51 protein-coding genes (2 of these 51 running past the window's edge) are annotated in these 57,671 nt (G+C 37.1%); 19 read left to right on the plus strand and 32 right to left on the minus strand.

Annotation, left to right across the window (positions count from 1 at the left end):
- From speB to JO178_RS20735, 3 genes are all read left to right on the plus strand, one after another.
- Nucleotides 1-567: the 3' portion of an agmatinase gene (speB, locus tag JO178_RS20725; RefSeq protein ID WP_264517161.1), read on the plus strand. Its footprint begins 291 nt before the window's first position; the window shows 567 of its 858 coding nt (coding positions 292-858); the start codon falls outside the window, past its left edge; the stop codon is at nucleotides 565-567.
- Between the two features lie 69 nt (nucleotides 568-636).
- Nucleotides 637-1,479 carry a methylated-DNA--[protein]-cysteine S-methyltransferase gene (locus JO178_RS20730; RefSeq protein WP_291940109.1) on the plus strand — a complete coding sequence of 281 codons (843 nt, stop codon included), beginning with the start codon at nucleotides 637-639 and terminating at the stop codon, nucleotides 1,477-1,479.
- A gap of 104 nt (nucleotides 1,480-1,583) precedes the next feature.
- Complete coding sequence (locus JO178_RS20735; protein WP_291940110.1) at nucleotides 1,584-2,195, plus strand: alpha-ketoglutarate-dependent dioxygenase AlkB; 612 nt, start codon at nucleotides 1,584-1,586, stop codon at nucleotides 2,193-2,195.
- Between the two features lie 109 nt (nucleotides 2,196-2,304).
- Here the strand turns inward: JO178_RS20735 and JO178_RS20740 are convergent, their stop codons facing one another.
- The 5 genes from JO178_RS20740 to JO178_RS20760 form a co-directional block, all read right to left on the minus strand.
- The gene (locus JO178_RS20740) at nucleotides 2,305-4,164 is read right to left on the minus strand and encodes a CocE/NonD family hydrolase (RefSeq protein ID WP_291940112.1); all 1,860 of its coding nucleotides are present in this window, start codon (nucleotides 4,162-4,164) and stop codon (nucleotides 2,305-2,307) included.
- Nucleotides 4,165-4,323: 159 nt separating this feature from the next.
- A complete protein-coding gene (locus tag JO178_RS20745; RefSeq protein ID WP_291940113.1) occupies nucleotides 4,324-7,041 on the minus strand; it encodes a TonB-dependent receptor in 2,718 nt (905 codons plus the stop codon).
- Nucleotides 7,042-7,181: 140 nt separating this feature from the next.
- On the minus strand, nucleotides 7,182-9,896 hold the full coding sequence (locus JO178_RS20750; RefSeq protein ID WP_291940115.1) for an outer membrane beta-barrel protein: 2,715 nt from the start codon (nucleotides 9,894-9,896) through the stop codon (nucleotides 7,182-7,184).
- Nucleotides 9,897-9,990: 94 nt separating this feature from the next.
- Nucleotides 9,991-10,410 carry an SH3 domain-containing protein gene (locus JO178_RS20755; protein ID WP_291940117.1) on the minus strand — a complete coding sequence of 140 codons (420 nt, stop codon included), beginning with the start codon at nucleotides 10,408-10,410 and terminating at the stop codon, nucleotides 9,991-9,993.
- Between the two features lie 6 nt (nucleotides 10,411-10,416).
- Nucleotides 10,417-10,908, minus strand: coding sequence for a BON domain-containing protein (locus tag JO178_RS20760; protein WP_291940119.1), 492 nt, complete (start codon nucleotides 10,906-10,908; stop codon nucleotides 10,417-10,419).
- 221 nt (nucleotides 10,909-11,129) lie between these two features.
- Here JO178_RS20760 and JO178_RS20765 point away from each other — a divergent pair, with 221 nt between their 5' ends.
- Together JO178_RS20765 and JO178_RS20770 are read left to right on the plus strand one after the other, a co-directional pair.
- Entirely contained in the window at nucleotides 11,130-12,380 is a 1,251-nt protein-coding gene (locus JO178_RS20765) for a cation:dicarboxylase symporter family transporter (RefSeq protein ID WP_291940121.1), read from the plus strand.
- Nucleotides 12,381-12,386: 6 nt separating this feature from the next.
- Nucleotides 12,387-13,109 carry a phytanoyl-CoA dioxygenase family protein gene (locus JO178_RS20770; RefSeq protein WP_291940123.1) on the plus strand — a complete coding sequence of 241 codons (723 nt, stop codon included), beginning with the start codon at nucleotides 12,387-12,389 and terminating at the stop codon, nucleotides 13,107-13,109.
- Between the two features lie 69 nt (nucleotides 13,110-13,178).
- Here the strand turns inward: JO178_RS20770 and JO178_RS20775 are convergent, their stop codons facing one another.
- Nucleotides 13,179-15,980: a GH92 family glycosyl hydrolase gene (locus JO178_RS20775; RefSeq protein ID WP_291940125.1), complete on the minus strand. Its 2,802-nt coding sequence runs from the start codon at nucleotides 15,978-15,980 to the stop codon at nucleotides 13,179-13,181.
- Between the two features lie 104 nt (nucleotides 15,981-16,084).
- Here JO178_RS20775 and JO178_RS20780 point away from each other — a divergent pair, with 104 nt between their 5' ends.
- On the plus strand, nucleotides 16,085-18,427 hold the full coding sequence (locus JO178_RS20780) for a TonB-dependent receptor (RefSeq protein WP_291940127.1): 2,343 nt from the start codon (nucleotides 16,085-16,087) through the stop codon (nucleotides 18,425-18,427).
- A gap of 20 nt (nucleotides 18,428-18,447) precedes the next feature.
- Here JO178_RS20780 and JO178_RS20785 read toward each other — a convergent pair whose 3' ends face one another.
- A complete protein-coding gene (locus tag JO178_RS20785) occupies nucleotides 18,448-18,903 on the minus strand; it encodes a hypothetical protein (protein WP_291940129.1) in 456 nt (151 codons plus the stop codon).
- 151 nt (nucleotides 18,904-19,054) lie between these two features.
- On the opposite strand from JO178_RS20785, the gene JO178_RS20790 reads away from it, so the two are divergent.
- Nucleotides 19,055-20,161 (plus strand): Mrp/NBP35 family ATP-binding protein, encoded by a 1,107-nt coding sequence (locus tag JO178_RS20790; protein WP_291940131.1) that lies wholly within the window; start codon nucleotides 19,055-19,057, stop codon nucleotides 20,159-20,161.
- 49 nt (nucleotides 20,162-20,210) lie between these two features.
- Entirely contained in the window at nucleotides 20,211-20,459 is a 249-nt protein-coding gene (locus JO178_RS20795; protein ID WP_002977212.1) for a NifU family protein, read from the plus strand.
- 96 nt (nucleotides 20,460-20,555) lie between these two features.
- On the opposite strand, the gene JO178_RS20800 is transcribed toward JO178_RS20795, so the two are convergent.
- From JO178_RS20800 to ppk1, 8 genes are all read right to left on the minus strand, one after another.
- Nucleotides 20,556-21,353, minus strand: a complete 798-nt coding sequence (locus JO178_RS20800; RefSeq protein ID WP_291940133.1) for a hypothetical protein — start codon at nucleotides 21,351-21,353, stop codon at nucleotides 20,556-20,558.
- Between the two features lie 3 nt (nucleotides 21,354-21,356).
- Nucleotides 21,357-22,109, minus strand: a complete 753-nt coding sequence (locus JO178_RS20805) for a hypothetical protein (protein ID WP_291940135.1) — start codon at nucleotides 22,107-22,109, stop codon at nucleotides 21,357-21,359.
- A 2-nt stretch (nucleotides 22,110-22,111) separates the two neighbouring features.
- Nucleotides 22,112-22,873 carry a hypothetical protein gene (locus JO178_RS20810; RefSeq protein ID WP_291940137.1) on the minus strand — a complete coding sequence of 254 codons (762 nt, stop codon included), beginning with the start codon at nucleotides 22,871-22,873 and terminating at the stop codon, nucleotides 22,112-22,114.
- Nucleotides 22,874-23,326: 453 nt separating this feature from the next.
- Nucleotides 23,327-26,371 (minus strand): choice-of-anchor I family protein, encoded by a 3,045-nt coding sequence (locus tag JO178_RS20815; RefSeq protein WP_291940139.1) that lies wholly within the window; start codon nucleotides 26,369-26,371, stop codon nucleotides 23,327-23,329.
- A 157-nt stretch (nucleotides 26,372-26,528) separates the two neighbouring features.
- Complete coding sequence (locus JO178_RS20820; protein ID WP_291940141.1) at nucleotides 26,529-26,672, minus strand: hypothetical protein; 144 nt, start codon at nucleotides 26,670-26,672, stop codon at nucleotides 26,529-26,531.
- Nucleotides 26,669-27,322 (minus strand): NAD-dependent epimerase/dehydratase family protein, encoded by a 654-nt coding sequence (locus JO178_RS20825; protein WP_291940143.1) that lies wholly within the window; start codon nucleotides 27,320-27,322, stop codon nucleotides 26,669-26,671. The genes JO178_RS20820 and JO178_RS20825 overlap by 4 nt, the downstream gene beginning before the upstream one ends.
- Before the next feature lie 313 nt (nucleotides 27,323-27,635).
- Nucleotides 27,636-28,520, minus strand: coding sequence for an exopolyphosphatase (locus tag JO178_RS20830; RefSeq protein WP_291940145.1), 885 nt, complete (start codon nucleotides 28,518-28,520; stop codon nucleotides 27,636-27,638).
- Nucleotides 28,517-30,589, minus strand: coding sequence for a polyphosphate kinase 1 (ppk1, locus tag JO178_RS20835; RefSeq protein WP_291940148.1), 2,073 nt, complete (start codon nucleotides 30,587-30,589; stop codon nucleotides 28,517-28,519). Before ppk1 ends, JO178_RS20830 begins: the two co-directional genes overlap by 4 nt.
- 185 nt (nucleotides 30,590-30,774) lie before the next feature.
- Here ppk1 and JO178_RS20840 point away from each other — a divergent pair, with 185 nt between their 5' ends.
- Nucleotides 30,775-31,431, plus strand: coding sequence for a porin family protein (locus JO178_RS20840; RefSeq protein WP_291940150.1), 657 nt, complete (start codon nucleotides 30,775-30,777; stop codon nucleotides 31,429-31,431).
- A 193-nt stretch (nucleotides 31,432-31,624) separates the two neighbouring features.
- Nucleotides 31,625-33,523: a molecular chaperone DnaK gene (gene dnaK / locus JO178_RS20845; RefSeq protein ID WP_291940151.1), complete on the plus strand. Its 1,899-nt coding sequence runs from the start codon at nucleotides 31,625-31,627 to the stop codon at nucleotides 33,521-33,523.
- A 130-nt stretch (nucleotides 33,524-33,653) separates the two neighbouring features.
- Here dnaK and JO178_RS20850 read toward each other — a convergent pair whose 3' ends face one another.
- The 3 genes from JO178_RS20850 to JO178_RS20860 form a co-directional block, all read right to left on the minus strand.
- The gene (locus tag JO178_RS20850; protein ID WP_291940152.1) at nucleotides 33,654-34,007 is read right to left on the minus strand and encodes a dimethylsulfonioproprionate lyase family protein; all 354 of its coding nucleotides are present in this window, start codon (nucleotides 34,005-34,007) and stop codon (nucleotides 33,654-33,656) included.
- Nucleotides 34,008-34,027: 20 nt separating this feature from the next.
- Entirely contained in the window at nucleotides 34,028-34,447 is a 420-nt protein-coding gene (locus JO178_RS20855; protein WP_291940153.1) for a MauE/DoxX family redox-associated membrane protein, read from the minus strand.
- A gap of 135 nt (nucleotides 34,448-34,582) precedes the next feature.
- The gene (locus JO178_RS20860; protein ID WP_291940154.1) at nucleotides 34,583-35,371 is read right to left on the minus strand and encodes an AraC family transcriptional regulator; all 789 of its coding nucleotides are present in this window, start codon (nucleotides 35,369-35,371) and stop codon (nucleotides 34,583-34,585) included.
- 332 nt (nucleotides 35,372-35,703) lie between these two features.
- On the opposite strand from JO178_RS20860, the gene JO178_RS20865 reads away from it, so the two are divergent.
- Nucleotides 35,704-36,813: a heparan-alpha-glucosaminide N-acetyltransferase domain-containing protein gene (locus JO178_RS20865; protein WP_291940157.1), complete on the plus strand. Its 1,110-nt coding sequence runs from the start codon at nucleotides 35,704-35,706 to the stop codon at nucleotides 36,811-36,813.
- Nucleotides 36,814-36,946: 133 nt separating this feature from the next.
- Entirely contained in the window at nucleotides 36,947-37,462 is a 516-nt protein-coding gene (locus tag JO178_RS20870; protein ID WP_291940159.1) for a thioredoxin family protein, read from the plus strand.
- 58 nt (nucleotides 37,463-37,520) lie between these two features.
- Here JO178_RS20870 and JO178_RS20875 read toward each other — a convergent pair whose 3' ends face one another.
- From JO178_RS20875 to JO178_RS20895, 5 genes are all read right to left on the minus strand, one after another.
- Nucleotides 37,521-38,114 carry a hypothetical protein gene (locus tag JO178_RS20875; protein ID WP_291940160.1) on the minus strand — a complete coding sequence of 198 codons (594 nt, stop codon included), beginning with the start codon at nucleotides 38,112-38,114 and terminating at the stop codon, nucleotides 37,521-37,523.
- A 141-nt stretch (nucleotides 38,115-38,255) separates the two neighbouring features.
- Nucleotides 38,256-38,651, minus strand: a complete 396-nt coding sequence (locus tag JO178_RS20880; RefSeq protein ID WP_291940161.1) for a hypothetical protein — start codon at nucleotides 38,649-38,651, stop codon at nucleotides 38,256-38,258.
- A 51-nt stretch (nucleotides 38,652-38,702) separates the two neighbouring features.
- Nucleotides 38,703-38,834, minus strand: a complete 132-nt coding sequence (locus tag JO178_RS20885; protein WP_262486735.1) for a hypothetical protein — start codon at nucleotides 38,832-38,834, stop codon at nucleotides 38,703-38,705.
- Between the two features lie 82 nt (nucleotides 38,835-38,916).
- Nucleotides 38,917-39,273 (minus strand): hypothetical protein, encoded by a 357-nt coding sequence (locus JO178_RS20890; RefSeq protein ID WP_291940166.1) that lies wholly within the window; start codon nucleotides 39,271-39,273, stop codon nucleotides 38,917-38,919.
- Between the two features lie 343 nt (nucleotides 39,274-39,616).
- Nucleotides 39,617-39,757: a hypothetical protein gene (locus JO178_RS20895; RefSeq protein ID WP_291940169.1), complete on the minus strand. Its 141-nt coding sequence runs from the start codon at nucleotides 39,755-39,757 to the stop codon at nucleotides 39,617-39,619.
- A gap of 262 nt (nucleotides 39,758-40,019) precedes the next feature.
- On the opposite strand from JO178_RS20895, the gene JO178_RS20900 reads away from it, so the two are divergent.
- From JO178_RS20900 to JO178_RS20910, 3 genes are all read left to right on the plus strand, one after another.
- Nucleotides 40,020-41,033: a nucleoid-associated protein gene (locus JO178_RS20900; protein ID WP_291940171.1), complete on the plus strand. Its 1,014-nt coding sequence runs from the start codon at nucleotides 40,020-40,022 to the stop codon at nucleotides 41,031-41,033.
- A 206-nt stretch (nucleotides 41,034-41,239) separates the two neighbouring features.
- Nucleotides 41,240-42,202 carry a hypothetical protein gene (locus tag JO178_RS20905; protein ID WP_291940173.1) on the plus strand — a complete coding sequence of 321 codons (963 nt, stop codon included), beginning with the start codon at nucleotides 41,240-41,242 and terminating at the stop codon, nucleotides 42,200-42,202.
- 77 nt (nucleotides 42,203-42,279) lie between these two features.
- Nucleotides 42,280-43,053, plus strand: coding sequence for a cyclase family protein (locus tag JO178_RS20910; RefSeq protein WP_291940174.1), 774 nt, complete (start codon nucleotides 42,280-42,282; stop codon nucleotides 43,051-43,053).
- Between the two features lie 77 nt (nucleotides 43,054-43,130).
- Here the strand turns inward: JO178_RS20910 and JO178_RS20915 are convergent, their stop codons facing one another.
- The 6 genes from JO178_RS20915 to JO178_RS20940 form a co-directional block, all read right to left on the minus strand.
- Nucleotides 43,131-43,880, minus strand: coding sequence for a succinate dehydrogenase/fumarate reductase iron-sulfur subunit (locus JO178_RS20915; RefSeq protein ID WP_291940176.1), 750 nt, complete (start codon nucleotides 43,878-43,880; stop codon nucleotides 43,131-43,133).
- Between the two features lie 12 nt (nucleotides 43,881-43,892).
- Nucleotides 43,893-45,809 carry a fumarate reductase/succinate dehydrogenase flavoprotein subunit gene (locus JO178_RS20920; RefSeq protein WP_291940178.1) on the minus strand — a complete coding sequence of 639 codons (1,917 nt, stop codon included), beginning with the start codon at nucleotides 45,807-45,809 and terminating at the stop codon, nucleotides 43,893-43,895.
- Between the two features lie 10 nt (nucleotides 45,810-45,819).
- Entirely contained in the window at nucleotides 45,820-46,476 is a 657-nt protein-coding gene (locus JO178_RS20925; RefSeq protein ID WP_291940180.1) for a succinate dehydrogenase cytochrome b subunit, read from the minus strand.
- Nucleotides 46,477-46,492: 16 nt separating this feature from the next.
- The gene (locus tag JO178_RS20930; protein ID WP_291940182.1) at nucleotides 46,493-47,923 is read right to left on the minus strand and encodes an anion permease; all 1,431 of its coding nucleotides are present in this window, start codon (nucleotides 47,921-47,923) and stop codon (nucleotides 46,493-46,495) included.
- A 19-nt stretch (nucleotides 47,924-47,942) separates the two neighbouring features.
- The gene (locus JO178_RS20935; RefSeq protein WP_291940184.1) at nucleotides 47,943-49,106 is read right to left on the minus strand and encodes a porin; all 1,164 of its coding nucleotides are present in this window, start codon (nucleotides 49,104-49,106) and stop codon (nucleotides 47,943-47,945) included.
- Nucleotides 49,107-49,335: 229 nt separating this feature from the next.
- Nucleotides 49,336-50,385 carry a linear amide C-N hydrolase gene (locus JO178_RS20940; RefSeq protein ID WP_291940186.1) on the minus strand — a complete coding sequence of 350 codons (1,050 nt, stop codon included), beginning with the start codon at nucleotides 50,383-50,385 and terminating at the stop codon, nucleotides 49,336-49,338.
- 386 nt (nucleotides 50,386-50,771) lie between these two features.
- Between JO178_RS20940 and JO178_RS20945 the strand changes: the two genes are divergently transcribed.
- The 3 genes from JO178_RS20945 to JO178_RS20955 all read left to right on the plus strand — a co-directional run bounded on the left by JO178_RS20945 (nucleotide 50,772) and on the right by JO178_RS20955 (nucleotide 54,585).
- Nucleotides 50,772-52,970: an ATP-binding protein gene (locus JO178_RS20945; protein WP_291940188.1), complete on the plus strand. Its 2,199-nt coding sequence runs from the start codon at nucleotides 50,772-50,774 to the stop codon at nucleotides 52,968-52,970.
- A gap of 20 nt (nucleotides 52,971-52,990) precedes the next feature.
- A complete protein-coding gene (locus JO178_RS20950; RefSeq protein WP_291940190.1) occupies nucleotides 52,991-53,542 on the plus strand; it encodes a biliverdin-producing heme oxygenase in 552 nt (183 codons plus the stop codon).
- A 116-nt stretch (nucleotides 53,543-53,658) separates the two neighbouring features.
- Nucleotides 53,659-54,585, plus strand: coding sequence for a malate dehydrogenase (locus JO178_RS20955; RefSeq protein ID WP_291940192.1), 927 nt, complete (start codon nucleotides 53,659-53,661; stop codon nucleotides 54,583-54,585).
- Nucleotides 54,586-54,714: 129 nt separating this feature from the next.
- Here JO178_RS20955 and JO178_RS20960 read toward each other — a convergent pair whose 3' ends face one another.
- The 3 genes from JO178_RS20960 to JO178_RS20970 form a co-directional block, all read right to left on the minus strand.
- On the minus strand, nucleotides 54,715-55,761 hold the full coding sequence (locus tag JO178_RS20960) for an RNA ligase family protein (RefSeq protein WP_291940194.1): 1,047 nt from the start codon (nucleotides 55,759-55,761) through the stop codon (nucleotides 54,715-54,717).
- A 210-nt stretch (nucleotides 55,762-55,971) separates the two neighbouring features.
- Nucleotides 55,972-56,526: a putative glycolipid-binding domain-containing protein gene (locus tag JO178_RS20965; protein ID WP_291940196.1), complete on the minus strand. Its 555-nt coding sequence runs from the start codon at nucleotides 56,524-56,526 to the stop codon at nucleotides 55,972-55,974.
- Nucleotides 56,527-56,537: 11 nt separating this feature from the next.
- Nucleotides 56,538-57,110: a Crp/Fnr family transcriptional regulator gene (locus JO178_RS20970; RefSeq protein WP_291940197.1), complete on the minus strand. Its 573-nt coding sequence runs from the start codon at nucleotides 57,108-57,110 to the stop codon at nucleotides 56,538-56,540.
- A gap of 127 nt (nucleotides 57,111-57,237) precedes the next feature.
- Between JO178_RS20970 and JO178_RS20975 the strand changes: the two genes are divergently transcribed.
- A protein-coding gene (locus tag JO178_RS20975) for a M28 family metallopeptidase (protein ID WP_291940199.1) crosses the window boundary here: on the plus strand, nucleotides 57,238-57,671 show its beginning. Its footprint extends 913 nt past the window's final position; 434 of the gene's 1,347 nt are visible here — the first part of the coding sequence; the start codon lies at nucleotides 57,238-57,240; its stop codon lies off the right edge, out of view.

Consider the following 57,671-nt stretch of genomic DNA (forward strand, 5'->3'; position numbering starts at 1 on the left):
AAAGTATTTACTTTATTCGGAGGAGAGCATTCTGTTTCTATCGGTTCTATCCGTGCAGTGGGTGAGAAATTTGAAAACCTTACCGTTCTTCAGTTAGATGCTCACACAGATTTACGTCCTGAGTTCCACGGTTCTACTTCTAACCACGCTTGTGCTGTGTTTGAAGCTAACCAGAAGCATAACTTAGTTCAGGTGGGAATCCGTTCTATGGATGCTGAAGAAGCTCAATATTTACCGGAAGGAAGAGTATTCTTTGCTCATGAGATTGCTAACAATGAGAACTGGGTGAATGATGTATTGGAGAAAGTTTCAGGAAACGTATATATTACAATTGACCTTGATGCTTTTGATCCTTCTATTGCTCCATCTACAGGAACTCCTGAGCCAGGTGGATTACAATGGTATCCAACATTAGAACTATTAAGAAAAGTATTCGAAAAATGTAACGTAGTAGCATTTGATATTGTAGAATTAATGGATTCTCCAATGGCTAAGCCTACAGCTTTCCTTGCTGCTAAACTATATTACAAAATGCTTGCTTATAACGATATTTATAACAACAACTAATATTCCGCAAGAATCGGATTTTTTCTGCCGTATATTCTTAGGAAATTTGTGAGGTAAAAACAGAATACAATGTCCACACAAAATCAAATAGATTATAACAGAATTGCTAAAGCGATAGCATATATCCAGAGCAATTTCAGGCTTCAGCCAAGTTTGGAGGAAGTGGCAGAAAATATTCACCTGAGTCCGGCTCATTTTCAGAAGATATTCACGGATTGGGCAGGAACAAGTCCGAAAAAATTTTTGCAGTTCATCAGTCTTGAACATGCAAAGAATTTATTGAAGGAAGAAAAAGCAAGTCTTTTCGATACGGCTTATGAAACAGGGTTTTCCAGTACAAGCAGACTTCATGATCTGTTTGTAAAAATAGAAGGAATGTCTCCTGCAGAATATAAAAACGGAGGAAAGAATCTTGTCATTAATTATAGTTTTTCAGAAAGTCCGTTTGGAAATGTAGTGGTTGCTTCCACAGAAAAAGGAATCTGCTATATGGCTTTTGAAAACGATAAAGAAACAGCATTGGGAGATTTGAAACATAAGTTTCCCAATGCTTCTTTTTTTGAAAAACAGGATGTACTTCAGAAAAATGCATTATCTATATTCGATAAAGACTGGACGAAGCTCAATACCATCAAACTTCATTTAAAAGGAACCGATTTTCAATTGAAAGTATGGGAAAGTTTACTGACAATTCCTATGGGAAAATTGTCTACTTACGGAACGCTGGCAGAAAAAATAGGAAATCCTAAAGCTTCAAGAGCAGTGGGAACTGCCATCGGGAATAATCCTGTAGCTTTTCTGATTCCTTGTCATCGTGTTATTCAGTCCACAGGACACCTCGGAGGATATCGTTGGGGAAGTGAAAGAAAGCAGCTTATTATGGGTTGGGAAAGTTCACAGATGTATTCGTAATACAATCCTTTGTGGTTTAAACTTGATAGAACGAAGAATGTATGAAGCAGTATGTATCAGTCTTCATATACATTATACATCCGATATTATACTTGTACAAAATTATGGAAAGCTTATTCGAAGAAATATCAGATGATCCAATCAATATACTTCCGCATGATGGAACAGCTCATTATTACGGGAAAGTTTTTTTAAAAGAGAAATCTGATTTTTACTATCATTATCTGTTGAATCAGATTCCGTGGGAACATGACGAAGCTGTGATCTTCGGGAAGCTTATTCTCACAAAACGAAAAGTTGCCTGGTTCGGAGAAAAAGCTTTTGAATATACCTATTCAAACCGGACTAAGTATGCTAAATTCTGGACTCCCGAACTGCTGGAATTAAAGCAGAAATGTGAAGAAGTTACCGGGGAAACCTATAATTCCTGCCTGCTTAATCTGTACCATGACGGTAATGAAGGAATGGCTTATCACAGTGACGGGGAAACTGACCTTAAAAAACACGGAGCTATTGCTTCGCTTACATTCGGAGCAGAAAGGAAGTTTCTGTTCAAACATAAAACAACGAAAGAAAAAGTGGAAATCTTTCTGGAAAACGGAAGTTTATTAGTAATGAAGGGAACGACACAGGATCATTGGCTTCACAGGCTTCCACCGACGACAAAGGTAAAAACGCCAAGAGTAAATCTTACTTTTAGAACGATTGAAGAATAAAATGCCTGTTTTATCAATAGATGTAGACTAAAACCCTCTTAAATATCTTTAGGCAAAATATAAGAAAGATTCAAAAAAAAAGCTGCTCACCTGAACAGCTTTTTTTAGTTTATTTTAGAATGTCAGCTTCAATAGAACTGTCACCGTATACTTTAATAAATGCTTTGGTATAATCTTCCTTGGAAGCAAAGTTTGGGTTATCCATAAATTTCTGCGGATTGATCGCAAAAAGCGGAAACCAGGTGCTGCTGATCTGAATCTGGATCTTATGTCCTTTTTTAAAAGTGTGAACAACATCCTGAAGTCGGAAATTAACTGCCGTTTTTTGATTAGCAACCAATGCTTCTCCCTTTTCTCTTGAGTTCCTGAATCTTGCAGGCATTATTTCACTTCTTACCATCTGGTGATAGTTTCCGTAAATCACACCGTCTTTCTTTTCCAGAGGTTTGAAATCTTCAGGATATACATCGATCAGTTTTACTGCAAAGTCAGCATCAGTAGAGGAAGACGAAATATTAAGTTTTGCCATAATTTCTCCTGCAAAAGCAATATCTTCCGTTAGCACATCTGTAGTAAACGTAAGCACATCAGGTCTTCCCTCTGCGAATCTCTGATCTTCAGACATATAATTTTTGGGAGTAAAACCATTAAAATCCTTTAAATGATCGGAACTTAAGACCGGATTTTCCGGATCACTGTAATATTCGGAATATCCTTGTCCTGAAGTTTTTTTCAGGGTCTTATCTGCTAAATAAAAATTAACCTTTTGTGCATTCTTAGGAGGATAAGAAGCAAATTCTTTCCATTCTTTAGCACCGGTGTCATACATCAGAGCTTCAGGAAGCCCGGCGTCTTCTTTGGTATTCCCCTTCAGATAATGGTTAAAGAATTTGGTTTCAACATTTTTCTGATAATACGTAGCAATACTGTCCCCAAAATAGGTTTCACTATGGAAGTGTTTCCCTTGTTCCTGAGACCAGCCACCATGAGAGAAAGGTCCCATTACGATTGTGTTTTTGGCTTTAGGGCTTGTCTTTTCAATCGTTTTATAAATATTCAATGGTCCTGAAAGGTCTTCTGCATCAAACCATCCGCCCACTGTCATTACCGCATGGCTGATGTTCTTCAGATGAGGAAGAAGACTTCTTTTTTGCCAGAATTCATCATAATTGGGATGATTCATAATTTCAGTCATAAAGAAATTATTTTTGTAATATTTCTCATAACCCTCTTTAAGGGTTCCCAGTTCTCTGTAGAATTTCAGGCCGTCCTCGGAAGTCTGCTTAATGAAAGAATCCATATACCACGCCTGATTTTCCGGTTTTGTTTTCTGAACTCCGAAAACAGGAAGGGTTCTGAAGTATCCCAGCATAAATCTTCCGTTATGAAGAAAGTCGTCATTCCAGAAATCAGAAATCGGAGCCTGAGGAGAAGAGGCTACTAAAGCGGGATGCTGAGCCAAAGTTCCTACAGCAGTATAGAATCCAGGGTATGAAGTTCCGAATTGTCCTACTTTGCCATTGTTGTCTTTCACGTTTTTCAAAAGCCATTCGATGGTATCGTACGTATCTGTGCTCTCATCCACATCTTTTTTTGTTTTGCGCTCCACTTGTGGAGTCATATTGGTAAAAGTCCCTTCACTCATGTATCTTCCGCGTACATCCTGATACACAAATATGTATTTGTCTTTCATCAGATAAGCATTCGGACCTACTTTGGTTTTGTATTCATTTTCACCATAAGGTGCAACACTGTAGCAGGTTCTCTGCATCAGAAAAGGATATTTGTTCTTATTCGAAATATCTTTCGGGATATATACGGAAGTGAAAAGTTTTATTCCGTCACGCATCGGAATGTAAAATTCTTTCTTGGTGAAATTATCCTTAACGAAACTGTCTTTCTGTTCCGTTTTCTGGGCTTTCCCGAGAAGGAAAAAAAGCGTAAACAAAATTGAAAAATGGATTTTCATAAATAAAATTTACGGCTAATTTAAACATAATAATGCTGCTGTAATGCTTTATGGTGTTAATCTTCCTTCAAAAAGTGAAATAGGTTTGTATTTTATTAAATATATTTAATCGGGTAGAAAATTTGTCACAATTGGATTTCAAAAACTTATGACAATTATTTACTTGTTTTTCATTTTTTTACCGGCAAATTTATTGAGTTTCATACTCAGTGAAAACATAATGTATCGTTTCAGGATCAGATCTTCACGATCTTCAAAATAAGAATCTGTAATGGTTCTTTTCACACTTTGATTTTGGTTCAGTACATCATAAATTTTCACTTTTGCCGTAAGTTGCTTTTTAAAGAATGAATATCCGACACTGGTGTTCCAGAAATAAAAATCCTTTTTGAATCCCGGAGCAATATTAGAATTGGTATTGTATTCAAAGTCATTTCCAAAAACAAATCTGCTTTGGAAAAGATAATTAGTGAGTTCCAGTCTTAAAGACTGATTGGCTGTATTGACCCTGTCAACACTGTAATTGGAATAATTTGAGAAACTGTATCCTAGTCTGTAGGATGGTTTTACGGTAAACTTATCTTTGATTTCATAACCCAGATTCAATCCCGGATTAAGATTGTATGAATTGCTTTTAAATGGCTGTCCATTGATAAAACCATTATTGTATGCATAGCTCATATTAAATCTCGGGCTGATGGTCAGTTTGTTGTTATTCCATTTATAAGTTTTACTGAGACCGGTACCCACATTTAAGCTTTTGTTACCACTTATATTATCGTAAGTAATAATCTGTTTCCCCGAATTATCATATTTGGTATAATTGATCACATCATTATTTCTGTACACAAAGCCTATATTGATGTAATAATTAAAATTTTTCACCATATTAAAGCTACTGAAAGTAGCGCCGCTACTGGTTGTCCATGTATTTTTTAAATCAGGATTCCCCGTGAAGGTAGAGAGCGGATTGGATTCATCTTTATAAGGAATCAGCTGTTCTGCACCGGGAATATTAAAACTGGAATAATTGTAAAGATTTAATCTTTTACCCTCCGAGAAAGCATATTGAAAATTTATGGTGTAACGCGGAAGTACAAAATTCTTTTGAAGATCATATTGCTGGCCTTTAAAGACGGAGCCCACCTTCATATCTGAAATGTCAAGTGCTACAGAACTCCAGAGGTTAAGTTTCTTTTTATTAAGAGAATAAGAAAGCTCAGGAGAAAGCTGATTGATCCTTTGGTCCATACTGTTTGAAAGAAGTATATTGTATTTTGAATATTGTCCGGTAGCAGGATCAAAATCACTGAAGTTTCTTGCATCTCTTGAGAGTTTTGAACTGTATTGTAATTCAAGACTTACTGTTGCAGAATCTGAAACCGGTTCCGTATAGCCTGCACTGAAAGTGTAATTATTGCTTTGGTTTTTGTTTTTCTGAAGCTGATCACGATTGTCTGTAGTCGTGCCGGATTCATCATAAAATGTATTCAGTGACTGATTGATTGTATTGCTTTTGGATTCGGAGATGGTACCGTTCATTGTTGCAGAAATCAGGCGGCCTTTTTTCTTGAAATTTTTAGAAAAATAGATATTGGGACTGAAAGTATTTCCTTCAGAATTTGTATTAGTGTTCGATTCGCTTTCATTCAGGAGTTTTCCGTCTCTTAAAGTGGAAGACAGTGACCGGCTGAAGCTGTTATTTTCTGATCTTGAAAAGGAAGGGGAGATATAGATATTGGTCAGAGAATCCAGTTTTATTCTGGCTGAACTGTCAAAACTATAGTCTTTGGATTCATTTTCTCCGCTACTTTCAGAATTGGTTTTGAGCGTGTAATCGGGAAGAAGGGTCGTTCTGGAAACTTTTGAACGGCTTTCCATATTGGAATTCGAGTACTTTAAACTCAGGTTGTCAAGATCTGCATCTTCACCGAATTTGTCATTATAGTTTAGCCCAATCGTACCGGATCTTTGAATTCCCGTACTGTTATTCTGCATCCCGGAGCCTCTGCCGTGTCCCATATTATCAAATACATCATCAGCAGAAATACTTTTCGAATTGATATTGTTGGAGGAAGCTAGAAGGCTGATCTTTGTATTTCCTTTGAAATAACTCAGCAGTCCGCTTCCTTCATACCGTTTATCTGAGCCGTATCCGACAGTAATTCTTGAAAGAAGACCCTTGTTTTTCTTTTCATCAATATTGAAATTAATGGTTGTATTCTGAGATTTCGGTGACCTTCCGCTAAGTTCTTCTTCCTTGGTTTTCGTGGTTGTAAACTGGATATTTTTAATAATATCTGCGGGTAGATTCTGAAGAGCAATTTTTCCGTCTTTATCAAAGAAAGGTTTTCCATTAACCATTACCTGATCCACTTCTTTACCGTTGGCGGTAATTTTCCCGTCATTACTGATTTCTACTCCGGGAATTTGCTTCAAAAGTTCCTCTACTTTACTATCTGGACGTACTTTAATAGCTGATGCGTTGAATTCAATCGTATCGTTTTTTATTTTTACCGGTGCCACGCTAATTTTTACCTCATCAATGGCAATAATCGTTTTTTTCTCAAGTTCTATGTTTCCTAAAGCCAGTGACTGATCAATTTTTTCAAATTTCCTGGAATATGAAAGTTTTTCAGCATCAATTTTCAGAAATGAAGGTTCTTTTACTTCATCTGTTTTTAATGAAAATCTGCCTTCTTTATTGGTGGAAGTATAATTGATAATAGAGGAATCTTTCGCTTTCAGTAAATATATGGTGGCATTTTCAACCGGTTTTTTTCCTAAATCAGATACAGTTCCGTCAATATGTAATTTTTGAGCAGGTACCAACAGAACATTGCATACTAAAATCAGTATCGGTAAGATTTTCTTCATCGGGTCTTTTTCAAAGTGGTAAAAATAAAAAAACATCCCAATATTTAGGTACTTATCATGATGTTTATAAACTTCTTTTCAAAATATTTGTTTTTTTATAAGATCTGACAAGAAATTGATTGAAGTAAGAATTTACAAGATTATTTTTTTTCTGCAAATTTGTTCAGTGACATACTCAGGGAAAACATAATGTATCGTTTCAGGATCAGATCTTCACGATCTTCAAAATAAGAATTGGTAATTGTTCTTTTCACACTTTGATTTTGGTTCAGTACATCATAAATTTTCACCTTTGCTGTGAATTGTTTTTTATAAAATGAATATCCGAGACTGGTATTCCAGAAATAAAAATCTCTCTTGAAACCTGAGGCAATAGTAGAGTTGGTGTTGTATTCAAAATCGTTTCCGAATAAGAGATTGCTTTTGAAAAGGTAATTTGTAAGCTCTAGTTGTAGAGATTGGCTGGTTGCACTCACTTTATCTATACTATAATTGTTATATTTTGAGAAATTATATCCAATTTTGTAAGAGGGTTTGACAGTTATTTTATCTTTAAGTTCATAAGTAAGACTCAATTCGGAGTTAAAGGTATATGAATGAGTTGTGAAAAGCTGCCCATTGATAAATCCCTTATTGTAGTAGTATTGCATAATGAAACGGGGATTGATCATAAGTTTATTTTCTTTCCACTTAAAATTTTTACTATAACTTCCTCGTAACCCAATACTCTTATTACCACTTATATTGTTATAAGTAACAAGCTGTTTTCCCGAATTATCATATCGGGAATAATTGGCAATATCATTATTTCTATAACCGAAATCAATATTAAAAAAGTAGTTTGTGTTTTTTATAAAATTGTAATTATAGAAATAGAGAGAACTGTTGTTTGTCCAAGTGTTTTTAAGGTTGGGATTTCCGGTGTACGTTATGAAAGGATTAGAGGTATCCAGATAAGGCGTCAGCTGTTCCATTCCCGGAATGGTTAGCATGGAAGAGTTATAAAAACGTAAACTATTATTTTCGGATAGAGAATATTGAGCATTTACCACATAGCCAGGAAGTACAAAATTTTTCTGAAGGGCATATGATGTATTATTATACACGGAATTAATTTTCATATCTGAAATATTCAGATGGGCTGTAGCTGAAATATAGAGTTTATGTTTAATAAGGTTAAACGAAACTTCCGGAGTGACCTGATTAATTTTTTGTTCCATACTATTGGATAATGCTACACTCTGAACAGAATATGTTTCTGTAGTGGGATCAAAATCATAAACATCTCTTAAATTACCATTCTGTTTAGCACTATAACGTATATTGATGCCTATTTTGACAGAATCTGAAACAGCTCTGCTATATCCTGCAGAAAATTGATATTCATTGCCTTTTATCTTATTTTTTGAAAGTTGGTTTCTGTCATCATTAGCATCCGTCCCCTGATAAAATCTATTTTGTGAAGTATTGATACTGTTTCTTTTGGATTCCGTAATAGTACTATTCATTTCAAAAGAAAGCATGTTGCCTTTTTTTTTCAGTTTTCTGTAAATCTGGATACTGGGAGTGAAGGTATTGTCTTCAGAACCAGTTGTGTTATAAGAGTTGCTGTCATTAAGAAGTATACCGTCTCTCAATGTTGAGGAGCTTGATCTGCTAATACTAAAACTTTCTGTTCTTGTAAAAGTGGGAGAAAAATAGATATGGGTTAAAGAATCAATTTTAATATCAGCTGTTGTTTCAAAATTATATTGTTTGAATTCATTTTTGCCATTACTTTCAGAGTTATTCTTCAGTGTGTACCCAGGGAGAAGGGTACTTCTTGATCCTTTAGATTGGCTTTCAGTATCAGAGTTGGAATATATAAGGCTAAGCGTATTCAGATCCGTGTCCTTACTTAGCTTATCACTATAATTGAAGCCTATGGTTGTAGATTTCTGGATACCCGGACTATCATTACCCGATGATAGTATCGAGGAGTTTCTTGCATATCCCATACTGTCAAAGACCTCATCATTTGAGAAGCCCTGAGAGTTTATATTATTGGACGAAGCAAGAAGACTGATTTTGGTATCCTTTTTAAAGTAGTTCACAAATCCACTGCCTTCGTAACGATTATCGGATCCATATCCCAATGTAAGTCTGGATAAAAGACCTTTATTCTTTTTTTCATCAATATTAAAATTAACCGTTACTTTGTTGGATTGCGGAGCATTTCCACTCAGTTCTTCTTCTTTTGTTTTGCTGGTGGTAAACTGAATATTTCTAATAATATCAGCAGGAAGATTTTGAAGAGCTATTTTACCGGTTTTATCAAAAAAAGGCTTTCCATTAATCATAACCTGATCTACCTCCTTTCCGTTTACTGTGATTTTCTTATCATTACTTATTTCTACCCCCGGAATCTGCTTCAGTAATTCATCTATTTTGCTGTCTGGGCGTACCTTGAGGAATGATGCGTTGAATTCTATCGTATCTTTTTTTATTTTTATCGGAGCTACAGATATTTTTATTTCATCAATATTAACAACCTGGTTTTTCTTAAGTTCAATATCTCCTAATGATACAGGGCTACTGATTTTTTCAAATTTTTTGAAATAAGAAGTTAATTTTTCTGCATCTATCTTCAGAATTGAATGTTCCTTTAGCTCATCAGTTTTTAATGAAAATTTACCTTCTTTATTGGTTGCGGTATAATTGATAATAGATGAATCTTTTTCTTTGAGTAAATATACTGTAGCATGTTCTACAGCTTTTTTTTCAGAGCTGTATACTTTGCCTTCAATATATAAATGTTGGGCACGTATGAACATGAGATTGCCCATCAGCATCAATAGCCACAGAATTTTTTTCATCGGTTTTTTTTGGAAGATACAAATAAAAAAAAACATTCCTATGTAGGAATGTTTCTATAATTTTTGTAGAAAAATATTATTTTTTACATAAAGATTATGCTCTCAGATATCTGGAATACGCATATCCTTCCTGGCCATCGGCAGTTTTTACTTTCCACCAGTCGTCAGAAGTCTGCTCAATTAAAGTTACTGAAGATCCTTTTGCAGCTTTTCCTACCACAGCAGCTTCCGTAGAAGGCTCCTGTCTGATGTTAAGGTTCGATTCTTCAGTTGCTACTGTTAAAGCAGCTCCTGAAGCCAAACCGGCTACCTGTACATCGATATTGATATCTGAAGCAGAATAAGTAGAATCAATAGCTCCTAAAGCATTCCATACTGCATCTTTTGCCGCAGTGTTAGATGCATTTCCGGAAACATATAAAATTCCGTCCTGCTCCTGAACCTGAAGGTTTGAAATTCCTGCAGACTGTGCTGCTGAAACTACGCTTGAATATTTATCTTGTAATTCGCTCATCTTAAATTATTTTACAATTAGGTTATTGTTATACTTCCCGATTTTCAAAGCATCCACAGATTCTTTGATTTTTCTTGCCTGTAAGCTGGAAACGTTCCCGGTAAGGGTAAGTTCTCCGTTTACTACTTCTACTTTTACAGACGGGAAATCTTTTACAGCATCCTGTACTTTTTTCTGAACAGCAGGATCTACAGCAGATTTAGTTTCAACCGGTGTCGCTGTAGGCGCAGCAGCTGCTATAGTAGACATATCCATTACGTCTTTTACTCCGCTGATCGCTTTTAATTTTGCAATCATCGCATCTTTAGACTGTTGGTCAGCGAAAGTTCCGCTTAAGTGAGCTACACCTTCTTTTACTTCAACAGAAGCATTGGGATTAGAAGTTACTACTGTGGTAGCCTGAGTCTGAAGATCGGCATCAGAAACTTTCTTTTTGCAAGAAACTGCTCCGAAAGATACAGCTACAGCTAATGCAGCCATTGCGATAGTTTTTTTCATATTGTATATTTATTAATGTTGTTATACAATCAAATGTAATAATAAAATTTATACCAAAGGAATAAAAATTCAATAAATGTTTCTTAAATTTTTTGCAATATTTTCTAAACCAATGAATTAATTTTTATGTTTCAAAAGCTTAATGCGACATTGAACTCAATTTGAATAAAATCTTCTGCCAATTCAAAAACCATTATATTTGCGCAAATTGAACTATATATATGAAAGGACAAAATAAACTTTTTGTAGCGATTGTCATTGCCCTTATTCTGGGAGTCGGAATCGGAGGCATAGTACACGTGAAATATCCGGAAAGTGCAGAACCTTTTTCCAAGAACATCAAATTGTTAGGAACTGTTTTCATCAGACTGGTACAAATGATTATTGCGCCATTGGTATTTACGACTCTTGTTGTGGGAATTGCCAAAATGAGTGATATCAAAATGATCGGAAGAGTAGGAACAAAAGCAATGCTTTGGTTTATTTCCGCCTCTCTGGTTTCCCTTTTTATAGGATTGATGCTGGTGAACTGGCTGGAGCCGGGACATGTAACCAAGCTGCCGGTACAGGATGTTGCATCTGCTGATGAACTTCTTAAAAGCAGTAAAAGTTTTTCCATGGAAGACTTCGTAAAGCACATGATCCCTAAAAGTTTATTTGAAGCCTTCGCTACCAATGAAGTATTGCAGATCGTAGTATTTGCCATTATGTTTGGGGTTGCCCTGGCTAATTTGGGTGAAGAATACTCAAAACCGGTAGTCAAGCTTTTTGACATTATAGCCCATGGAATCCTTAAAATGGTGGGGTATATCATGTGGTTTGCTCCACTTGGTGTATTGGGAGCCATTGCAGCGGTAGTAGCCACCAATGGTTTTGAAATATTTAAAGTATATGCAATTTACCTTAGAGACTTCTTTTTTGCATTAGGAGTACTTTGGCTGGTTCTTTTACTGGTAGGCTATTTCATTTTAGGTAATCGTCTTTTCGATTTATTGAAGAGAATTAAAGAACCATTATTAATCGCCTTTTCTACAACGAGTTCAGAAGCCGTATTTCCTAAACTGGTGGAAGAACTTGAGAAATTCGGGTGTAACAGCAGAGTGGTATCCTTTATTTTACCTTTAGGATATTCTTTCAATCTTGACGGAAGTATGATGTATATGACATTTGCTTCCATTTTTATCGCACAGATCTACGGGATTGAAATGACCCTTGGACAGCAGATTACAATGCTTCTCGTACTTATGCTTACCTCAAAAGGAATTGCCGGGGTACCGAGAGCTTCTTTGGTTATTATCGTAGCCACATGCTCCATGTTCGGTATTCCGCCGGAAGGAATTGCACTGATTCTTCCAATCGACCATTTCTGTGATATGGGAAGAAGTATGACCAACGTGTTAGGAAATACACTGGCTACTTCTGCAGTATCAAAATGGGAAGGGCAGCTGACAGAACCTTTGGATAAAATTTAAACAGAGATGAGTTTAAAAAACTTGGAATTATACAAAAGCCATATTCTTGAATATGGCTTTTCCATTATCAATGCGGTCTTTTCCAATGAAGAAACTGAAGAGATTATCCGTGTTTTAGACAGTATAGATACTTCTCGTGAAAACTTCAGGAAGTCTGAAGATCTTTTTGCCATAAGACAGTTTTTAAAAGAAGTTCCGGAAATTAAGGACCTCATCTTTAATGAAAATATAAAAAGAATAGTAAGAGAGATTTTCGGAGAAAAATATTTTGTGGTAAAAAGCATTTATTTTGACAAGCCGGAAACCTCCAACTGGTATGTGGCTTATCATCAGGATCTGACCATTTCGGTAGATAAAAAACTGGAATTACCGGATTTCGGGCCTTGGACAACTAAACAAAATCAGTTTGCCGTTCAGCCTCCGTTACCTGTTCTGGAAAATATCTATACCATCAGAATTCATCTGGATGATACCGATGGTCACAACGGAGCATTAAAAGTGATACCCAAATCTCATGCGAAAGGAATTTACAGACCGGAAAACATAGACTGGAATGTAGAGACTGAAATCATCTGTGAAGTAGAAAAGGGGGGGGTGATGATCATGAAGCCTCTTAGTCTTCACGGGTCCAACAGAACAACCAACGCGAAGAAAAGAAGAGTAATTCATATTGAATTTTCAGATAAAGAGCTGCCGGAAGTACTGAGGTGGTCTGAAAGAATAAATTAAGTCTTATCAAAAAACATCCCTCTTCAGAAATTATGAAGAGGGATGTTTTTTCATTTAACCGTAATCGTTTTAGTTTGCAGAAATCTCATCGATAAAGATATAAGCATTACCATCTGCTCCCTGATGCCATTCAGGAAGTTTACCAAAATAATATGCTTTTACTTTGATATATCTGGCCTCAGTCGGAAGAATATCCGCAGTGAAATCTTTAATCCGGACTTTCTCATCTTTCGGATCAACCGTATTGTCAACTGTTTTTAAAAGAATGAAATCTTTACCGTTCATCGAAGCATAATATTCCACTTTTTTAGGCATCAGAATCCATGCTTTACTGTCCTGAAGATAAGTGGAGGATATAGTTGTAATCTGTTGAGATGATTTAAAATCAATAATTGCTTCAAAATTCTGCCCCTGATATCCCTGCCATTCTCCTTTTCTCCAGTTGAGATCTCCCCGGATTCCGTCAATAAGAGCCAGCTTTCCGTTAGCCGTATACTGAGGAGTGGCTTTTGAAAGAATATTGATATCCCAGTAATTCGGTCTTCTGCTGAAATTAGCGACCGTAACAGAACTTTTCTCTCCGCTTTTTTCCGAGTAGGCGAGAACCTGAGTTGTTTTTATCACAGAAAACGGACCTTTATAAGGAATGAAAGTTTTTCTTTTATTGGCATCGCTTTCATCCATGGTCATATAATAGATCTTGTCTCCCGGGTTTAAAGGGGTGATTTCAACTTTGGTGGAAAAGTCAAAGATACGGTCCGCTGCAATCACCGGTGAAGCGGTGAGTTGGGGGTATTTAAAATCCTTGAAAGACCTTATATTTTCAAACCCCAGTGTCTTCAGTTCTGTTTTACCGGTATTTTTAGTGATGGTTTTTGTACTGCCGTCTTCAAGATGAATCTTAATCTCATCAAAATAAGGGGTAGTTGTTTCCCATTCCGGTAATCCGGGACTCACAGAATAGATTCCCATAGAACTTAAAACATACCAGGCGCTCATCTGGCCGCAGTCTTCATTTCCGATCAGGCCATCCGGTGTGTTTTTGTAAAAATGGTCCAGAATATGTTTGATTTTAGCATCGGTTTTCTCAGGTTTTCCTACAAAATTGTAAAGATAAGCGATATGATGGCTGGGTTCATTCCCCTGAGCATACTGACCCATAAGCCCTGTAATATCTACCTGTTCTCTTCCGGTGGTTGTATCGGGAGCTGCAAAAATCGCATCAATGAACTGCTCAAATTTTTCTTTTCCTCCATGAGCTGCAATAAGCCCCGGAATGTCCTGTTGTACGGAATAAGAATAATGCCATGAATTTCCTTCTGTATAATTGTTGTTGACTTCCTGCGGATCGAAAGGTTCGTACCAGTTTCCGTTTTTTCTCGGCTGCATAAAGCCATTTTTAGGATTATAAAGGTTTTTCCAGTTCTGGGAACGTTTCATGAAATACTGATAATCTTCCTTCTTTCCTAGAATTTTAGCCATTTGGGCAATGCACCAGTCATCATAAGCATATTCTACTGTCTTGGAAACACTTTCAGACTCATCATCCATGCTGATGTAGTTATTTTGTTTATAAGCATTTAAACCGAAAATATCCAGCATGGCAGAATGTTTGGAAGCCTGAAACGCCTTTTCATAATCAAAGCCATTAATTCCTTTGGCCATGGCATCTGCAATTACAGAAACAGCGTGATAGCCGATCATACATTCTGTTTCATTAGAGGCCAGTTCCCAAACCGGAAGTTTTCCGCCCTGTTCATACTGTCTGATAAATGTATTGATAAAATCTGCCGTTCTTTTTCTGTCGATTAAAGTCATTAAAGGATGGGCACCTCTGAAGGTATCCCAAAGTGAAAAAACGGTGTAATAATTGAAATCTTTAGCAGTATAAAGTCGGTTGTCCCTTCCGCGATATTTTCCGTCCACATCCATATTGATATTAGGTTGTGTAAATACGTGATATAAGGCCGTATAAAAAACAGCTAATTTATTTTGATCATCAGATCTGACTTCTATTTTTGAAAGCTCTTTGTTCCAGTCATTTTCAGCCTGTTTTTTGATCGTTTCAAAATCTTTGGATAGCCCTTCAGCTAACATATTTTTTCCGGCTCCTTCATAGCCCGTCGGTGAAAGGGCAACTTTTATATTGATTTTTTCTCCTTTCTTAACATCTGTAGAAAATGCCAGAGCCAGCTTAGTGCCGCTAAAGAGATTGTTTTCCTGTTTTCCGTTAACTTCTTTCTTTGAAATCTTCATGGGCTTTGAAAATTCGATTCTGGTATAGATGTACTGATTGGTCGCCCATGCTTCACTTCTTCTGAATACTTCAATGGTCTTATCATCAATGATTTTTACTTCCCCTTCAAGAAGTTTATCCCTGTGATTGAGATCCAGAATAATATTGGCATTTCCTGCATTGTTGAAGGTATATTCATGATAGCCAACCCTTTTTGTGGCCGTAAGCCGGACATTAATATTGTTTTTGTCTAATTTGACCGAATAGAAGCCGGCTGTTGCTTTTTCGTTTTTATGAGAAAATTTTGAAGAATACTCTTTACTGTCCAGACTTGGATTCCCCATTGTGGGCATCAGCATAATATCGCCGTAATCAGACACTCCGGTTCCGTTCAGATGGGTATGGGAAAAGCCATAGATTACAGAATCCGAATAATGATAACCACTGCATCCGTCCCAGCTTCCATCAATTCTGGTATCAGGAGAAAGCTGCACCATGCCGAAAGGAACAGTGGCTCCCGGAAAGGTATGACCGTGACCGCCTGTTCCTATAAAAGGATTGACATGTTGTGAATAATTTTGAGCATATATGATCTGAGTGATGAATAAAGAAAATACAATCAGCCTTTTTTTCATATTTAAATTTTATGATAACGAATATATCGAAAAACAATAAGATACAAAGTAGTGATGTAATAAAGAGGAGAAACAGATTGTCTTATTAAAAACTATTAGAATCAATGAAAAAGATATTACTTGCTGTGGGCCTGCTGTTGCCGCTATTTATATTTTCCCAGACTATAAAAGGAAAAATTTCTCAATCCGGAAATGCCGTTTCTTATGTTGAAGTTATAGCTGTAAAAAATGAGAAAAAACAGACTGCCATTTCTGATGAAAAAGGAAATTATTCTCTTAATCTTACCGAAAACGGAAATTACAATATCAGACTTATCCAGGATGGAGAAGAGATTTCCCAGGCTGAGATAAACGTACAGGGAGATGTACAACAGGATTTTTTCATTGATCGTAAAAAAGAAAAACAACTTGAGGGCGTTACTCTAACGGCAAAAAAAAAGCTGATTGAAAGAAAGGCTGATCGGTTGATTTTTAATGTCGCCCAATCTGTAGCTTCTCAGGGAATGGATGGTGCCGATGCGCTTGCTACAACTCCTCTTATCAAGGTTGATGATAATTCAGGAGTATCTATTGCAGGGAAAAGCGGAGTCGCTATCATGATCAATGAGAGGATACTGAATCTTTCCGGAAGTGAGCTTGTTACTTACCTCAAAAGTCTCCGGTCAGAAAATATTGAAAAAATAGAAGTCATTACGACCCCTCCTGCAAAGTATGAAGCTCAGGGAAACAGTGGTCTTATTAATATTGTCTTAAAGAAAAATCAGAATCTCGGATGGAGCGGAAGTCTTACCTCAACGCTTCAGCAGCAGACATATACAGGATTTTCAAATAGTACAACCATTAATTATCAAAATGAAAAACTGCGTTCTTCATTAAAATTAAGACAATATAAGTACGAAAAACATTCTTATGAAAATTATAGAATTGAAGGAGCCGACGGGCTTAAAAGCTCAGATGACAGAAGGGATTTCGGAGACGGATTAGGCGCTAATCTAAGTATTGACTATCTGCTGACCCCAAAATCTAATATCGGATTCATCTACGATTACGGGGATGGGCATTCCAATATGAACGTCATGAATACTTCGGATTATTTTCAAAATGACAGTTATACCAGTACATTGTCTACCTATGCAGAGCACAGAGGGAAAAGCACTCAGCAGACAATCAGTGCTTACTATGATGTGAAATTTGGAAAACAGGATAACAAGCTGAGCATTACCGGAAATTATTTCTCAAATATTCCTAAAACAACTATTGATTTTATTACCACCGCTACTTCAGGAGGTCCGTCTACCGTAAAATCACCTTCCACTGTTGACTATAAAATTTATTCCGGACAGGCAGATCTTACATTACCTTTTCAGTGGGTAAAAACAGAAGCAGGAGTGAAGTTTACCAATTTTGATAATAATTCAGATATATTTTATCAGAATCTTAAGGGTGGAAGCTACATCACTGATCCCATAAAAAGCAATGAATTTAAATATAATGAGAAAAACTATGCTGCCTATATCAGTTTTGAAAAAGCGTTCAATGAAAAGTGGTCCGCAAAAGCCGGACTGCGTTATGAATATTCCACGGTAACCGGAAACTCTCTGACTTCCGGACAGCAGACAGAAAACAAATATGGGCAATTTTTTCCTACCGCATATATTTCCTATAAGAGCAATGAGAATCATACCTTCAGTCTTAATTATTCAAAAAGAATCAACAGACCGGATTTCCGTGCAATTAATCCGTATCGCTGGTATATCAACATCAATTCCTATTCTACCGGAAATCCGTTTTTAAAGCCTTCTTTTAATCATAATATTGAATTCTCTTATGTTTACAAAGGGAAGTTATCCGCTTCAGCTTATTTCCAGAGAACCCTGAACGGTTTTGCTCAGATTGTTAATCTTGACGGGGAAAACAGGATCAGCACTTTTGCTAATTTCTATAATCAGAACAGCACGGGAATTACGTTGAATTATTCAGACACTTTCTTTAAACGCTGGGAAGCCAATTATTCGGCTGATCTTTCTTATATGGAAACAAAAGTTTTTGCTACCGATGCAGCTTCCAGAAAAGGCCAGGGATATGATTTCAATTTTCAGAATAATGTGTCACTGAATAAAAGCAAAACCATTCAGCTGGTGCTCAACTACTGGTTCCGTCTGCCCTCAAATTTTGGAATAATTCATTGGGATTATACAGGAAATGTTACTTCCGGATTAAAGCTGAGTCTTATGGAAAAAAATCTTCAGATCAATCTGCTGGTTTCAGATATTTTTAAACAATCCAGAAGCAGGGGGCAGATATTCTATACTACCGGAACTCATTATTTTAATAATTATTACGATGCCAGAAGGCTTACTCTGTCGGCAACTTATACTTTTGGAAATAAAAAAGTAAAAGGTACCGAACGTAATATTAAATTTGACGAAAAGAACAGGGCAAATTAATAATTTCATTCCCTGTTATTTTAGACTTCTCCTTCAAAGAAATTATCGAGATAATCCTTTTTATCACTTTCTTCCCTAAAGGTACCCAGATGTTTTTTCCATGCCTGAGATTCATGATAAACAATCCCCATTTCCCATACACAATATGTAGGAAGATGGGTTTTGTTTCTATCCCAGATTTCAAATGTTCCTGAACCGTTGTAGTAAACACTTTCCCATAATTCATTTTCACTGCGCCATGTACAGACCAAAAGGAGGTAATGCTCGCCGCATTGGTGTAAAATCACAAATCCAAGATCGTCCGTATCCTGAAAATTTTCGGCGGAATTCTCTATGCAGATTTTAGCAGACTGAATGTCCTGTAATAAGACTTCTGCAGGGTCTTCTGCAAGATTATACCATTTGAATCTGGTCTTTCCGACAGTGTAAAGACCTATTGGGGCAGCATATTTGGAAGGATAGGCATTGGTTTTCATTAGCTTTGCTTTTAGCGGTTTAAAATCTTACTAAAGTAAGAAACAATGAAATAAAATTTTTAGTGATCTTATTTATCACCTGATGTTATAGATTTTATTGATTCTAAATTATCAAAAAAAAGCGTAAATTTGTGAACAATTTATATTTAGTATGTTGACGAAAGAAAAGGTTCAAGATTTCCTTAAAGAAATAGAAGTAGACGACTTGGTGAATAATCTTCAGATTATGGGTGATGATGTTTATATTGACATGACCGCTCATTCGCCTGCAATGCACGAAAAGAAAAAACTGGAAGCTGCAATGAAACAAGCTTTTGCCAGTGAGTTTGGAGAAAATGTTCATTTAAAACTTAAAATCGTTTCTCCGGAACCTAGTGAAATTCAGCAAAGCCAGATCAAAGGAAAACAAATTCCGGGAATTCAAAATATTATCGCTATCGCTTCCGGAAAAGGAGGAGTAGGAAAATCTACAGTTTCTGCAAATATGGCAGTGACATTAGCTAAAATGGGCTTTAAAGTAGGATTATTAGATGCTGATATTTACGGCCCGTCAGTACCTACAATGTTTGACACAGAAGGCGCAAAACCGATTTCTGTAGAAGTAAATGGTAAAAACATGATGAAGCCTGTAGAAAATTATGGGGTGAAAATGCTTTCTATCGGATATTTCTCAGGAGCCAACCAGGCTGTAGTATGGAGAGGACCAATGGCCTCAAAGGCTTTAAATCAAATGATCAGAGACGCTGCATGGGGAGAATTGGATTTCTTATTAATTGACCTTCCTCCAGGAACAGGTGATATCCATTTATCCATCATTCAGGAAGTTCCTGTGACAGGAGCTGTCATTGTAAGTACTCCTCAGCATGTTGCCTTGGCAGATGTAAGAAAAGGAATCGCTATGTTCCAGATGGAAAGTATTAATATTCCGGTTCTTGGATTAATCGAAAATATGGCGTATTTTACACCGGAAGAACTTCCTGAAAATAAATATTATATTTTTGGAAATCAGGGCGCTCAGTATCTTGCTGAAGATCTTGGTATTCCGGTACTTGGAGAAATTCCTTTGATCCAGAGTATCAGAGAAGCAGGAGATGTCGGTAGACCGGCTGCTCTTCAGGAGAACTCTAAAATTGCAGATATCTATACAGAAACAGCAAGAAAAATGGTTGAAAGCTTAGTGGAAAGAAATAAAAATCTTCCGCCTACTGAAGCCGTAAAGATCTCTACAATGGCAGGTTGCTCCCCGAAAGCAAAATAATATCAACTTTCAATCAAATTTGAAAAAACCGAATTGAACTGAAAAAAATATGGAAACAAATATAACGCACGAAGATACAGTAACAAGAGTAATGGAAGCTCTGGAAAGCATCAGACCGTTTTTAAATAAAGACGGTGGTGATATCGAGCTTATTGACGTGAAAGATAATCAGGTTTTTGTGAAACTTTTGGGTAACTGTTCCGGATGTTCATTAAATTTTTCAACCCTTAAATTAGGTGTTGAAAATACAATTAAACAACATGCTCCGGAAATTGAAAAAGTAATCAACGTAGAGTAAAAATTATATCTGAGATATTTTTAAAAAGACAGGCTTTATTGGATAGAGCCTGTCTTTTTTATATAAAAATCATAACGAAATCAATCTGTATTCCGTCTAATTAAAATGGTTTCTCAGAGAAATATTAGAGTTGGTACTGACACTTATATTACTGTTTGTGGTATCACGCATTCTGTACTGAACCTGAACCTGGGTTCCCGCCGTAAGATTTCCCATCCAAAATAGCGGCATACTTCCTCCGCTTCCTCCACCACCGGTCCCAAAGTAAGAGGTTGCCAATACCGTGGAAGTCGTGGTATTGATGATCCGTGCGCCAAAAGTTTTGGTTGTTCCGCTGGAGGTTGAAATACTTACCTGGACAATTCCGGAAAATGAATAGAGCCCGGTAGTGGGTATTGTAAATGTACCGGCATTATGTACGTTGCTGATATCTATACGTTCGGTCGAAAAATCCATAGTGGTCCACGGGGAATAAGCTGATGCGGTATAAGCGGTCGTAGAGGTAGGAGGGCTGCCGGCAAACATCAGTTCCGTAATATTACGGTTGTCAATTTCAGTACGGGTATCGGTTACCCTTGCAATAGATTCCCATTGCGTTCCTGTCCATATATAAAACGTATCCTGAAAAACATTGTTTGGTGAAGTTCCTGCATTTAAAAGATTATACACGAGCATTCCCTGATCAGGAGAGCTGACGGATGAAGCAACCGGAACGGTGGTAATATCATTAATGCCGGATAACTGAACCCGGGGAATCAGCAATCCCTTGTTGGCACTTGCAAGATCCAGAATGGTGGCCGGATCCGGATTGGTTGTTCCTATACCAACTTGCGCTTTTGCAATGCAATAAATAAAGAGCAAAAGAAATCCTGTTAATTTATATTTTGAGTTCATATTTTAATATTTATAGATGTTAACGGTTCCTGACTCTATTCTGTAATTCCCTGCTGTAAAAGAGTATTGAAATGCCAGGATATCATTTACATTGAGGTTTTGAGTACTGATTAAGGTCGTATACATTCTGTTGAGAACGAATCTTCCTGAAATAAAACTGATATTGCTGCCGTTCCTTGAGAGTCTGTTTGTACTTGTCCCCCCTGAGTTGGCCGCATTGGACATGATGGATACAAACTCTATGGCATATATTCCTGTAGAAGGTACAGTATATTGGTTGGTGGAAAAATTCCAGCCCCAGTATTTATCGACAAGAACTTCCTGAGAAGTTAAGGTAAGGGGAGTAGCTCCTCCTCCTCCTGCAGTACCGAGTACCGTATATGGCTTTTGCGTTACTGCGGCCGTGAAGATCAATAACGGAACGTGAGTGGAACTGATGATACTTTCCGTTGCCGTTGAGGTAGCCTCGGAATGATATTGATTATCACTGGCCCAATAGGTAATAGAAGGGGTGAGATCATTGGTAATATCCATTGTGGTGTTATAAAGCATGACTCCCAATGCAGGTGATGGTATGGGAGCAACTGTACTGGCTTTATTGCTAATGGTCAGATTAGGAATTCTAAGCGCTTTATTATTTGCGTCTAATTTTAAAACGGCTCCTGTTGAAACATTAGTAGATCCTATGACTAATTGTCCAAAATAGAATGGAGTAAACAACAGAAAAGTAAATAGATAAAAAAGAGTTGCTTTCATAATTAGTTGTTTAATATTTTAGAAATAGAAACATTTGTATTGGCGATCTGGTAGTCTGCTCCATTGGACTGAATACTGAATGTAATCTGGTCTCCGGCTACCAATCCTAATGTACAGGTACTTGAGAGCCCCGCAAACTGATAATCTCTTTCCATGGCATAAGTACATACCATAGCTCCATTTTTTTGTACAAAAAAAGCAGAGCTTCCATTGGCATCTCCCGTTGTATTTCTGGTATCAGCAGTATAAGAGATTACATATCTTCCGTTTTCCTGGATTGTATAGCCGGTATAATTACTGGCGGGGCCTTGTGCGCCTACCGGCAAATTCTGATAAAGTGTATTAAACGTAAGATTTGTTGTCGTTCCTGCAGTAATACTGGAGCTGGTTGCAATATTACTCGCTGCAAAAACAGGAGTGATAAAAGGAATTTTTTCAACTTCTGTTATTACATTAGCTTTAGTAAACATTTTTTCCCAGACACTTCCGGTAAAAGCATATATTCCTTTATCAACACTTGTCATGCCGGAGCCTGCTACAGCAGTGTTGTAGATGATAAAGCCTGTTTTAGGGCTCGGAATGGTGGACGCATCGGTGGTAGAGGTTAAAGAGACGACAGGAAGCTGAAGTCCTTTATTCGTGGCTGTTACATCAAGAATGGCAGACGGGTCGGGTGATGTGTTCCCAATCCCTACTCCGCCTTGTTGTGCCTTGAAAAAGAAGAAAAGGAACATCGCAAGGAGAGTGAAATTTTTCTTTTGCATTTTTTTTTGGTTTTTTTAAATTTAAGAATAATTAACCTTATTTTTTGTTAAATTATTGTTATATAGTTAAATATATTCTTTTTTTATCCATTATTTTTTGACCAAAAAAATGACTTTTTGTGTTAAAAAAATATTTTATATTTCAAAATTCTCCCTGTTTTAAAGACTTACAGCTTTTATTCAGAAATTTGGAAAAATTTATGATAAAAGTTGAGTTATACTATAATTTTTTTTTATGATTATTATTTTTAATAATGAATGGAACTGATAAAGTTATTGGTAAATAAGAATGGTTGATGGCAATAATTTTTTCTATTGAAATATTAAAAAAAAATTTTATTTAAAAGGTCTGCCTTTTGTGAAGCATGTTTTCTGGTGTTTATTTATGATTTCCGGAAGACAGGAAAAGCTTCGGAGGACCGAAGCTTTGAAATTAAATAATGAATATTTATTTTACTTTATAATGATTCGTTTAAGATGCCCTTCTGATGTTTTCACAAGGTAAACTCCGGTAGAAAGAGCGGATGTACTTATCGTTAAGGCGTTTTTTTCTTTTCCGATCAGTTTTCCGGACATATCATACAGCTCATAATCCTGTTTTCTGTTGAAGAAAAGTGTATTTCCTTTACTGACAGGATTGGGGAATACATTGAAAGTCGCTGTTTCAGGTTTTATTTCTCCGGTTCCCAGAGTGGGTGCCATGGCAACTTCATACATGGATAAAGTTCCGCTTATTTCATTGGCAATAATAACATAACCTTTGTTGGTTGTCGTATTTTCCGGAGCAATATAAATAATTCCTTCCGGGCCATTATCTCCGCCGTATGCCGAGGTAGAGCGGGAATGTTTATAGTCTGTAAAAACAGGATGATTAGGATCTGTGATATTGTATACCATTACTCCTCCGGTTCTTTCCAGGGTAATAAATGCATAAGTCTGTCCGCTGATGGTTCCTAATGCCACACCTTCCGGCTCAGGACCTTTTGCACGGCTTCTGCTTTTGATGGTATTGGATTCATTATCTGCATTAAAAATTAACGGATGGTAGGCTGCTATGTACCTTTCAAACTGATCACCGCTGTCATAAACTCTCTGTCTGGTATCTGCGTTGAAAATAGAGAATGAACGTGCTCCTAAAGCGGCAATCTCTTCAAAATCAGTATCGGCATCCGTATTTCCTGTTGCTGTAGATACCCTGAATCGTCCAAGGTTGTGTGAAGCTTTTAATATTGAAGACTGAGGAAAAATAGCGGGATCTAAAGTATAAGTACTTGCACCTACGGTTGTTCTTTCACTGTATCCGGGAAGATCTTTTTCATCTCCTTCGTTGGCCGTTACAATATAGTGGGTATTTCCAACTTTATAGTTTTGTACAGCATCCGGAATATAATATGCTTTTACCGGCCAGTTGGCGATCAATATTTCTCCATTGTTGTCTGAGGCATCAAAGCCGTTCCCCGGAAGGCTCATATCTTTTTTACCCAGGCCCCAGATTCCCGTGATGGCTTTTGTGATAAGATCTACCTCGGCAATGGCATTGTTCTCCTGTAAGGTCACCCATGCTTTCTGGCTGTCTGCACTTATGGTAATGTATTCGGGTTCCAGATCCTGAGAAAGGCTGTTGTTGGTTCTTACTTTTCTCAATCCTGTTGCAGTAAGTGCGGCAACCTGAGAATCAAAACTGTTGAAATTAAGAGTAGTGACATTACTTTGTGTAAGGGCTCCAATTCCTCCTGAAATATCGATAATGCTGATTGTTCCTTCAGGATCTATGGTATAAGCATCATTGGGTTCCCCCTCATTGGCAGTGAGTACTTTTGTCCCGTCAGGAGAGAAAGTGATCATATCCGGTAACGCTCCCACAGTAACCTGCTTCAGGAAATTTCCGTTAATATCAAAGAATACTACGGAACCATTTTGTTGAGGATTGGCATTAGGCGACGCGGCGGCAATAATTCCGTTTTTTACGGCAATACTTGTGATGCCTCCATACGCAGCCATATTCACAGTCCTGATCACAGATGGTGTTGTAGGAATACTGAAATCAATAATATCAAAAACATCTGTTAGAGAGCTGATGGTAAATAGTCGTTGGGTAGATGGATCATGAACTACGATCTCCGTTGAGCTGTTGTTGTTTCCTGAAGGGTCAAAACTACCGATGTAGTTCAATACGATTTGACTGGACGGAGCAGGAGCAGGCTTATCATTATCTATAATGTAAACCGTGGCAGCATTGTCTCCTGAAATAGTCGCACCAACCGGATTCTCCAGACTTACCACAAAATATTCAGCCTGTTGTTCTTCTATCGTATCATCAATAATGGGAATATTGATGGTATAATCTGTTGTGGAGGGCGTAATATGAATTGTCTGATTCACTAAACTAAAGTCATTAGTGTCTGCTGTACTGAAGGGTGTAGGCTTTACAACAAGGTTTACGGTTGCTGCTGAAGGATTGGAGACCTTAATTTTAAAGGCCAGGTTTCCTGCATTTTCATTAACTTTTATAAAGTTTTTCTCCAATGAAAGGGTAGTGCCCGCTGTAGTAAATGTACTGGCGGTTATGGCTGATACTCCATTATCACTGAAATCTTCTACCATATCCGGTTTAAGGGCGAGATAATAGGTTTGTCCCGGAATTAAACCGGAAGTAGGAATAATGGTGATCGTGTTGTTATTGTTATTGAAAGTGGCTGTAAAGGGAACTTGTGTACCTGCAGAACTTCCTAAACGGAATTCTACAAGATTTTGTGCATTAGAATCGTTGATCGCCGAGTTGTCTGTTAACCTTACATTTTCATTAAAAGAAATGGTAGGATTTGCAGCTGTAGAAGCGTTATTTGTGTTGTTGGCCGGGAGATAGGTAACAATAGGCGGGGTAGTGTCTGTATTTCCTGCAGAAACAGCATCTACCGTAAAGTTATCAAAGCGGTTGTTTCCTCCTGTGCCTCCTCCTGTTGCCGAAAATTCAACTTTTAATTTAAAGTTCGGGTTATCGGATACTCCCGGAACTGTGGAAAAATCAAAATTTACCAGTTGTGGGTCTGCATCCTGTGGGGTAATTGTCTGATAAGGGATGAAAGTACTTCCATCCGTTGTATAAGACCATGTCTGGGTTCCTGCACCCTGTGCAGATCTTCTTGTCGTAAATTTTATAATAACATTATTGTATCCTGTTGTCGGTAAACTGAACTGTAATGCACCGCCAATCGGATTATTGAATCTTAAATGAGTTCCGGATCCGTCGCCGTTTCTGGCATTGAGGTTGGCAATATTGAAATTCTGTCCGGTCCCGTTGGCAAAATCTATGACACTGGTACCCCCTGCAATGGCGGTAAGAGAACCGTTGGCCAGAGTGGAAGAAGGGGTGGTAATGGAGGCTGAAGAAGTATTATTATTAAAATTCCAGTAATGTATAAGGGTTTGCCCGAAAAGACCGCTCTGAAAAAAGAATGCGGCAATAACAGACCCTTTAAGGAGGTAGTTGTTGATCATTTTTTGTTTTAATTAGATAAATACAAAAATGAACTTTATGTTTGGTAACTATTTTAATAGAATTTTAAGAAATGTTTAAAAAATAAGGTATAAAATTAAAATAACGGAAATGGATGGGAAGTCAGACATTTAACAGTGGAGACACAAAAGGACAGCACTATTTTTTTTGTTCTCCCGAGAAATTCAAAATACTTTGTGATTTTTCCAACGGATGTTTCTGCATATAGAAAAATCCTGAAATGGCAGTCAGGAGTAAGAGTACAAAAATAACCAGAACAATTCTTTTTAGCATGTCTCTCATATCGCTAAGTTTTTAATATCTCTAATTTCTAAAGTGGATGTAGGGTAACCTTTTTGTACGGCATTGATCATTGCTCTTCCTACTTCGTGTAAAGTTAATGATTTTGACGGTAAAAAAACAGGAAAAAACCAAATAAAAGGTTTGAAAAACCATTTTACATTCAATTGGCCTTCAACCGGTTTCATAAATCCGGGGCGAAAATTGTATGCTCCTTTAAAATTCATTTTTTTTAAAGTATTTTCAGTTCTGCCTTTTACTCTTGCCCACATTACTTTACCACTTTCTGTTTTGTCGGTATGAGCTCCTGAGACATAGTTGAAAATGATTTCAGGATTCTGATGTAAAACGGCCTCTGCAAAATGAAGTGTGGTATCGTAAGTGATTTTGGTGTATTCTTCTTCATTCATACCTACACTACTGATTCCGGCACAAAAGAAACAGGCATCGTATCCTTTCAGATTTTCATCATGGATGTCAAGGGATAAAAAATCGGGGATGAGGTATTCTTTTAGTTTAGGATGTGTTTTTCCTGAGGGTTTTCTGCTGATGCTTAAGATGTGAGATATATTCGGATTTTCGAGGCATTCCATCAGAACGCCTTCGCCTACCATTCCTGTAGCTCCTGTAAGAATTATTTTAATTGGGGTCATTGTTTTGCTATTGATAATTGTATGACGGATGACGGATTGAGTTTACTTTAAAGTTAGGAAAAAAATATTCTTTTAGATAATTTTTTTATGTTCTGCCCGACAAAAAAACAAAGTATTCGTCGGTTTGGGATCAGGATATAAAATATTTCAATTCTGATGAAACAGACTTTTCATAGCCCCGATTGCAGCGGCATCCTTTTTCCGGATTGGATTTCTGATGCTGTTGGCGAAAAAGATACAGCGGAAAGCGGGAAAAAGCTCCCAAAAAAACCGGACTGTGAGAGCCCGGTTTTGAATTTTATGTGGTCAGTAATTATTTTTTATGTTGTAACTGGCTGTAAATATTCTGGATCAGTCCGTCTGCTACGGAAATTTTAGGAACAAATATTCTGTTGATATCCGACCAGGACATGACATTGTTGAAAATACCCAAAGCATGAACCAAAACGTCGGCTCTGTCTTCTCTGAGACTATATTTTGTCATTCTTTCATCTACTGAAAGTTCATTGAATTCTTTGTAAACTTTTTTAAGATGGGAAAGAGACATCGGTTTTCCGTCCTTGGTTTTACTCATGGAGAATACTTTATTGATGTTTCCTCCTGAGCCGATGGCTACAATCGGTTTTTTACTGACAATGTGTTTCCTGATCTCTTCTTTCATCTCTTTCCAGTTGTCTGAAGTAACCAGATTATTGAGAAGTCGGATGGTGCCGATATTAAAGGATCTTTCATATACCATTTTTCCGTTTTCATAGAAGGTAAGTTCTGTGGACCCCCCGCCTACATCGATATATAAATAGGCGAATTCTTTATCAAGGCCTTCTGCTACGTGGTTTTCATAGATCAGGGTAGCTTCTTCGTCTCCTGAAATAATTTCTATATTAATTCCGGAAGTCTCCTGAACCTGTCTGATAATTTCATTTCCGTTGGCTGCATCACGCATGGCGCTGGTAGCACAGGCTCTGTAGTGATCTACCTTATAAATTTTCATCAGGTCACTGAAGATTTTCATAGAATCAATGACCATTTTTTCTCTTTCGGAGCCTATTTTTCCCAGGGTAAAAACATCCATTCCCAGTCTTAGAGGAATCCTCAAAAGATTGAGTTTAATGAATTCAGGTTTTCTGTTGTTTATTTTTACTTCATTAATAAGGAGGCGGGCTGCATTACTTCCTATGTCTATCGCTGCTATCTTCATTTTTTACTGGTTTTAGCTTTTAAATATTTATAGGTTTCTATCTGGGAACGACATTCTTTTTTGTCATTTCTTACGTATTCATTGCTCAGTCTTTTATCTAAAATTCTTGCTTTTACATTATCTCTGAGCTGAATATCGAGGATATCTTTCAATTCTTTTTTAAGGTCTTTATCTGTAATTTTTGCTGCAGCTTCTATTCTGTAATCCAGATTTCTGGTCATCCAGTCAGCAGATGAAATATACATATCTTCGGCACCTTTATTGTAGAAATACATCACTCTGGCATGTTCCAGATATTCGTCTACAATACTTATTGCTTTTATTTTTTCTTTAAATTCTTTTTGGTTGACCGCACAGTAGATTCCTCTTACGATGAGCTTTATTACTACTCCTACTGTGGCTGCGTCATATAATTTTTCAATCAGAGATCTGTCACTGAGTGAGTTGGCTTTGACAATGATTTCTGCTTTTCTTCCTGCTTTTGCTTCTTCAATTTCTTTTTCGATATGATGAACAATTTTTTCACGCATGAATTGTGGGCAAACTAATAAATTTTTGCAAGTTTTCAAAATAGGAAGGTAATCTTCTTTTGGTTTTTTCAACACATTAAAAACTTTATTGATATCTGCCATAATGCCACGGTCGGAAGTCAGCAGCAAATGATCTCCGTAAATTCTTGCTGTTTTTTCATTAAAGTTACCGGTACTTACGAATCCGTATTGGATGGTTTTGTTGTGCGCTCTTTTTTTGATTACGCAAAGTTTAGCGTGAACTTTTTTGTTGGGGATTCCTACTAAAACGGTAATTCCTTCCGGCTCAAGCATATTTTTCCATTCCAAATTGGATTCTTCATCGAATCTTGCCTGAAGTTCCAGCATGACAGTAACTTCTTTACCATTTCTTGCCGCATAAATGAGCGCATTGATGATTTTTGAGTTGCTTGCCAGACGGTAGGCCGTAATCTGTATGGATTTTACATCCGGATCCATAGCAGCCTCACGAAGAAGATCAATCACCGGATTGTATTTATGATAAGGGAAGGTGAGCAGTACATCATCTTTTAAAATAACGTCGGTTACTCTCTCTCCGTGTTCAAAAGCCGGATGAGTAAAAGATGTTCTTTCTACAGGTCTTTCGTAGGCTTCAAATACATCAGGAAAATCCATGAAATGTTTGAAGTTATGAATTTTCCCTCCCGGAATTATACTGTCTTTTTTCGTCAGATTGAGTTTTCTGATAAGGAGTTCGAGCAGGGCTTTATCCATATCTTTATCAAAAACAAAACGGGTAGGTTTTCCTTTTCTTCTGTTCTTAAGTCCTTTTTCTATTTTTTCGGCGAAGTTGGTACGGATGTCATTATCCAGATCCAGTTCGGCATCTTTAGTTACCTTGAAGGCATTGGCTGAAAATTCATCATATCCGAAATAGGAAAAAATATGCGGAAGGTTGAAGGTAATGACATCTTCCAGTAACATCACATTTTTTTCTTCAGGATCCTCCGTAGGGAGCAATACAAACCTGCCTACAAAACGTGACGGAATTTCAATAATGGCATAATTGCTTGAATATTGCCAGTCTTTTTTTCTCATGGCTACTCCAAGATAAAGACTCTTGTCTCTCAGATAAGGCATGGGTGTATTTTCATGAAGAAGGATAGGAATAACGTTGGATTCTACTACTTCATCAAAATAGTTTCTGACAAATTCTTTCTGTCTGATGGTCAGATTTTTGGAGTTTTTAATAAATACCTTATGATCAGCCATTTCTGTCTGGATTTTCTTCCATGTCTTATCGAAATTCAGCTGTTGTCTCATGACGACCTCATTGATCCGCTGAAGAATTTTGGATGGCGGCTGATAGAAAGATTCAGCAATTACTTTTTCCTTAAAATCCATGGCGCGCTTTAATCCGGCAACACGTACTCTGAAAAACTCATCTAAATTGTTGGAGAAAATTCCGAGGAAACGTATTCTTAAATGCAAAGGAACTTTTTCATCCATAGCTTCCTGTAAAACTCTTTCATTGAAGGCAAGCCATGTAATATCTCGTGGATTAAAGTGTAATGACATTATATAGGTATATATTTTATCAAAAATAATAATAAACAGAGTTTCAATCCCTATTTCTTAGGTTAAACTTTGATTAATTTTGTGGCAGTCGTTAACCTGCTTCTTTTACCCGGGAATAATTCATCTTTATGGGACTGAATTTCAGAACTTTTTTATATTTTTATTCTATTAATAACTAAAATACCATGAAAAAAACAATTCTATTGGGTTTATTGGTCTCTGCGGGGCTGATGAATGCTCAGCATACGCCTAAATACGGTCTTTTTGCCGGAGTCAGTTTCAGCCGTTTTTCCGGGTCTGATGCGGGTGGATTTACTTCCAGAACCGGATTTCATGCAGGAGGTTTTATATGGAATTATCTTTCCGATAAGATCTCTATAGATGTAGAATTGGCATATTCACAGATGGGATCAGATTTTAATGCCAGTATTCCGTACCGGATTAACGAAATGGATGGCCCGAAATCATTCACATTAAATGGCCACCTGAAAACGGATTATTTAAGATTACCGGTATTATTCAGCTATCACCCTATTGATGACCTTTCTGTTTCATTAGGACCCGAAATCGGAATTTTACTTCGCAAAGAACTTGAGTATGATCAGAGTATCAATGGTTCAACAAAGCAAAAGCCGGATAATTTACAACAGTTTGATGCAGGAGTAAGGGTTAAAGCACAATATATTTTTGCAAAACACTACCTGGCTTCAGCCGGCTATTATTTGGGGATGACAAAAGTATATAAGAATACGGAAGTTTATAGTTTTAATTCGCTGACTCTTCAGGATGCCCCTAAAATATATAATTCCGGTTTTGGAATATCAGTGGGCTATGTTTTTTAATACGAATAATGAATACTCAATGGCAGTCTGATCTGATATATCTGAAAAAATTTCCATATTAATACTTGTAAAACCCCGATTTTATCGGGGTTTTAATTTTGTTGTGTCATTTTGTCACTATTTTTTGAATGGTACAGATGTTGTGAAATAGAGAGTGTAAATTAAACTTAAAAATTAGAAAAAATAAAATATTATGAGTAAAATAATTGGAATTGACTTAGGAACGACCAACTCTTGTGTTGCTGTAATGGAGGGTAAAGACCCTGTTGTGATCCCAAATGCAGAAGGTAAAAGAACAACACCTTCAATTGTAGCGTTTACAGAAGATGGAGAAAGAAAAGTAGGTGATCCTGCAAAAAGACAGGCTGTAACGAATCCAAAGAAAACCGTATACTCTATCAAGAGATTTATCGGTACTCACTTTAAAGAAGATGCTAAAGAAATCTCAAGAGTACCTTATGAGGTGGTAAGCGGACCTAATGATACTGTAAAAGTAAAAATCGACGACAGAGAATATACGCCACAGGAAATTTCTGCAATGACCCTTCAGAAAATGAAGAAAACTGCTGAAGATTATCTTGGACAAGAGGTAACAAGAGCGGTAATCACTGTTCCGGCTTACTTCAACGACGCTCAGAGACAAGCTACTAAAGAAGCTGGTGAAATTGCCGGTCTTAAAGTGGAAAGAATTATCAACGAACCTACTGCTGCTGCGTTAGCTTACGGTCTTGATAAAAACCATAAAGATCAAAAAATCGCTGTATATGACCTTGGAGGGGGTACTTTCGATATTTCTATCCTTGACTTAGGAGACGGTGTATTCGAAGTATTGTCTACGAATGGTGATACTCACTTAGGAGGTGATGACTTTGATGATGTGATCATCAACTGGATGGCTGATGAATTCAAAGCTGAAGAAGGTGTAGATTTAAAAGCTGATGCTATTGCTCTTCAGAGACTGAAAGAAGCTGCTGAAAAAGCAAAAATCGAATTATCTTCTTCTCCACAGACTGAAATCAACTTACCTTATATCACAGCTACAGCTACAGGTCCTAAACACTTAGTAAAGACTTTAACTAAAGCTAAATTCGAGCAATTATCTGCTGATCTTGTAAGAAGATCTATGGAGCCGGTGGCTAAAGCGTTAAAAGATGCTGGTTTATCAACTTCTGATATCGATGAAGTAATCTTGGTAGGAGGTTCTACAAGAATCCCGATCATTCAGGAAGAAGTAGAAAAATTCTTTGGTAAAAAACCATCTAAAGGAGTAAACCCGGATGAGGTTGTAGCAGTAGGTGCAGCTATTCAGGGAGGTGTATTGACAGGAGACGTAAAAGACGTATTACTTCTTGATGTTACCCCACTTTCTTTAGGTATCGAAACAATGGGTTCTGTATTCACGAAATTAATTGAAGCGAACACTACGATCCCAACTAAAAAATCTGAGGTATTCTCTACAGCTTCTGACAACCAGCCGGCTGTAAGCATCAGAGTAGGACAGGGTGAAAGATCAATGTTCAATGATAACAAAGAAATCGGTAGATTTGATCTTCAGGATATTCCACCGGCACCAAGAGGAGTACCTCAAATTGAAGTAACTTTTGATATTGATGCGAACGGTATTCTAAGTGTATCTGCTAAAGATAAAGGTACCGGTAAAGAGCAGTCTATCAAAATCCAAGCTTCTTCAGGTCTTTCTGACGAAGAAATCGAAAGAATGAAAAAAGAAGCTCAGGAAAACTCTGCAGCTGATGCTAAGAGAAAAGAAGAAGTTGAGATCTTCAACAAAGCTGACGGATTGATCTTCCAGACTGAAAAACAATTAAAAGAATTCGGTGAAAAACTTTCTGCTGACAAAAAAGCAGCGATTGAAGCAGCTCACGCAGAATTAAAAACAGCTTTCGAAGCTAAAAATGCAGATGATGTAAAAGCTAAAACTGAAGCATTAGATGCAGCATGGATGGCCGCTTCTGAAGAATTATATGCAGCAGGACAACAGCCTGGTGCTGATGCAGCCGGAGCTCAGAACGCTGGTGGTAACAATGCCGGAGCTGAAGATGTACAGGACGCAGACTTCGAAGAAGTAAAATAATAAATGTAAACACTAACATTTAATTATAAATTAACCCCGCAGTAAACAAAGTTTACTGCGGGGTTTTTATTTGGAAACCTGTTTTTTTGTTATCTGAATATGGGTTTAGGATACAGAATATAAAATAGGATTACAGAATTTCTACCTCTTCCGGAATGATAAAAAGAATCAGACAGCCATTCTCAGATTTTACAGAATGTTTAAAGCCGGGAGGTGTATATAAATAATCTCCTTTTTCCATATGAGCTCCTGCTATAAAGGCATCACCTTCCATGATGAAGAGCTCTTCTCCTGCAGGATGGTTGTGGTAAGGATAGCTTGCTCCCGGTTCAAATTTCAGAAGAATGGTCGTGGAACGGTTTTTTTCAGGATCAAATTTTAAGGATTTTACAAAGATTCCTTCATAATGAATTCCTTTTTCAATTAAAGGTTGCCACTCTTTTTGTTCTGTTTTTACGATATAATCGTGAATTTTTGTGTTCATTGTACTATTTTTTTAAATAATTATTGATGTAAAAGTTGTTCTAAAGTCCATTTGTAACGTGGAAAAGTACTGAGTAAAAAAGCGCCGGCACTGAAGACAAAAACAGAATAATCCAGAGGTTCTTTCAGGCTGTAGGATATGCTCATGGCAATAGCAAATATAAGGGTTAAGAAAGCAGCACATACAGCTGATTTACTGACCTGATAACCTACTAGAAGTAAGAGCCCAAGGCTTATTTCAGCTACCGTTGATGCTGTTGCGATAGCTGGTGCTACTGATGCAGGGAAAAATGAATTGGTCTGTGCAGTATACTGCACGAAATTTTTCCAGCCTGAAGAATGAGTTCCCCAAAGATTCAGTCTGCTTGCCGTTGCAGATAAAAATCCGGCGGCTAATGTTATTCTTAATAGAAAAACGGCGAAGTCCTGTTTCGTTTTCATACCTATATTTTAAGTCTTAATTACAGGTACAAAGTTCAGAGAAAGGACGTGTCTAAAGAATAGACAATTTCAGGAAAAACATGTAATATTCTGAAATGAAAGTCTGGAATTTAAATCTTAAAGGGGGTGAACGATTTAATTTTTTACTGCCTTCTGATAATCTTTAGGAGACAGAGAGGTATGTTTTTTAAAGAAATTGGAAAAATAAAAAGGGTCATTGAAGCCCAGCTGGTAAGCGATTTCTTTAATGTTCAGTTTTTCATACAGCAGTAGCCTTTTGGCTTCCGAAACAGTAAGACTGTAAATTACATTTTGCGCTGTTTTATTGGTATGCAGCTTTGAAACTTCATTCAGTTTTGCTTCCGTAGTTCCCAGTATATCTGCAAAACGGGAGACCGGATAATTGTCGGGAAAATGCGTCCGGACACTTTCCAGAAATTTTAGAAACAGGGCATCCGGTTTCCAGATTTCATCACCATTGGCTATTTTATTACGGTTGATTTCTATCAATAATAATTCAACCAGAGAATGGATGGAAATCAGATATTGATAAGGTTTTTCACGAATTTCTTTTTCGATAATACTGAGTGTTTCCGTAAAAAAATCAGGGTTACGGACTGTGATGATTTCATTCATTCCGAAGTGGCAGAAAAGACCGTTATGAAAAATAAGCTCAATGTCATTATCACTTTTACTGAAAAAATCTAAAGTAAATTCTAAAACACTTAGTTCTCCTTCTACATGCATTAATTGATGAAACTGGCCGGAAGTAATGGTAATCACCTGATTGGTATTCAGAACAAACATATTTTCATCTATCAGTACTTCAGCATTTCCGTTACAGCACCAGAATAGGGTATATTTAATTACCCGTCTCGGTTCAGGATGTCCTGACTGATGAGAATATTTTTTTATTTCTATCATAATCTGCTCGTTAGAATTTAAATGAAGTTGAGTGGGAAATAAACTAATCTAAATTACAAAAAAAATCATATAAATGACTTGTTATGTGACTGAGGGTAAGATACACCGGAGAATAACGTATGCAAAGTCTGTTTAACAACCGAGGTTTTGATAACACCAGAAAATTTGTAAACTAAAATCAGAATATATATTTAAAATCTGTACATTTGTTTTTATTTAGAATCAATAAAAATTATAAACAAAATAAAATTAATACCTAAAGTTTACCTTTTGTAACTCGGCATTATGAATACGGAATGCAATACAATGGATAATCCAAAAACTAAAAAATTATGGAACACCAAAACAAAAGAATTTTAGCACTTGACCTGATAAAAGGAATGAGTGTTATCGGAATGATCATCATTCATACCTTACTGATATTTGCGAATGTAAAATCTCAGTCAGAAACACTAATAGGCAGCTTTATTGTCTTTCTGGGAAGAGGCACTTCTATTTTTCTTATCTGTATGGGAATTACATTTATGACTTCGAGTCATCAAAGTCTGAAAAGCTCTCTGAAACGTGGCGGACTGCTTTTATTAGCAGGTTTTTTTATGAATTTCATGAAGTTTATTGTTCCTGCAGTTTTAGGATTTGCTCCTGAACATTTTATTGAAAAATACGGATGGCACGGCCCGATAGAACAGCAGTACATGTATCTGGAATTGTTGGGAGATATTTTACAACTGGCAGGAATGTCTTTATTATTTGTAGGTTTTATCAGAAAATACATAAAGAATAAATACGGAATTCTGGCTATAGGCCTTCTGGTAGCAGTTATATCCAGAGAAGTAAGCGGAATTAATATAGATTTTCCTGTTGTTAATTATGTGCTGGATCTGCTTTTTAATAATGATTTTCCTGCCTATGTCTATTTTCCTGTTTTTCCATGGATGTCTTTTATTATCATAGGAATGTTTTTTGGCCAATGGTTTCTGGAACTTAATCATAACAGCCGGCAGCTGTTTAAGAATATGCTGTATACAGGTCTTATATTTATTGCTATAGGAGCCCCTTTGGTTTTTATATACGGGGAATATAATTATAATGGTTTTTACCACATGGGACCGGGAGGTGTCATTTACTTTGCCGGATGGACACTTATCTTTCTCTGGATGATTTTTAAGATTACTTTAAAAGCTAAAGAAAATACCATGATAAGAATCTTAAAATATTGCAGCAGAAATCTTACCTCCATGTATATGATACAATGGATATTAATTTCCTGGGGCAAAAGCGTGTTTGGATACAGACAACACGGAATTACAGTTGTACTCATGCTCATCCTGATGTATATTATTCTCACATTCCTCGTTCAGAATCTGTTGGATATTATTAGAAAAAAACAACCGTTAATTGTGTTCAGGCGTATTCCGGCAGACGGTACCGTACTGAAATAGTCTACAACGGAAAAGCTAGCATAAATTATGATTTATCATCTGTTTTCATCGTTGTCTTTATCAGAAACCCCGCTCAGAATAAGAAGAAAAATAATTATATTCGTTGAGTTTTAATTGTAAATAAAAAACTCCAATGAAATATTCTAAAATTATTGTCGTAGTTGCTTTATTTCTGTTTCAATTCGGAATGGCACAGGAAAAGGCTAATATAGTATTAAATAAAGCACTTGTCGAGGCTAAGACTCATAACAAAAATGTACTTTTGATGTTTCATGCTTCATGGTGCAAATGGTGTAAGATGATGGAAAAAAATATGAATCTTCCTGAAGCCAAACCTATTTTTGATAAGAAATTTGTTATAGCTTATATTGATGTTCAGGAAAGGCCGGAAAAAAAGTCGCTTGAAAATCCGGGCGGGCAGGAACTGATGAATAAGTACAAAGGTGAAAAAGCCGGACTTCCGTTCTGGCTGATATTAAACTCAAAAGGGGAAGTGCTGGCCAATTCTTTTGATGAAAAGGGAGAAAATTTAGGCTCTCCGTCAACGCCTCAGGAAATCACATCCTTTACGGAAAAACTAAAGAAAACCTCGAAACTGAATAAAGAAGAACTTCAGATCATTGGTAATGTATTTGCGAAAAAAGATTAATAATAAAATCCCGGGTGATGACCCGGGATTTATTTTTTTATATTCTCACAAGATGATTTTAGGGAGCCTGATAATAATAATCCACATTACTCCAAAGAACTTCGTCTCCTGATTTTGTCATTTGCGAAGGATTGGTAAAAACTGTTCCGAAAATAGTATCATATTGAGTGGTTCCGAAAAGAGTGTTTTGAGTAATCAGTAATCCTTCAGTTTCTCTTGAAGCTTTTTTAATATATCTGAAAGTCCTTTTTAAAGTAAAAGAAGATTCCTTTTTATTGTAATTCCCTACATAATTCGGTTTAATCGTTTTATCATCAATTAAGACAGAGTCATTGACCATTTTAATAGCATAAGTAATATCTGCAGAAGTTCCGGCTACCAGACGGATTGTATTATTGTGAAGATCAAGATCTATCTTTTTCCATGCCGGTTCTTTATACAGACTCCAGTAATTATTCAGATAAGCTTCATCCGGAGCAGATTTCTGACCTTTGGACCCTTTGTATGATGTAGTACTGATGACGCTGTATCCTTTGAATTCGAAACTGTGAAGCTCCTTATCAATGGGTCTGGGATCTTCAATCATATTATCATTATTCCCGCATGAAATCAATGATAAAAGAGTGAAGGCCGTACAAAATGAATACTTCATCATAGCTTTTTTTGCAAAAATAGTTTTTTTGAATGTATTGACGAAGGGCATAGATTGAAAATTACAGTGCAGAGACAAAAATTAAAATATAACTCCCCAAACAAATGAATTGCCCGGGGAGTTTTTCAAATTAAACTATTTTTATTTACCAAAGTAGATTTGATCCTGTTTTTGCTGTTCATTATAGATGATCTGGAAGCTTACAGGCATATACTGATACAGAAGTTTCCAATGCTGGATCTTAGCATGTTTTTTAAAGCTTTCGAAGGACCTTACGAAAATATTCTCGATCATCGTTCTTACATAGGTATTTCCATTCCTGTAAAGACCATCCATTAATTTGATGTGATGAGCTATAATGTTGATCTTCGACTCCTGCAACAGGCCTTTCAGGTAATTAACGGTAGCCTGCATAATTCCGGCAAAGTTGTCCTGGACAGATAACTGTGTGATTTCGTTACGAAGTCTTGGATAGAAAAATTTTAAGTAGTCAACAGCTATTTTTTGATTAATAGTTTGCATTTGTACTTTCATCATAATTAAGAATTTTTCAAACACTTTTTATTGCAGCGAAATGTATACCAAAATTTAAAGACAGGCTGCAAAAATAAAAACGCCTACAATCACGGCAATGTGAGTGAGTAATATCTCTGAATTGTGTCTGTTAGTCGTGGTTTTCCAGGTTTTCCAGTCTGAAATTTTTCTGATTTTATTTTTCATAATCTATTGATTGTGAGTTATTTTTAATTTTGTTTAATTTAAACACTTTGTAATGAAACGGATAAAAAATGTAATAAAACATTTATATACCGTGGCTGTAAATCTGTCTCGAATAAATTTGCTGTAAGCTGGAAGAAATATGACTAAATATCACTTTTCTGTATTCATCGCTGCAAAAAGCTGTAGAATTGTCCAGAGAATAAATAAAAGTAGTTTCAATTGCATTTTTTAATACCGTATCACCGTCAGTATAAATTTTGTCCATCTTTTGTAAACTTCTGAAAAGCAGATTTCTGTCATTCTGGCGGATCATACTTTTAATACGCTCCGTAAAAGTCCGGATGATACTGTATGAGTTCTGAATTTTAATTTCTTTCACTTCATTTTCAAAATCGGGAACCACCTCTGTGATTTCCTGTACGGCTTGTAAATAATTCATAGTATATTATTAAATGTGGTTTTGTTCCAACAGTTTGATGAACGCACCAAACATGAAAATAATTATAAAGGCGATAAAGAGAAGATGATAAGGTTTCAGCCATTTCGGGGTTTGTGGACCTCTGCTTTTTAGTCTTCTTAATTTATCTATTCGGTTTAATGTTTTCAAGTCCATTTTCTTATGTTTTGAAAATCATGATGCCAAAGATGTTCCTTTTAAAATGATAAATAATTAAGTATATGAAAATCAATATTTTGTGTTTATTCTGTTGAAATTTTTAGATGAAAAAGCATTTCAAACTGAGAAGGAATTTATCAAAATGGAAAACAATCAATGCCTTTTATTACAATGAAATATTATTTTTTACAAGTTGAAAGATGGTATTGGTTTCTTCTATAAATGGCGGAACTTCAAAATATTGTATCAGACAGATCTTACTATATTCTATAGCCAGTTGTTTTATAATAATTTTTAAACAGATCATTTTAAATTTTTCTGAAAAAGTATCTTCAGACCGGAGTTTCAGAAAGGACATATATTCAAGACTGTAATTTTATGATAATCAGTGTTTTATTTATTTTTTTTAAAAAATATTTAATTAGGTTAATTTGTATGTATCTGATTATTATGCTATTGTGTTTTTGAAAACTATTTTTTTGAGCTTTTTTTGAGACCTTTTTACACAGACTTATTTGTTGTGATGAAAAGAATAGAATGAATATCTTTGCAGTCCAAATATTCAGAAGATGTTTTCAAAAATTATAGTACACAGAGTCGGAAATAAAATCAACGGAGATTCCTTAACACTTTCCCAGGAGGAACTGAAGCTAGAGGAAGGAATGGCAGAATTGCTTGAAGATTACTTTTTAGGATCATTCAAATCAGAGGAAACTTTTCATTTTTACAGTGATTCTTACTTGGTAAATAATCCGGTATATAGTGCTGTATCGGAAATTTTTGATGATAAGTCCAAATTTATATGGGAGTCTGAAAATATTGCAAAACACCTTTTCGAAGCTGCTGAAAACCCTAGGGTTCAGAGTGGGGAATTGTTTATTGTACTTTTTGAAGATGAAAGTGATCGCCCGGACAGAGTGGATAAGATAGGAATCTTTAAAACTGAAAAAAGAGAGTCTTTCCTTAAAATTAATCCTAATGAGGAAACCTTTGATATTGAAAAAGATCAGGGAATCGGCTTGTCTAAAATTGATAAAGCAGCTTTAATCTATAATAATGATAAAGAGACCGGCTATGTACTTTCTGTCGTTGACAACAATAAAAACGGAGATATGTACTACTGGTTCGAAGATTTCCTAAAAGTAAAACAGCGTGATGATGAATATTTCCACACGCAGGAAGCCTTAATGGTATATAAAGATTATATTACGAAACAATTGCCACAGGAATTTGAAGTTTCTAAAGCTGATCAGGCAGATTTCCTGAATAAGTCTATCAATTTCTTCAAAGAAAAAGAAGAATTTAAACTGGATGATTTCGCTAATGAAGTATTAGGAGATGAACACGTCATTGAAAGTTTTGTTAACTTTAAAACCGATTATGAACAGGATATGCAGGTGAATATTGCTGAAGAATTTCCAATCAGTGAGGCTGCGGTAAAGAAAACGCAAAGACATTTCAAAAGCATCATTAAACTGGATAAAAATTTTCACATTTACATCCACGGAGATCGACAGAAGATTGAAACAGGCGAGGATGATAAAGGGAAATATTACAGACTTTATTTCGATAAAGAAGTATAAGCGGGAAAAGTGCCGGAAGAGAGACTACGTTACTTTCAGTTATGATTACTGACAGTAGGTATATTATTACTTTTACCCTAAAAAGTAAAAAAAGAAAATAATTATTCTTTATGACGTTCATAACTTCTCTCTTCCGGCTTCAAACCTTTCAAAGCTCAGTTAAATAATAATATCATAACTTTATTGCTGATTACAAAACAGGAGTTATGAAGTTTATGATATTTTTCTGGGGAGCTCTCCTCTTCTTTTTCTGCGTTCCTTTTCCGGTTTTCATTTACATGATAACTGAAGAAGTCATAACAGAACCGAGAAATTCATTTGCCGTTAGCTATGGATATCTCGGTTTTTCGTTACTGATCTGGATATATATCATTATTTTCTTTATCAATAACCTTTTTGTTAAAACATTTAAACAGAGAAATACCATTTATTCCATTCTTAGAAACGGAATTCCGAGAGAGGCCAGAGTCACCCGTTTTACGCTGATCAAATATTTTCCTAAAACCAATATGAATGCCATTCAGATTGAGCTTTCATTTCCTAATCTCAGGAATACCATGATTGAGCACGAAATGATGTTTCATGATTCCAGACCTCAGGAAAAAAGATATGATGCGGGAAAGACGGTAAAGATACTGCTGAACCCCAATGTTTCACAGGAGCCTTATTGTATTTTAAGCAATCAGAAAGTGAAGGTGAATGCATCAGCAATATTACTCAGAGGAGTTTTTGTCATCTTACTTATTGCTTATGTAATAGGGTTATATTATTATTTCTACACAAGAGAATCTTTTGATTTTGGGTGGCGATTTCTCACCTTTATGCACCCGATTATTTTCAGCGGCATGATGATGATTATTTATATACTGGTATTTCAGCTGATTATCGGGAAATTTTTTAAGAATACGAAAGAAGAGCGGATTCTGTTTTCCGGAAGAAATGCCCGGGCTGAAATTATAGGTATAAGTGAGACCGGCGTAAGCGTTAACGATCAGCCTCAAATTATGTTTCAGGTCAGCTTTAAAGATTTCAGAGGAAAGGAACATTTTGCAGTGTATAAAAAAATAGTCAGCCATCTGAATCTTTCTTCTGTACCTAAACAAGGCAGCATAGAAATTCTGTATGATGAAAATAACCCTGAGAAAATTATAATTCCGAAAATTTTTTAGAATATAAAACAGAGGTATCAGATGTTCCTTTGTGATTTCCGGCTTTTTTCCTTCCTTTGTCAAATCAAACAGAGTACATGAAAACAACCATCGTCGATTTATCCAAACCTATTCAGTACAATGCAGGTGACCCATGGTTCATGCGGGTAAAGATCAAGCATAAATCTCACAAAAAATCCCATTGGCTGATTCGTCTGGCTCTGAACCTTCCATTCAGGCTTTTCCCGAAAAACTGGACGGGATGGGCAGATGATACGATCAAAAATATGGGACTTCATGCGACTACTCATATTGATGCCCCATGGCATTATGGGCCTGTTGTAGAAGGGAAACCCGCTAAAACCATAGACCAGATTCCTCTGGAATGGTGTTATGGGGACGGAATTGTAATTGACTGTACTCATAAAGAAGATTTTGTGGCTATCACAATAGATGATCTTAAAAAGGATCTTGATAAAAACGGTATTGTGATTCAGGAAGGTAATATCGTGTTGATCAGAACTGACCGTGATGAAATGATGGGAACTTCCGATTTTGTGGAAAAAGGAACAGGAATGAGCCGTGAAGCTACGGAATGGCTGATCGATCAGGGGGTGAAAGTAATGGGTATCGATCAGTGGGGATGGGATTTGCCATTGAAATTTATGGCCAAAAGGGCAAAAGAACTGAATGATCCGGAATATTTCTGGGAAGGACACCGTGTAGGTATTGAAAAAGAATATTTGCATATCGAACAGCTTACCAATCTTAAATCGTTGCCGCCATCAGGATTTAAGGTCTGTGTATTTCCTCTTAAAATTGTAGGCGGATCTGCAGCACCGGCAAGGGTAGTAGCCATGATGAATGAATAGAATATCAATAAAAAAAACAAAAGAGCGGATTTGTAGGGTTAACAAATCCGCTCTTTTTATTATATACTTAGTTTCTGTTATTTCTTTTTAAAGAATAAAGATCTGTTATATTCAAAATTCATTCTGGCGATATTCAGTACTGAAATTCCTTGTGGGCACTCTACTTCACAGGCTTCAGTATTGGAGCAATGTCCGAATAATTCGGTGTCCATCTGGGCTACCATATCCAATACACGTTTGCTTCTTTCTTCTTTTCCTTGCGGAAGTAAAACCATATGAGTGATTTTTGCCGAGGTAAATAATGCGGCACTTCCGTTTTTGCAGGTTGCTACACAGGCACCACATCCGATGCAGGCTGCAGAATCAAAAGATTCTTCGGCAGTCTGATGAGTAACAGGAATGGCTGTCGCATCGGGCGCCTGCCCTGTATTGACAGATACAAAACCTCCTGATGAGATGATCCTGTCAAAAGCGGAACGGTCTACCTTCAGGTCTTTTTTTACCGGAAAAGCTTCTGCCCGGAATGGTTCTATCAGAATGGTTTCACCATCTTTAAAAGAACGTAGGTGAAGTTGGCAGGTTGTTGTATGTTTTAAGGGACCATGGGCAATCCCGTTAATCATCATTCCGCACTGGCCGCAGATTCCTTCGCGGCAGTCATGATCAAATTCTACAGGTTCATCTCCTTCAATGATCAGTTTCTCATTCAGTGTGTCCAGCATTTCAAGGAAAGACATGTCGGGATTCAGTCCTTTAAGGTCATAGCTGACCAGTTTTCCCTCACTTTTTCTGTCTTTCTGTCTCCATATCTTAAGGTGTAAATCCATAATTTTTGTTTTTTATTTGTAACTTCTTACCGTTGGCTGCATTTCTTCGAAGACCAGTGGTTCCCTGATCAGTTCGGGTTCGCTGTTTGTCCCGGTCCAGCCCCAGGCGGAAATAAACTGGTACTCTGCATCATTTCTCATCGCTTCTCCATCCGGAGTCTGGAACTCTTCACGGAAATGGGCACCACAGGATTCATTACGGGTTAAGGCATCGTAGCACATCAGTTCACCAATTTCGAAATAATCGGCAACACGGCCGGCTTTTTCAAGTTCAGTATTCATGGTATCACCTTGTCCGGAGACCTTCACATCTCGGTAAAATTCCTGTTTTAATTTTCTGATCTCCTGAATAGCGTATTTTAGCCCCTCTTCATTTCTGGCAAGTCCGCAATAATCGTAAAGCAGTTTTCCCAATGTTTTATGAAAGTGGTCAACGGTCTGGGTTCCCTGGATATTCATCAGGTCCTGAATCTGCTGTTTCACGGCTTTTTCAGTCTGTTCAAATTCCGGCGTATCCGATGAGATTTTGCCGGTATGAATTTCATCCGCCAGATAATTGGCAATGGTGTAAGGAGCGATAAAATAACCGTCTACGGAAGCCTGCAAAAGAGAATTGGCTCCTAAGCGGTTAGCTCCGTGATCTGCAAAGTTGGCTTCTCCCAAAGCGAAAAGTCCCGGAACGGTGGTCATTAATTCATAATCTACCCAAAGTCCACCCATGGAAAAATGCGCGGAAGGAGAAATCATCATGGGTTCCTTATAAGCATCATATCCTGTTATTTTAAGATACATATCAAATAAGTTTCCATATTTTTCTTTGATCTTATCTTTTCCCTGTTCTTTGATAGCTTTTGAAAAATCAAGGTAAACGGCATTTTTTAACGGTCCGATTCCATAGCCGGCATCAATTCTTTCTTTTGCGGCACGGGAGGAAATATCTCTCGGAGCAAGGTTTCCGAAAGCCGGATATCTTCTTTCAAGATAATAATCTCTTTCATTTTCAGGAATATCATTGGGTTTTCTGTTTTCACCCGGTTGTGCAGGAACCCAGATACGTCCGTCATTACGTAATGACTCAGACATCAAAGTCAGTTTAGACTGATAGTCACCGGACTGAGGAAGAGAAGTCGGGTGTACCTGAATCCAGCTCGGAGAAGCCATTAAAGCTCCTTTTTTATGAGCTCTCCAGATGGCGGAGCCGTTACATCCCATGGCTAGTGTAGAAAGGTAATAGATTTTTCCGTAACCGCCTGTAGCCAATACTACTGCATGAGCAGCATGTCTTTCAATTTCTCCGGTATCTAAATTCCTTACAATAATTCCTCTTGCCTTTCCGTCAATGACAACCAGATCAAGCATTTCGTGTCTTGAAAATAACTGAACAGAGCCTTTTCCGACTTGTCTCATTAAAGCCTGATAAGCTCCAAGAAGCAGCTGTTGTCCGGTTTGTCCTCTTGCATAGAAAGTACGGCTTACCTGAACACCTCCGAAAGAACGGTTGTTAAGGTAACCACCATATTCACGACCAAACGGAACACCTTGTGCTACAGCCTGATCGATGAGGTTTAAAGAACATTCGGCCATACGGTAAACATTGGCTTCGCGTGCTCTGAAGTCACCCCCTTTGAGAGTATCTACAAACATTCTGTATACACTGTCTCCATCGTTTTTATAATTTTTGGCAGCATTTACCCCTCCTTGTGCAGCGACAGAATGGGCTCTTCTGGGGCTGTCCTGGAAACAGAATGATTTAACATTATATCCCATTTCGCCCAGTGAAGCAGCTATGGAGCTTCCAGCCAGTCCTGTTCCCACGACAATGACATCCAGCTTTTTACGGTTAGCCGGATTGACGAGTTTTGCTTTCTTTTTATAGTTGTCCCATTTTTGTTCCAAAGGGCCTTGTGGTATTTTTGAATCTAAAATCATGATAAGTCTTTTAATGGTAAGTAAAGAACACATACACCGGCATCAGGGCAAAACCCAGGCTGATGATGATGGAATAGGCGATTCCAATGGTTTTAAACCATTTTACAAATTTAGGATGGTAAAGCCCCAAGGTCCTTACGGCACTGTGTATTCCATGGATCATATGGTAACATAAAGCAATCATGGACAGGACATAGATGATCACATACCACCATTCTTTGAAAACGGTTACCACAAGAATATACAGATCTTTATTGCCATTTTCATCCAAAGGAGGATTTCCGAATTTATAGATGTACCAGAAGTTTTGAAAATGAATGACCAGAAAAATAAGAATTAATGTTCCTAATATTCCCATATTCCGGGATGCCCACTGACTTGCCCTTCCACGTTTGTCATTCCGGTAGTTTCCTCCCGTTTTTTTATTTTTTAAAGTGATCACTAATCCGTCAGCAGCATGCACAATGATACTGGCATACAAAACATAAGAAACTATTTTGATAATGATATTTCCTGATAAAAAATGAGAGTACGCATTAAACTGAAGATGCGCCTGCTCCTGCGGAAGAAACAACTGGAGATTTCCCAGAAAGTGAATCAGCAGAAAGAACCCCAGAAAGAGCCCGGTAAGACACATCAGCATTTTTCTTGACAATGTTGATAACATAGAGTTGATTTAATAATTAATAATATCCTAAAACTTTCATCCACAATCCTCCTACAACCATGTAGATAATTAATAATACAATACCTATTTCGAGACCTCTGAGCCACCATGCTTTAAGATCTACATATCCGCTTCCGAAGAATACCGGTGCCGGACCGTGTCCATAATGGGTAAGCACTCCATAAATTGAGCCCATAAAACCAAGCATCATGGCCAATAACATAGGAGGAATTCCTAAAGAAACCCCTACACCCAAAAGAGCGGCATACATGGCTGCTACGTGGGCAGTGGCACTTGCAAAAATATAGTGACTGAAGAAATAAACTACAATAATAACCGGGAAGGCTACCTGCCAGCTCAGACCTCCGATTTGTACCTTGATAAGGTTGCTGAACCAGCCAATAAAGCCTAATTCATTTAAAGAACTGGCCATCATAACCAGTACGGCAAACCAGACAATAGTATCCCAGGCTCCTTTTTCTCCTTTTACATCTTCCCAGGTCAATACGGAAGTTAACAGAAGTAAAGTTAACCCGATGAACGCTGTAGTAGTAGCATCAATAGAAAGCGCTCCTCCAAAAATCCATAAGACTAAAAGAATGAAAAAAGCCAGTAACATCAGCCATTCGTTTCTGGAGATAGGCCCCATTTCTTTTAATTTCTGTGCTGCCATTTTCGGTGCATCTCCTGTTTTTTTCAATTCAGGCGGGTACAATTTGTATAAAACCAAAGGAACTACAAAGAAGGCAACAGCTCCGGGAATAAAACCGGCAGCGGCCCATGACATCCACGTAATATTTATTCCGAGATTGGCTGCAAATTTCTGACACATCGGGTTACTTGCAGTCCCTGTAAGAAACATAGATGAGGCGATAAGGTTCATATAATAACTGTTCAATGTTAAAAATGAACCTAGTTTTCTGTGAGTTTCCGGCTTTTCCGGAACGGAATCAAAACTCATGGCCATAGACTTCATGATCGGATAAATAATTCCTCCGCCTCTTGCTGTATTACTCGGAATAGCAGGAGCCAGACATACATCAGCAAGTCCTAAACCGTAAGCAAGTCCTAATGAACTTTTACCGAAAATTCGGATGAATAAAAAGGCAATACGGTTTCCAAGTCCGGTTTTGATAAATCCCCGGGCAATAAAAAATGAGATCCCGATCAGCCAGATGACTTTATCTCCGAAGCCTGAAAGTGCCTTTGTAATTGATTTTCCCGGATCACCAGGAGCTACCACTTCGGTAAGTGCTGTAAATCCAATGGCCATCATACACATCGTTCCCATGGGAGCCGCTTTTAAGATAATCCCTAAAATGGTTGCTGCAAAGATGGCAAACAAATGCCAGGCATTCTCAGCAACTCCCTCCGGAGCAGGAATGAACCATATGATTAATGCAACGGCAAATGTAATTGCTACGTTTTTGATATTAATTTCTTTCATGATAATCACTATTTAAGGGTTAAAATCTACTCTGTACCTGAACGATGAATAGATTGTTGTTGTATTGGGAGGTATTTTCCACCTGATATTTATAGCGGTCAAACTGAACACCCAGCTGAATTCTTGCACCGTAATTTTTCAGAAACTCGAGTCCGAACATCGGGGTAACAGTTTGTCTTGGATTAGAATCCATCCGAAAATTGGTATCCAGATATTCATACCGGCATGAAACTTCAAAAGCACTCAGGTTTTTGTGGTTGATCTCATACCTTAGATTAGGAAGGAAATAAATTCCACGAACGAGATACTGATCCGGATTGGCAGGTCTTATTTCAGGATCAATAGAGTTGTATAAAACATGATTGGTTGCCTGTTTTGCTTCCAGCTGCATATCAAGGCTCCATCTCGGATCGAATTTTACCAAAGAACTCAGATCCACCCCCAAAGCATATACTTTTTTACTGAATACTTCTCCGATACCTCCGTTTAGGCCTACATTGAAATTGTACTTTTTAGATAAGCCAAAAACCAGACGGGTAGAATACTGCTTTCCGTTATCATTATCATTGATTTGATTTTTTCCGTTTCCATTGACTACAGAAACGGCATATTGAAATGGAATTTCTCCGAGCTGAAGCTGCCCTGTGGCAGACATTCCGATTTGAAAACTTGTCCAGCCCAGCTTTCCGAATTCAGTATATTGATTAGACCAGTCTAAAGATTTAATAATATCGATCGGGTACGTTTCCTCAATTCCGAACCAGGGTCTGAATTGTCCTACGGTAATGGCCAGTTTAGGATTGAAAGTATATTTCAGGTAAGCATTTTCCAGAACTCTGCTTTTAGGATCATTCTTGAAATCGGCAAGGTTTGCCAAGACTACCACTTCTGTACGTTTACTGATTTGTGCCCGTACCTGAACCCTCATGTATTTCAGCATGAAATTATTGCTGGTTCCGGAACCGTCCGAATGATGAAGTCCGTTTACATCAACATCTTTGCTCATTCCTACCAGATAACGTGCCTGAAAAAGGCCTTTAATCTGAAGCTGCGGATATTTCACATGTTCATCTTCGGGTTGAGGTTGGGTTTGTAAAGAATCCTGTATTTGTGCATTTGCTGAAAACCAACAGGCCAGCATGCACAGCAACAGGCTTTTCTTTTTGATTGAAAAAAAGGCCATATCTTTTTATTTGTTTTTATTTTTATTAAAGCCGGAAAGTACTAAAATGCTTTCGTGGCTTTCCGGTCAGTTTTTTGATTGATCATCACTATCTTTTCAGGGAACATTAATCATTGTAATCGTACTTATCTTCATCATTCAAAGGGTAAACAATGAGGCGTATTTTTTGCACGCTGAACAGGGCACTTAATCATTTAAGTGTTACTCCTGTTGGATTTGTGATGTGATTTTAGTTTAATCCCAAAAATTTGAATGGCGTTGATTCTTTAAAATCTGTATTTGATTTACCGTTGTAAGTATGGTAGCCGCTTAAATCAAGCTTCATTACTTTTCCTTTCGGGCCCAGATCAAAATCTTTAAGATCTACCCAGAAAGTATTAGGTGTGAATACCGTTTCAAAATAATAGACAAGATTTTTTTGATCTGAAACAGAACGCCATCTTGTAGAAGAAATATTGGGTTCCGTTGCCGAAGTGATTCCATAAGGTACAGAACAGTTTCTGATTACGCTGAAAACACTGGCAACGGCAGTACGGGTATCTGAGGTTCTCGGAATAGCATTGATGTAGTAGGATGCTCTTACAAACCGGTCTGCTGCGCGGTTGGTTCCCGGAAGCATAACTGTTCCCGGAATACCTTTCCAGTAATTGTTAAGAGCTAATTGTTCTTCGAAAACCGGAGAATTGGTCATTACCGTGTAAGAAGGATCATGATGGATCACCAGCTTACCGTTGATATACTCAAAGACGGCATTATCACCGGTAGCATCGGAAATGGAAAGGTGTACTGTTGTAAATCTTTCAGTTCCTGGAATATAATCACTTACAATAACAAATGGCTCTTTTCTTGAGAATTCTACGGCTTCTTTTACAGTGGCAAAATTATCCAGATAATATTGTGCCCATAGCGAAATGGCCAGTCCCTTTTTATTTCCTTTCGGATCGAACTTCGGATATTGGGACTCACCAAGCCAGAGCAGATTGGCAACCAGTCCTTTTTCGTTCATTCCGTCTGCAGAAGCAATATCCCAGCTGGAACTGATGATACTGCCGTATTTGGAAGTCCATTTTACAGATTTAGGACCTGCTTCTCCGGTATGGTCTATTCCTTTTGGGAAAACCCAGAGATTGGCCGGGATTTCATCACGCCAGTCCATAGAACGGGCTGTAAGAATGGTATTTTCCGGACCTTTGTAGACAACACGGGTGCAGGCTTCTGACGGATTCCATAATCCTATTGAAAGGACCAGTGAAAATAAAATTAATGGGAACTTTTTCATAATAGTATTATTTGAATTTAAATTTTATATTGAATTTATTGTGAATAATTCAATGAATTTTTAATCATATTCATTATTTAGTGATATAAATTTAGCCAAATTTGTTTAAATAACATAATTATTTTGACTCCTAATATGCAATTCCTGCGATGAATCATGAATAAAGGGAGGAAGGCTGCATAAATGGATTTTTTTTTGTATATTTTAGAGATATCTCATTAAAATATGGGTAAAATAAAGAATGTTTCAAAGTAATTTTAAACCGATCGGAAAGCAAACCCGGCAGAAATCATTTCAGGAAGCAGTCTGAAAAAAAAATTAAATACCACACCAATAAGGCTGTGGAAAAAAAGACCTATCTTTGATAGATTGACTGACATACTTATATGAATTTTGTAGAGTGCCATGAAGAACCCATCCATATTCCAGGCTATATACAAAGTTTTGGTTATCTCATTGGCATCAATGCAGAATCGCACTCCATTACTTTTTTCAGCAGGAATATTCCGGATCTATTTAAAATCGGAAGCTCAGATGAGCTTTTTGACAGGAAACTTACGGACTTTCCGGAAATTTTTCAGACGATTATAGCTTCGGATATCTATACTTCACTGAATAAACTTACCAGAAGAGAAAACGAAACCTATTTTGATAAGGTTTTCATTGGTGATAAAGAATATCATTTTTCTATTCACCGAAGCGGAGAATATATCTTTTTGGAATTTGAGGAAGTACTGATCAATCCTGATAAAAGGATTTCAAATAAGTATGATAATTTTTATGGGATAGATAATACGGAGGAACTCTGGAACCATTTGCTGGAAACACTTGCCAAAGTTGTGAATTATGACCGGATGATGGTATATAAATTTATGATGGACGGCTCAGGGAAAGTCATTGCAGAAAAAAAGGGGGATGATATGGAAAGTTTCCTTGGTCTTCATTATCCTGAATCCGATATTCCCAAACAGGCAAGGGCACTTTATCTTAAAAAAAGAAAAAGAATATTCAGTAATGTGTATGCAGACACCGTCCCGATTCTAAGTAAAACGGTGGAGAATATTGATCTGAGTTTTTCTGCATCAAGAGGAATGTCGCCTATTCACGGACAGTATCTAAAGAATTCAGGCGTTTCTTCAAGTTTCAGTGTTTCTATTATTCTTGATGATCATCTTTGGGGGCTTGTAACCTGCCAAAATGTAGAACCCAGACATATTGATCTTGAAGACAGGGTTCAGGCAGGTATTTTTACGGCACTTGCAGCCAATGCCTATTCATCATTTAAATCCAAAAATGAATTGAATTATCGTTTGGAAGTGAATGAAAAATTAGCTGAGCTTAAAACCGATTTTTTAAAGCATAATCATTTATTTGATTCGCTGGTCGATAATAAAACAGAAATTAAAAATTTGCCTGAAGCAGATGGTCTTGCCATTATTTCAGATGAACATATGGTGACGGAAGGGCTCACTCCTACATCGGAAGTGATCAGTCATATTGTGCAGTGGGCACTGGAAAATACAGAGGAAAAAATCTATGTCAGCCGGGATTTTCTGAAAAGTTACGGACAAGAACTGGGACTTCCGGAAAGTGCAGCGGGAATCATTATTTACTTTATTGCAAGGGATAAAAACGAAATGCTGATCTGGTTCCGAAAGGAATTTGATGAGCATATCAAATGGGCCGGAAATCCTGAAAAAAATATAGGGGTCTTCTCTCAAAACGGAGAAGAGAAACAAATTGTATCGCCCAGAACATCCTTCCACATTTTTACAGAAAATATTAAAGGTTATTCTAAAAGATGGAATTCCAGAAATATCAGTGCTGTACATGCAGTTCGTGATCTGATCCTGGAAACCTCCCATAAAAATTATAATACCATTAAAAGGCTGAATGATGAGCTTAAAAAAGTGAATGAAGAACTGGACAGCTTTTCGTACACGATTTCTCATGATCTGGGAACTCCTCTGACAGTCATGAAACTCAATGCACAAATGCTTTTGGGAAATCTTGCCGGTGATGCTGACAAAAGTAAAAATAAAATCAATACGATCATTGAGGAGATTGATAATATGGCCGAAATGATGCAGGACGTTCTGCAGCTCAGCCGTGCAAAACACAGCGAGATCCAGCTTGAAAGCCTGAAAACCAATGGAACCATTCGTAAAATTTCTGAGAATGCAAAGATGACCTATGGCAATTCTAAAAGTGAGATTGTGATTAAAGAATGTCCGGATGTACTGGCGGATAAAACCATGCTTCATCAGGTATTCTTAAACATTATCAATAATGCAGTGAAATATTCGTCCCATAAAGATCTGCCGAAGGTAGAAATTGAAGGTACGGCAGATGGGCAGACGATTGTGTACCGGATTTCGGATAATGGAATCGGAATTCCCGAAGAAGAAAAACATAAGATGTTTAAAATTTTCAACAGGATGGATAATGCGAAAAAATTTAAAGGAAACGGGGTAGGTTTATCCATTGTTCATCGTATTATGAAAAGAATTGGCGGAAATGTTGATTACGAGAGCAATAAAGAGGGGACTTCTTTCATTTTAACGTTTAAAAAGCCTTACATTTGAGAAACTTTTAAAACGTTATTATGGTATCAGAATATCTAAAACAAAACACCGCAGATTATCACGATGCAGCCGAAAAGCTTTTTAATTCTGAAAAAATTTTTAATAAGACTTTCACTTTAGAAGATTATAAAAAGATCATCCATACCAATTACCTGATGCTGCTTCACAGCGAAGATCAGATTTTCAGCAGCCTTTCGGATAAATACTCACAAAAACTTCAGCTTAATGAAAGAAAAAAGCTCTACCTGATTGAAAAAGATCTGAAGAGCCTTTCTCTGGACAATCAGGAAATTACAAACCCCCTGGAATTGAATAATGAACATGAAGCTTTTGGGGCGATGTATGTGATTGAAGGTTCAACACTGGGAGGAAATGTAATTGCCAAACAGCTTTCCAAAACGGAAGGCTTTGATGAGGTTACTTTTAATTTTTTCGGATGCTATCAGGAGAATACAGGGCCGATGTGGAAGAGCTTTAAGGAGGTGCTGGATACTGAAATTAAAGAAGAAAACTATGATGAAGTGCTTTCCGGAGCGAAAAAACTGTACTCGTTTTTACTGAATGTCAACTAATTCCCGTTAATGCTAATAAAATTCCTGAAAAATTGCGCATATTTTCAGGAATTGTTAAATTTGGGGAGTTTCAAATTTAGACTTAACTAAAAAAAATAATTTAAAAAGTATACAATATGAAAGTAACTGTAGTAGGTGCAGGCGCTGTAGGAGCAAGCTGTGCGGAATACATCGCAATGAAGAACTTCTGTTCAGAAGTAGTTTTAGTAGACATTAAAGAAGGATTTGCTGAAGGTAAAGCAATGGACTTGATGCAAACGGCGTCACTTAACGGATTCGATACAAAAATTACCGGAACAACAGGAGATTACAGTAAAACGGCAGGTTCTCATGTAGCAGTGATCACTTCAGGGATTCCAAGAAAACCTGGAATGACAAGAGAAGAATTAATCGGTATCAATGCCGGTATCGTAAAAGAAGTTACTGAAAATTTAGTAAAACATTCTCCGGAAGTAATCATCATCGTAGTTTCCAATCCAATGGATACGATGGCTTATTTAGTTCACAAAACTTCAGGTCTTCCTAAGCACAAAATCATCGGAATGGGTGGTGCATTGGATTCTGCAAGATTCAAATACAGATTGGCTGAGGCATTAGAAGCTCCGATTTCTGATGTTGACGGAATGGTAATCGCTGCCCACAGTGATACAGGAATGCTTCCATTATTGAGCAAAGCGACAAGAAACGGAGTTCCGGTAACGGAATTTTTAAACGACGATCAGCAAAAATATGTGATCGAAGAAACAAAAGTAGGAGGAGCTACTCTTACTAAATTATTAGGAACATCCGCTTGGTATGCACCGGGTGCAGCTGTTTCTGTAATGGTTCAGGCGATTGCTTGTGATCAAAAGAAAATGATCCCTTGTTCGTTAATGCTTGAAGGGGAGTACGGTCAAAATGATATCTGCTTAGGAGTTCCGGCTATCATCGGAGCCAACGGAGTAGAGAAAATTGTAAACGTAACTCTTACTGCTGAAGAGCAATTGAAATTCGCTGAAGCAGCTAACGCTGTAAGAGAGGTAAACGGAGATTTGAAATTCTAATTTCTGACCGGATTTATAATATAAAAACAGACTGTTTCCATTGAGACAGTCTGTTTTTTATTTAGTATTTGATAAATTAAATTACCTGAATTTCGTAAAGCAGACCATTCAGGAATTTTATGAATACGATCACTTTTTAACGGAAGCTTTGGTGGTCTGTGTGATGATATTCAGGATTTCCGACTGTATTCTTTCAGTAATCCATTCGTGGTCTTCCGGGGAGAGATCATGAAGTAAATTCCCATTGTTTTCATTAAAATCTGTGAACACATCCTGTAAAAATTCAGATCGAATTTCAGAAAGGCGGATCGTATTATCTGTATCGAGTGCTCCGACTTTGGAGATTACACTTTCCAGTCGGTTTGGAGTTACATAAGTTCTCAGCTCATCTGTGATAAAAGACAGATTTTCCGTCTTGGAAGAAATATCGGGGATGAAAGACCATTTTTCAGCCTGATGAAATTTTTCCTCCTCATCAAATTCAGGGTTTTTAAGCTTAATGATCGGACGATGGGAAAGCAGCTGATGATCTTTTAGGTTATAGGGTTTGATAACTACGCCTTCAATAAGATTATAGGGCAGCTCCGGAAGAGCCAGCTGTTGGGGAATAGGAGACATAATCCTTGTGTTGAAACTCAACGCTTCATTGAATTTTCCGATCAGCAAAGGTGTTGCATAAGGGATGTTGAATTGATTAAAATAGGAAACTGCCGTTTCATAATCGAGGTATTGTTTATTTCCGGATTCATCAACGATGGCAATATCAAAAGCATAGAAATGGATATCAGCAGCGTAGTAAACTCCGGTTTGTATTGCCTGTAAATTTTCTGTTGCTTTAACATCAGGGTGAGGATAATGACCTCCGAACAATTCTCCATAAAGAACATATGTTTGACCCGGGATGTGTGTTTTTAATTTTTCGAAAAATCCGGTGATGTTATTTTCTAAACGGTTAACAACCAGCTGGAAACCAAAGAAGTCATCTCCCCAGCTGAGGTATCCTCTTCTTTTAGCAAATCTGAGATGATCATTTTCGTAGGAAAAACTAAAGTTAGCCCCATGAATTTTTTCAGTGACCACCCATTTCAGTTTTTCCATCCTGGATAAATCTTTTTCATTAAGCCCGAGTTTTTTTAATGAATCAGGCATTTTCTCATATCCGGAAAATTCACTCATATCAGTTTGCTTTTATAGGAGTCACTTGTTATTATGGACAAATATATTATTTTCAGGCAAAACAAACAGGAGGTTTTCATGTAAGCGATCAATGAATTTAATAGAAAGGTACAGACTAAATCCCGGATTTTAGTTTCTTCATATTCGTATAAGGCAGCTATTAAAATAGAAAATACAGGGGACGAAATGTACTTTTACTTCTATTTTGATCTAATCATATTCAGCGATTTTTTTAAAAAGCTGGGGGTAATTTTCTATTAATCCGCTTTCATTTACTGTAATATCGGCTTTAAAATCTGTCCGGATATTTTCATAAAGATAAGTGTTGACCGATGTTCGGGTGTATCTTTGTCCGGCAGGCTTAATCTGATTGTTTAAAATATCAATATAGATCGCTTCAATTTCCTGGGAGCCGTTTTCCGGCAATTGTAAATGGTTTACTGGTAAGGTATTGGTAAAAGGAGTGAGGGAAATATCTATGAATGTAAAGCCTTTGAGATGTGTGTTGATGGTATCATTGATCTTCCATTCATTTTGTATTTTTCTTCCCCTAATCAGGTTTTTCTTTGTATTGATTTCAGATTCAATTGTAAATTCCAGGATATTCCAGCTTTTGTCGATGCTGATTGTATAATTCACATGATAGATTTTGTTCTCATAGCAACCGATTATTTTCGATGTTGCCGTATATCCGGTCTGATTTTCTCTGATATTGAAATATTCAAGAGATTCATAACAGATGCCTTTCCAGATTAATGTTTTCATCGTATATTTTGTTATTGGGATATTCTTCTTTTCCTTATTCTGCTTAAAGTTTCCCTTGCGACTCCCAGAAATGAGGCCAGTTGTATAAGAGGAATGCGTTGTATCATTTCAGGATATTTATTTTCAAGAAATTCTAATCTTTCCTGTGCTGAATAGAGTTTGAAAAGATTGGAAAATTCTTCCTGACGGGAAGCAAACTTTCGGAGGCAATGACGTCCCAAGGTTTCTATTTCAGAAGATTTCTTAGCAGCTTCAAATAATTTTTCTTTGTTAAAAATAATTGTATAAACTTCTTCACAAGCTGCAATATTGAATTCGGAAGGCTGGTTGTTTCCAAAACTGCTGAGGTTGGTGGCTATTTCATTTTCGAAGAAAAAACCTGTGTTTTTAGCCACTCCGTCTATCTCATAATACGTTTTACAAAATCCTTTACTGATGAAGAATAATGATTGACAGATTTTACCTTCCTGCAGCATCAGTTCATTTTTCTTAAAGGTTCTTTCAGAGAGGGCGGGCTGAAGCAAGTTCCAGCTTTCTTCTGAAAAAGGAGTGAGAGATTGGATGTACTGGAATAGATGGTTCATACGAATTGTATTTTCTATTGTTTTTGACAGAGAATTGGCTATTCAAAGATGAGTATTTTTTATTAAACCTGTCTGTTCGTGATTCATTTATTATAAGTAAATTGCAGTCATTGATTGTATTTGTACTATGAAAAAACTGATCTTTACTCTGCTTTTTATTCCTTTTGTATATAATGCCCAGCAAATTGTTCAGCAGGATCCTGAAATTACCCGTTACGTTTCACAGGTAAATGCAGATTCATTAAAGGGGCATATTAATAAACTGGTAAGTTTTGGAACCAGGCATACGATGAGTTCTACAACGGATCCCAAACGAGGAATCGGAGCGGCCAGAAACTGGGTTATGAAAAAGTTTAAAGATTATGGTAAAAATACGGCGGGAAGAATGGAGGTTTTTATTCAGAATCAAACAATCCAGCCGGATGGGAAAAGAATAGACCGGCCTACGGATTTAGGGAATGTAGTTGCGATACTTCACGGTACAAATCCCAATGATAAAAGGGTATTCATGATCAGCGGACATCTGGATTCAAGGGTAAGTGATGTCATGAATTCAAAAGA

Source organism: Chryseobacterium sp. (assembly GCF_019236175.1).
GTDB lineage: Bacteria > Bacteroidota > Bacteroidia > Flavobacteriales > Weeksellaceae > Chryseobacterium.

What these genes read in the sequence shown, in the direction of transcription:
- JO178_RS20730 (WP_291940109.1), top strand. Translation starts at nt 637, where the DNA reads ATGTCCACACAAAATCAAATAGATTATAACAGAATTGCTAAAGCGATA.
- JO178_RS20735 (WP_291940110.1), top strand. Translation starts at nt 1,584, where the DNA reads ATGGAAAGCTTATTCGAAGAAATATCAGATGATCCAATCAATATACTT.
- JO178_RS20740 (WP_291940112.1), bottom strand. Translation starts at nt 4,164, where the DNA reads ATGAAAATCCATTTTTCAATTTTGTTTACGCTTTTTTTCCTTCTCGGG.
- JO178_RS20745 (WP_291940113.1), bottom strand. Translation starts at nt 7,041, where the DNA reads ATGAAGAAAATCTTACCGATACTGATTTTAGTATGCAATGTTCTGTTG.
- JO178_RS20750 (WP_291940115.1), bottom strand. Translation starts at nt 9,896, where the DNA reads ATGAAAAAAATTCTGTGGCTATTGATGCTGATGGGCAATCTCATGTTC.
- JO178_RS20755 (WP_291940117.1), bottom strand. Translation starts at nt 10,410, where the DNA reads ATGAGCGAATTACAAGATAAATATTCAAGCGTAGTTTCAGCAGCACAG.
- JO178_RS20760 (WP_291940119.1), bottom strand. Translation starts at nt 10,908, where the DNA reads ATGAAAAAAACTATCGCAATGGCTGCATTAGCTGTAGCTGTATCTTTC.
- JO178_RS20765 (WP_291940121.1), top strand. Translation starts at nt 11,130, where the DNA reads ATGAAAGGACAAAATAAACTTTTTGTAGCGATTGTCATTGCCCTTATT.
- JO178_RS20770 (WP_291940123.1), top strand. Translation starts at nt 12,387, where the DNA reads ATGAGTTTAAAAAACTTGGAATTATACAAAAGCCATATTCTTGAATAT.
- JO178_RS20775 (WP_291940125.1), bottom strand. Translation starts at nt 15,980, where the DNA reads ATGAAAAAAAGGCTGATTGTATTTTCTTTATTCATCACTCAGATCATA.
- JO178_RS20780 (WP_291940127.1), top strand. Translation starts at nt 16,085, where the DNA reads ATGAAAAAGATATTACTTGCTGTGGGCCTGCTGTTGCCGCTATTTATA.
- JO178_RS20785 (WP_291940129.1), bottom strand. Translation starts at nt 18,903, where the DNA reads ATGAAAACCAATGCCTATCCTTCCAAATATGCTGCCCCAATAGGTCTT.
- JO178_RS20790 (WP_291940131.1), top strand. Translation starts at nt 19,055, where the DNA reads ATGTTGACGAAAGAAAAGGTTCAAGATTTCCTTAAAGAAATAGAAGTA.
- JO178_RS20795 (WP_002977212.1), top strand. Translation starts at nt 20,211, where the DNA reads ATGGAAACAAATATAACGCACGAAGATACAGTAACAAGAGTAATGGAA.
- JO178_RS20800 (WP_291940133.1), bottom strand. Translation starts at nt 21,353, where the DNA reads ATGAACTCAAAATATAAATTAACAGGATTTCTTTTGCTCTTTATTTAT.
- JO178_RS20805 (WP_291940135.1), bottom strand. Translation starts at nt 22,109, where the DNA reads ATGAAAGCAACTCTTTTTTATCTATTTACTTTTCTGTTGTTTACTCCA.
- JO178_RS20810 (WP_291940137.1), bottom strand. Translation starts at nt 22,873, where the DNA reads ATGCAAAAGAAAAATTTCACTCTCCTTGCGATGTTCCTTTTCTTCTTT.
- JO178_RS20815 (WP_291940139.1), bottom strand. Translation starts at nt 26,371, where the DNA reads ATGATCAACAACTACCTCCTTAAAGGGTCTGTTATTGCCGCATTCTTT.
- JO178_RS20820 (WP_291940141.1), bottom strand. Translation starts at nt 26,672, where the DNA reads ATGAGAGACATGCTAAAAAGAATTGTTCTGGTTATTTTTGTACTCTTA.
- JO178_RS20825 (WP_291940143.1), bottom strand. Translation starts at nt 27,322, where the DNA reads ATGACCCCAATTAAAATAATTCTTACAGGAGCTACAGGAATGGTAGGC.
- JO178_RS20830 (WP_291940145.1), bottom strand. Translation starts at nt 28,520, where the DNA reads ATGAAGATAGCAGCGATAGACATAGGAAGTAATGCAGCCCGCCTCCTT.
- ppk1 (WP_291940148.1), bottom strand. Translation starts at nt 30,589, where the DNA reads ATGTCATTACACTTTAATCCACGAGATATTACATGGCTTGCCTTCAAT.
- JO178_RS20840 (WP_291940150.1), top strand. Translation starts at nt 30,775, where the DNA reads ATGAAAAAAACAATTCTATTGGGTTTATTGGTCTCTGCGGGGCTGATG.
- dnaK (WP_291940151.1), top strand. Translation starts at nt 31,625, where the DNA reads ATGAGTAAAATAATTGGAATTGACTTAGGAACGACCAACTCTTGTGTT.
- JO178_RS20850 (WP_291940152.1), bottom strand. Translation starts at nt 34,007, where the DNA reads ATGAACACAAAAATTCACGATTATATCGTAAAAACAGAACAAAAAGAG.
- JO178_RS20855 (WP_291940153.1), bottom strand. Translation starts at nt 34,447, where the DNA reads ATGAAAACGAAACAGGACTTCGCCGTTTTTCTATTAAGAATAACATTA.
- JO178_RS20860 (WP_291940154.1), bottom strand. Translation starts at nt 35,371, where the DNA reads ATGATAGAAATAAAAAAATATTCTCATCAGTCAGGACATCCTGAACCG.
- JO178_RS20865 (WP_291940157.1), top strand. Translation starts at nt 35,704, where the DNA reads ATGGAACACCAAAACAAAAGAATTTTAGCACTTGACCTGATAAAAGGA.
- JO178_RS20870 (WP_291940159.1), top strand. Translation starts at nt 36,947, where the DNA reads ATGAAATATTCTAAAATTATTGTCGTAGTTGCTTTATTTCTGTTTCAA.
- JO178_RS20875 (WP_291940160.1), bottom strand. Translation starts at nt 38,114, where the DNA reads ATGAAGTATTCATTTTGTACGGCCTTCACTCTTTTATCATTGATTTCA.
- JO178_RS20880 (WP_291940161.1), bottom strand. Translation starts at nt 38,651, where the DNA reads ATGATGAAAGTACAAATGCAAACTATTAATCAAAAAATAGCTGTTGAC.
- JO178_RS20885 (WP_262486735.1), bottom strand. Translation starts at nt 38,834, where the DNA reads ATGAAAAATAAAATCAGAAAAATTTCAGACTGGAAAACCTGGAAAACC.
- JO178_RS20890 (WP_291940166.1), bottom strand. Translation starts at nt 39,273, where the DNA reads ATGAATTATTTACAAGCCGTACAGGAAATCACAGAGGTGGTTCCCGAT.
- JO178_RS20895 (WP_291940169.1), bottom strand. Translation starts at nt 39,757, where the DNA reads ATGATCTGTTTAAAAATTATTATAAAACAACTGGCTATAGAATATAGT.
- JO178_RS20900 (WP_291940171.1), top strand. Translation starts at nt 40,020, where the DNA reads ATGTTTTCAAAAATTATAGTACACAGAGTCGGAAATAAAATCAACGGA.
- JO178_RS20905 (WP_291940173.1), top strand. Translation starts at nt 41,240, where the DNA reads ATGAAGTTTATGATATTTTTCTGGGGAGCTCTCCTCTTCTTTTTCTGC.
- JO178_RS20910 (WP_291940174.1), top strand. Translation starts at nt 42,280, where the DNA reads ATGAAAACAACCATCGTCGATTTATCCAAACCTATTCAGTACAATGCA.
- JO178_RS20915 (WP_291940176.1), bottom strand. Translation starts at nt 43,880, where the DNA reads ATGGATTTACACCTTAAGATATGGAGACAGAAAGACAGAAAAAGTGAG.
- JO178_RS20920 (WP_291940178.1), bottom strand. Translation starts at nt 45,809, where the DNA reads ATGATTTTAGATTCAAAAATACCACAAGGCCCTTTGGAACAAAAATGG.
- JO178_RS20925 (WP_291940180.1), bottom strand. Translation starts at nt 46,476, where the DNA reads ATGTTATCAACATTGTCAAGAAAAATGCTGATGTGTCTTACCGGGCTC.
- JO178_RS20930 (WP_291940182.1), bottom strand. Translation starts at nt 47,923, where the DNA reads ATGAAAGAAATTAATATCAAAAACGTAGCAATTACATTTGCCGTTGCA.
- JO178_RS20935 (WP_291940184.1), bottom strand. Translation starts at nt 49,106, where the DNA reads ATGGCCTTTTTTTCAATCAAAAAGAAAAGCCTGTTGCTGTGCATGCTG.
- JO178_RS20940 (WP_291940186.1), bottom strand. Translation starts at nt 50,385, where the DNA reads ATGAAAAAGTTCCCATTAATTTTATTTTCACTGGTCCTTTCAATAGGA.
- JO178_RS20945 (WP_291940188.1), top strand. Translation starts at nt 50,772, where the DNA reads ATGAATTTTGTAGAGTGCCATGAAGAACCCATCCATATTCCAGGCTAT.
- JO178_RS20950 (WP_291940190.1), top strand. Translation starts at nt 52,991, where the DNA reads ATGGTATCAGAATATCTAAAACAAAACACCGCAGATTATCACGATGCA.
- JO178_RS20955 (WP_291940192.1), top strand. Translation starts at nt 53,659, where the DNA reads ATGAAAGTAACTGTAGTAGGTGCAGGCGCTGTAGGAGCAAGCTGTGCG.
- JO178_RS20960 (WP_291940194.1), bottom strand. Translation starts at nt 55,761, where the DNA reads ATGAGTGAATTTTCCGGATATGAGAAAATGCCTGATTCATTAAAAAAA.
- JO178_RS20965 (WP_291940196.1), bottom strand. Translation starts at nt 56,526, where the DNA reads ATGAAAACATTAATCTGGAAAGGCATCTGTTATGAATCTCTTGAATAT.
- JO178_RS20970 (WP_291940197.1), bottom strand. Translation starts at nt 57,110, where the DNA reads ATGAACCATCTATTCCAGTACATCCAATCTCTCACTCCTTTTTCAGAA.